Annotated in this window: 49 protein-coding genes; 15 read left to right on the forward strand and 34 right to left on the reverse strand. The window is 40.3% G+C overall.

Annotated elements, in window-relative coordinates; genetic code table 11:
• The 3 genes from WBJ10_RS02695 to WBJ10_RS02705 form a co-directional block, all read right to left on the reverse strand.
• The coding region (locus WBJ10_RS02695) for a zinc-dependent metalloprotease (protein ID WP_424288013.1) at positions 1 to 2,383 on the reverse strand (2,383 nt) is incomplete at its 3' end.
• 90 nt (positions 2,384 to 2,473) lie between these two features.
• On the reverse strand, positions 2,474 to 3,709 hold the full coding sequence (locus WBJ10_RS02700) for an aspartyl protease family protein (RefSeq protein ID WP_424288014.1): 1,236 nt from the start codon (positions 3,707 to 3,709) through the stop codon (positions 2,474 to 2,476).
• Positions 3,710 to 3,996: 287 nt separating this feature from the next.
• On the reverse strand, positions 3,997 to 4,977 hold the full coding sequence (locus WBJ10_RS02705) for a YihY/virulence factor BrkB family protein (RefSeq protein ID WP_424288015.1): 981 nt from the start codon (positions 4,975 to 4,977) through the stop codon (positions 3,997 to 3,999).
• A gap of 104 nt (positions 4,978 to 5,081) precedes the next feature.
• On the opposite strand from WBJ10_RS02705, the gene WBJ10_RS02710 reads away from it, so the two are divergent.
• Positions 5,082 to 6,116, forward strand: coding sequence for an aminotransferase class I/II-fold pyridoxal phosphate-dependent enzyme (locus WBJ10_RS02710; RefSeq protein ID WP_424288016.1), 1,035 nt, complete (start codon positions 5,082 to 5,084; stop codon positions 6,114 to 6,116).
• Positions 6,117 to 6,177: 61 nt separating this feature from the next.
• Here WBJ10_RS02710 and WBJ10_RS02715 read toward each other — a convergent pair whose 3' ends face one another.
• From WBJ10_RS02715 to WBJ10_RS02730, 4 genes are all read right to left on the reverse strand, one after another.
• Positions 6,178 to 6,858: a M15 family metallopeptidase gene (locus WBJ10_RS02715; RefSeq protein ID WP_424288017.1), complete on the reverse strand. Its 681-nt coding sequence runs from the start codon at positions 6,856 to 6,858 to the stop codon at positions 6,178 to 6,180.
• A complete protein-coding gene (locus tag WBJ10_RS02720) occupies positions 6,855 to 8,066 on the reverse strand; it encodes an alanine dehydrogenase (protein WP_424288061.1) in 1,212 nt (403 codons plus the stop codon). The genes WBJ10_RS02715 and WBJ10_RS02720 overlap by 4 nt, the downstream gene beginning before the upstream one ends.
• Before the next feature lie 75 nt (positions 8,067 to 8,141).
• Positions 8,142 to 8,555 (reverse strand): tRNA (adenosine(37)-N6)-threonylcarbamoyltransferase complex ATPase subunit type 1 TsaE, encoded by a 414-nt coding sequence (tsaE, locus tag WBJ10_RS02725; RefSeq protein WP_424288018.1) that lies wholly within the window; start codon positions 8,553 to 8,555, stop codon positions 8,142 to 8,144.
• 35 nt (positions 8,556 to 8,590) lie between these two features.
• Entirely contained in the window at positions 8,591 to 10,144 is a 1,554-nt protein-coding gene (locus tag WBJ10_RS02730) for a PglZ domain-containing protein (RefSeq protein ID WP_424288019.1), read from the reverse strand.
• Positions 10,145 to 10,240: 96 nt separating this feature from the next.
• On the opposite strand from WBJ10_RS02730, the gene WBJ10_RS02735 reads away from it, so the two are divergent.
• From WBJ10_RS02735 to WBJ10_RS02765, 7 genes are all read left to right on the forward strand, one after another.
• A complete protein-coding gene (locus tag WBJ10_RS02735; RefSeq protein ID WP_424288020.1) occupies positions 10,241 to 11,479 on the forward strand; it encodes an HD domain-containing protein in 1,239 nt (412 codons plus the stop codon).
• Between the two features lie 70 nt (positions 11,480 to 11,549).
• Positions 11,550 to 12,587: a UDP-3-O-(3-hydroxymyristoyl)glucosamine N-acyltransferase gene (gene lpxD / locus WBJ10_RS02740; RefSeq protein ID WP_424288021.1), complete on the forward strand. Its 1,038-nt coding sequence runs from the start codon at positions 11,550 to 11,552 to the stop codon at positions 12,585 to 12,587.
• A gap of 30 nt (positions 12,588 to 12,617) precedes the next feature.
• Positions 12,618 to 14,030: a bifunctional UDP-3-O-[3-hydroxymyristoyl] N-acetylglucosamine deacetylase/3-hydroxyacyl-ACP dehydratase gene (locus WBJ10_RS02745; RefSeq protein WP_424288022.1), complete on the forward strand. Its 1,413-nt coding sequence runs from the start codon at positions 12,618 to 12,620 to the stop codon at positions 14,028 to 14,030.
• Positions 14,027 to 14,815 carry an acyl-ACP--UDP-N-acetylglucosamine O-acyltransferase gene (gene lpxA / locus WBJ10_RS02750; protein ID WP_424288023.1) on the forward strand — a complete coding sequence of 263 codons (789 nt, stop codon included), beginning with the start codon at positions 14,027 to 14,029 and terminating at the stop codon, positions 14,813 to 14,815. The genes WBJ10_RS02745 and lpxA overlap by 4 nt, the downstream gene beginning before the upstream one ends.
• Before the next feature lie 85 nt (positions 14,816 to 14,900).
• A complete protein-coding gene (locus tag WBJ10_RS02755; protein WP_424288024.1) occupies positions 14,901 to 15,518 on the forward strand; it encodes an ABC transporter ATP-binding protein in 618 nt (205 codons plus the stop codon).
• Between the two features lie 141 nt (positions 15,519 to 15,659).
• Positions 15,660 to 16,220: an elongation factor P gene (gene efp, locus WBJ10_RS02760; RefSeq protein ID WP_424288025.1), complete on the forward strand. Its 561-nt coding sequence runs from the start codon at positions 15,660 to 15,662 to the stop codon at positions 16,218 to 16,220.
• A gap of 107 nt (positions 16,221 to 16,327) precedes the next feature.
• Positions 16,328 to 16,906 carry a 5-formyltetrahydrofolate cyclo-ligase gene (locus tag WBJ10_RS02765; RefSeq protein ID WP_424288026.1) on the forward strand — a complete coding sequence of 193 codons (579 nt, stop codon included), beginning with the start codon at positions 16,328 to 16,330 and terminating at the stop codon, positions 16,904 to 16,906.
• A gap of 34 nt (positions 16,907 to 16,940) precedes the next feature.
• On the opposite strand, the gene WBJ10_RS02770 is transcribed toward WBJ10_RS02765, so the two are convergent.
• From WBJ10_RS02770 to WBJ10_RS02780, 3 genes are read right to left on the reverse strand one after another with little or no spacing between them, the layout of a single operon-like run.
• Positions 16,941 to 17,708 (reverse strand): exodeoxyribonuclease III, encoded by a 768-nt coding sequence (locus WBJ10_RS02770; protein ID WP_424288027.1) that lies wholly within the window; start codon positions 17,706 to 17,708, stop codon positions 16,941 to 16,943.
• Between the two features lie 5 nt (positions 17,709 to 17,713).
• The gene (locus WBJ10_RS02775) at positions 17,714 to 18,418 is read right to left on the reverse strand and encodes a peptidylprolyl isomerase (RefSeq protein ID WP_424288028.1); all 705 of its coding nucleotides are present in this window, start codon (positions 18,416 to 18,418) and stop codon (positions 17,714 to 17,716) included.
• Between the two features lie 2 nt (positions 18,419 to 18,420).
• Complete coding sequence (locus tag WBJ10_RS02780) at positions 18,421 to 18,765, reverse strand: hypothetical protein (RefSeq protein WP_424288029.1); 345 nt, start codon at positions 18,763 to 18,765, stop codon at positions 18,421 to 18,423.
• Between the two features lie 131 nt (positions 18,766 to 18,896).
• On the opposite strand from WBJ10_RS02780, the gene WBJ10_RS02785 reads away from it, so the two are divergent.
• From WBJ10_RS02785 to WBJ10_RS02795, 3 genes are all read left to right on the forward strand, one after another.
• Positions 18,897 to 19,919 carry a Gfo/Idh/MocA family oxidoreductase gene (locus tag WBJ10_RS02785; protein WP_424288030.1) on the forward strand — a complete coding sequence of 341 codons (1,023 nt, stop codon included), beginning with the start codon at positions 18,897 to 18,899 and terminating at the stop codon, positions 19,917 to 19,919.
• A gap of 134 nt (positions 19,920 to 20,053) precedes the next feature.
• Complete coding sequence (locus WBJ10_RS02790) at positions 20,054 to 20,404, forward strand: hypothetical protein (RefSeq protein WP_424288031.1); 351 nt, start codon at positions 20,054 to 20,056, stop codon at positions 20,402 to 20,404.
• 77 nt (positions 20,405 to 20,481) lie between these two features.
• A complete protein-coding gene (locus WBJ10_RS02795; protein ID WP_424288032.1) occupies positions 20,482 to 22,782 on the forward strand; it encodes a TonB-dependent receptor in 2,301 nt (766 codons plus the stop codon).
• Positions 22,783 to 22,927: 145 nt separating this feature from the next.
• On the opposite strand, the gene hisS is transcribed toward WBJ10_RS02795, so the two are convergent.
• From hisS to fumC, 5 genes are read right to left on the reverse strand one after another with little or no spacing between them, the layout of a single operon-like run.
• Positions 22,928 to 24,313, reverse strand: coding sequence for a histidine--tRNA ligase (gene hisS / locus WBJ10_RS02800; RefSeq protein WP_424288033.1), 1,386 nt, complete (start codon positions 24,311 to 24,313; stop codon positions 22,928 to 22,930).
• A 17-nt stretch (positions 24,314 to 24,330) separates the two neighbouring features.
• The gene (locus tag WBJ10_RS02805; protein ID WP_424288034.1) at positions 24,331 to 24,774 is read right to left on the reverse strand and encodes a low molecular weight protein-tyrosine-phosphatase; all 444 of its coding nucleotides are present in this window, start codon (positions 24,772 to 24,774) and stop codon (positions 24,331 to 24,333) included.
• A gap of 5 nt (positions 24,775 to 24,779) precedes the next feature.
• Positions 24,780 to 25,574 carry a S1/P1 nuclease gene (locus WBJ10_RS02810; protein WP_424288035.1) on the reverse strand — a complete coding sequence of 265 codons (795 nt, stop codon included), beginning with the start codon at positions 25,572 to 25,574 and terminating at the stop codon, positions 24,780 to 24,782.
• 5 nt (positions 25,575 to 25,579) lie between these two features.
• Positions 25,580 to 26,101 (reverse strand): fumarate hydratase, encoded by a 522-nt coding sequence (locus tag WBJ10_RS02815; RefSeq protein ID WP_424288036.1) that lies wholly within the window; start codon positions 26,099 to 26,101, stop codon positions 25,580 to 25,582.
• Positions 26,102 to 26,137: 36 nt separating this feature from the next.
• The gene (gene fumC / locus WBJ10_RS02820; RefSeq protein ID WP_424288037.1) at positions 26,138 to 27,535 is read right to left on the reverse strand and encodes a class II fumarate hydratase; all 1,398 of its coding nucleotides are present in this window, start codon (positions 27,533 to 27,535) and stop codon (positions 26,138 to 26,140) included.
• Between the two features lie 188 nt (positions 27,536 to 27,723).
• Between fumC and WBJ10_RS02825 the strand changes: the two genes are divergently transcribed.
• The 3 genes from WBJ10_RS02825 to WBJ10_RS02835 all read left to right on the forward strand — a co-directional run bounded on the left by WBJ10_RS02825 (position 27,724) and on the right by WBJ10_RS02835 (position 29,736).
• Entirely contained in the window at positions 27,724 to 28,941 is a 1,218-nt protein-coding gene (locus tag WBJ10_RS02825; RefSeq protein ID WP_424288038.1) for a serine hydrolase domain-containing protein, read from the forward strand.
• An 82-nt stretch (positions 28,942 to 29,023) separates the two neighbouring features.
• On the forward strand, positions 29,024 to 29,407 hold the full coding sequence (locus WBJ10_RS02830; protein WP_424288039.1) for a response regulator: 384 nt from the start codon (positions 29,024 to 29,026) through the stop codon (positions 29,405 to 29,407).
• A gap of 20 nt (positions 29,408 to 29,427) precedes the next feature.
• On the forward strand, positions 29,428 to 29,736 hold the full coding sequence (locus WBJ10_RS02835) for a YbaB/EbfC family nucleoid-associated protein (protein WP_424288040.1): 309 nt from the start codon (positions 29,428 to 29,430) through the stop codon (positions 29,734 to 29,736).
• A gap of 5 nt (positions 29,737 to 29,741) precedes the next feature.
• On the opposite strand, the gene WBJ10_RS02840 is transcribed toward WBJ10_RS02835, so the two are convergent.
• From WBJ10_RS02840 to WBJ10_RS02905, 14 genes are all read right to left on the reverse strand, one after another.
• Entirely contained in the window at positions 29,742 to 31,007 is a 1,266-nt protein-coding gene (locus WBJ10_RS02840) for a glucose-1-phosphate adenylyltransferase (protein ID WP_424288041.1), read from the reverse strand.
• On the reverse strand, positions 30,997 to 32,427 hold the full coding sequence (locus tag WBJ10_RS02845) for a glycogen synthase (protein WP_424288042.1): 1,431 nt from the start codon (positions 32,425 to 32,427) through the stop codon (positions 30,997 to 30,999). The genes WBJ10_RS02840 and WBJ10_RS02845 overlap by 11 nt, the downstream gene beginning before the upstream one ends.
• Before the next feature lie 109 nt (positions 32,428 to 32,536).
• On the reverse strand, positions 32,537 to 35,350 hold the full coding sequence (gene polA / locus WBJ10_RS02850) for a DNA polymerase I (protein WP_424288043.1): 2,814 nt from the start codon (positions 35,348 to 35,350) through the stop codon (positions 32,537 to 32,539).
• A gap of 93 nt (positions 35,351 to 35,443) precedes the next feature.
• Positions 35,444 to 36,013, reverse strand: a complete 570-nt coding sequence (locus WBJ10_RS02855) for a DNA-3-methyladenine glycosylase I (protein ID WP_424288044.1) — start codon at positions 36,011 to 36,013, stop codon at positions 35,444 to 35,446.
• Positions 36,010 to 36,357: a carboxymuconolactone decarboxylase family protein gene (locus WBJ10_RS02860; RefSeq protein ID WP_424288045.1), complete on the reverse strand. Its 348-nt coding sequence runs from the start codon at positions 36,355 to 36,357 to the stop codon at positions 36,010 to 36,012. The genes WBJ10_RS02855 and WBJ10_RS02860 overlap by 4 nt, the downstream gene beginning before the upstream one ends.
• 13 nt (positions 36,358 to 36,370) lie before the next feature.
• Positions 36,371 to 36,706, reverse strand: coding sequence for an MGMT family protein (locus tag WBJ10_RS02865; protein ID WP_424288046.1), 336 nt, complete (start codon positions 36,704 to 36,706; stop codon positions 36,371 to 36,373).
• Positions 36,706 to 37,356 carry a tRNA (guanosine(46)-N7)-methyltransferase TrmB gene (gene trmB / locus WBJ10_RS02870; protein WP_424288047.1) on the reverse strand — a complete coding sequence of 217 codons (651 nt, stop codon included), beginning with the start codon at positions 37,354 to 37,356 and terminating at the stop codon, positions 36,706 to 36,708. Before trmB ends, WBJ10_RS02865 begins: the two co-directional genes overlap by 1 nt.
• A 129-nt stretch (positions 37,357 to 37,485) precedes the next feature.
• Positions 37,486 to 37,953, reverse strand: a complete 468-nt coding sequence (locus WBJ10_RS02875) for a hypothetical protein (RefSeq protein WP_424288048.1) — start codon at positions 37,951 to 37,953, stop codon at positions 37,486 to 37,488.
• Complete coding sequence (locus tag WBJ10_RS02880; protein ID WP_424288049.1) at positions 37,943 to 38,299, reverse strand: phage holin family protein; 357 nt, start codon at positions 38,297 to 38,299, stop codon at positions 37,943 to 37,945. The genes WBJ10_RS02875 and WBJ10_RS02880 overlap by 11 nt, the downstream gene beginning before the upstream one ends.
• Before the next feature lie 15 nt (positions 38,300 to 38,314).
• Positions 38,315 to 38,641 (reverse strand): YtxH domain-containing protein, encoded by a 327-nt coding sequence (locus tag WBJ10_RS02885; RefSeq protein WP_424288050.1) that lies wholly within the window; start codon positions 38,639 to 38,641, stop codon positions 38,315 to 38,317.
• A gap of 67 nt (positions 38,642 to 38,708) precedes the next feature.
• Positions 38,709 to 39,752: an AI-2E family transporter gene (locus WBJ10_RS02890; protein ID WP_424288051.1), complete on the reverse strand. Its 1,044-nt coding sequence runs from the start codon at positions 39,750 to 39,752 to the stop codon at positions 38,709 to 38,711.
• Positions 39,753 to 39,815: 63 nt separating this feature from the next.
• The gene (locus tag WBJ10_RS02895) at positions 39,816 to 41,225 is read right to left on the reverse strand and encodes a sigma-54-dependent transcriptional regulator (protein ID WP_424288052.1); all 1,410 of its coding nucleotides are present in this window, start codon (positions 41,223 to 41,225) and stop codon (positions 39,816 to 39,818) included.
• 99 nt (positions 41,226 to 41,324) lie between these two features.
• A complete protein-coding gene (locus WBJ10_RS02900) occupies positions 41,325 to 42,104 on the reverse strand; it encodes an enoyl-CoA hydratase/isomerase family protein (RefSeq protein WP_424288053.1) in 780 nt (259 codons plus the stop codon).
• 33 nt (positions 42,105 to 42,137) lie between these two features.
• On the reverse strand, positions 42,138 to 42,557 hold the full coding sequence (locus tag WBJ10_RS02905; RefSeq protein WP_424288054.1) for a cobalamin B12-binding domain-containing protein: 420 nt from the start codon (positions 42,555 to 42,557) through the stop codon (positions 42,138 to 42,140).
• Positions 42,558 to 42,679: 122 nt separating this feature from the next.
• On the opposite strand from WBJ10_RS02905, the gene WBJ10_RS02910 reads away from it, so the two are divergent.
• The gene (locus WBJ10_RS02910) at positions 42,680 to 44,350 is read left to right on the forward strand and encodes a glutamine--tRNA ligase/YqeY domain fusion protein (RefSeq protein WP_424288055.1); all 1,671 of its coding nucleotides are present in this window, start codon (positions 42,680 to 42,682) and stop codon (positions 44,348 to 44,350) included.
• On the opposite strand, the gene WBJ10_RS02915 is transcribed toward WBJ10_RS02910, so the two are convergent.
• The 5 genes from WBJ10_RS02915 to WBJ10_RS02935 all read right to left on the reverse strand — a co-directional run.
• On the reverse strand, positions 44,351 to 45,157 hold the full coding sequence (locus tag WBJ10_RS02915; RefSeq protein ID WP_424288056.1) for an N-acetylmuramoyl-L-alanine amidase: 807 nt from the start codon (positions 45,155 to 45,157) through the stop codon (positions 44,351 to 44,353).
• Between the two features lie 33 nt (positions 45,158 to 45,190).
• Entirely contained in the window at positions 45,191 to 45,556 is a 366-nt protein-coding gene (locus tag WBJ10_RS02920) for a response regulator (protein WP_424288057.1), read from the reverse strand.
• A 161-nt stretch (positions 45,557 to 45,717) separates the two neighbouring features.
• Positions 45,718 to 46,530, reverse strand: coding sequence for a DUF4249 domain-containing protein (locus WBJ10_RS02925; protein WP_424288058.1), 813 nt, complete (start codon positions 46,528 to 46,530; stop codon positions 45,718 to 45,720).
• 2 nt (positions 46,531 to 46,532) lie between these two features.
• Positions 46,533 to 48,854 (reverse strand): TonB-dependent receptor, encoded by a 2,322-nt coding sequence (locus WBJ10_RS02930; RefSeq protein ID WP_424288059.1) that lies wholly within the window; start codon positions 48,852 to 48,854, stop codon positions 46,533 to 46,535.
• A gap of 67 nt (positions 48,855 to 48,921) precedes the next feature.
• On the reverse strand, positions 48,922 to 49,123 hold a 202-nt coding region (locus tag WBJ10_RS02935; protein WP_424288060.1), incomplete at its 5' end, for a KTSC domain-containing protein.

Below are 49,123 nucleotides of genomic sequence, written 5' to 3' on the forward strand. Positions count from 1 at the left end.
TGGCCATCGGACGGATATCTGATTGAGAAGCATCCATCTGAGGAGCCGCCTGAGCCGAAAATTGGCCTCCGGTAGTAGGGGCAGGCTCATTTTCATTCAATAGAAATGACATCCTCTCTATATAAGCCCTTTGTAAATTCCTGCGGTAGGTATCGATATTTGCGCCCGTTTTTAATTCCGACCAGATACCATTTCGCAGGTCAGCGAATAGTTCATCCATACTATATGCCTGAGCACCATTCTTAACAGAATTATCGATAACCCGGTTAAGACGGGAAAAGTCAAGTATACCATTCAATACACCAACCTGAGTTCTTCTTAATCGCTCAACGATACCAGCATTGTCAAATTTATTCAGAAGTGTTTGGTTAAGCATCCAGTTGGGTGTATTAAATGCCTGTTCATTTATAAACCTGACTGCTTCTTTTTGTTTTTCCTGCGGTACATGAGTATAAACCGGGCCTTTTTGCTCATAGGTTTTATCGTTCTCATAGATTCCACCAATATTAGACCTTACGTGCCCCATGTATCGGTTCCATTGACCTATAGCCTCACCAAAAAGTTCCTGCAAGTTACTGTAGGGTTGGCCTTCTTCGTAAGTCCATTTTTCAATATTAGGAAGTATTCGTTTCAAGTTAGCAATTCCATAAGTCGACGCTTTAATAGCATCATCACCGAGATCTTCAGATTGTGATCTCGGGTCTATTGGATTGCCTGTTTGCTGTCCGTAAAAATAAGCCGGATCACCTGCTTTTTCGATAGTCCACTTGTTTAGAATTTTAGCTTCTTCTGTAGGGGTTTTGCCATCAAACCAGGTGTATCCCCATTTGATGGACCACTTATCATAGTCGCCGATTCCAGGGTATAATACAACCCCTTCATCACCGGGCTGAGCAATATAATTGAACCTGGCATAATCCATAATTGAAGGAGCAGTCCCACCCATCCTTTTAGTGAAGGTCCTGGAGCGAAGTGAATCAACAGGGTACGCTACGCTGGATCCAAAATTGTGTGGCAGTCCGAGAGTGTGCCCTACTTCATGTGATGACACAAAACGTATAAGCTGTCCCATTATCTCATCCTTAAATTTCGCACTGCGGGCATCTGGATTTATAGCTGCTGTTTGAATGAAAAACCAGTTTCTCACCAAATTCATTACATTATGATACCAACCAATATCAGACTCCATAATTTCACCAGATCGCGGATCAGCGATATGAGGGCCGTAGGCATTTGCAATATTAGAGGCAAAATATCTTATAACAGAATATCTGGCGTCTTCTGGAGACCAATCAGGATCGTTCGTTGGCGGTTCTAATGCTGTAATAGCGTTTTTAAAGCCAGCAGCCTCGAAAGCCACGTTCCAATCTTTTACACCATCAATAAGATAAGGTCTCCATTTTGCAGGTGTAGCAGGATCAATATAATATACAATCTGTTTCTTTGGTTCAACCAACTCCCCACGTTTATAGGCTGCGGGATCTTTGGGCTCAAGTTTCCACCGGCGAATATATCGTGTTACCTGTGCTTTTTGCGCATCTAATCCATAGTCTGTCTGGCTTTGGCTAAAAAATCCTACCCTATCATCTGAAAAACGCGCTTGATACGGCACTTTTGGTAAAAGAAGCATAGAATTATGAATTTCCACAGTCATCGAGCCGATAGATTTATCACCCGGTGGGTCGGTCGCACGGTAGGTCTTTAATGACCGAACTTCAATATTTATGGGAAAAGACTTAATCGTATCTACGTACGTCCGTGTATCATCCATTGTGGTTATCTTATACAAAGTACGTAAGCTTTGGGGAAGGCCCAGAGATTGAACGTCTTTTGAATAAAGGTCTGTTACGTCAATTACAACGGAATTTGAATCCTTGTTTAACGCTTTAATATCGAATGATGAAAGGACTGCATCCAGATTTGAATTTCTTACTGCTTCAAACATTTCTGTTTCTTTTGCTGCAATATTCCTATAAGAAGGAATGCGAATAAATACCTGTTTATCTCTTTTTTGCCACTTCCAAACTTGCTCGTTTAGCTCTTCACCGCCATATGTACCGTCGACAGTAGGTGTTTTTGCGTAACGGGTCACGACAAGCATTTCCCGATCGAAAAGAGAATCAGGGATCTCGTAAAAGTATTTCCCGTCTAAGCGGTGGACTTTAAAAAGTCCATTGTCGGTCTTAGCTTTGTCAGTAATAACTTCCTTATACGGCCTGATTCCTGTTTTTGGCGTTGGAGTGGCCGGTGCTGGGGTAGTGCTTGTTGCAGGAGCCGGGGGATCGGTTTGTCTTCTGTTTTGAGCTGCCACATTTTCGGGGCACAGATTCACCAATAACACCGCAGCTACTGCATAACGGAGATAGGTTAAATTAATATTCATAAAAAAATAAAGGATTAGAAATACTTAATCTACAAATGTATTATTTGGAAGTAATAATGGGATACTTATTACCAAATTAAAATTCTCTTGTTAAATTCTTCTTTTTAGGGTCAGGATGACTCTTTCTCGGTTCCTAATATTTTTGCTACCCTGCGGCAGGACATCAAGAATGAAGCTTCGGTCGGATTTGGATCGAAATAAATTATCTATTTCTGACGCTGTCATTTCGGTAACCGGTTTGAAATTTATAGCCAGTATCTCATCATTGTTACGCAATCCGATTTCATCTGCAGAAGATCCTGGTTCCACACGGGTAACAATTAATCGTTCGAAATTCTCCCCCGCAGATGTAAGTTCCATGCCACTCATATCGTGCTCGAAAGGTTCATTTAGCGTAACTCCGGGCTTTATGTATAAAGCGGACTCATTGTAATTAAAAATCACATTGAACTTTCTAAGAACCATTATTCCCATGTTCCCATTCCTGCTTACCGAATAAACCTTTGAGGCTACATCGTCGTAATCGGGAAAAGCTGTAATTACATCGGTTAAGGTATATTTCCCAAAAGTCAATGATTTGACACGACTTATATAACCACTTATGGGTCCCGAGAGGCCAATGCCCAGATTTCCCGCGATGTTTATTTTGGGAACTTCAAAAGGAACTCCTCCATTTGTTTCCAGTGAAAGGGGATGGCCTGCCCCTGTGTCCAGGATGAGTTTAGCAGCTATCTTCTCACCAGAATCTAATTGAATGTTTGAAATAAGATAGGGTTTCCTGTCCTCAATCATTAGAGGAATACGATATCCCTTTCGCGCTATATAAGCTGTTTCGGGTCTGTAAATAGTCAAGGTATTTAAGGTGAAATTTATCTTCACAACAAAACTGTTGAAAAATTCATATCCAATCAGCCCGTGGACAGGCATCCCAACATAATTCGAAAGCTCAAAAATATCTTTCCTAAGAATTGCAGCCGATAAGCCTTTAGCAGTTGTCGTTCCAAAACCAACATCGATAGAGGGGGTTACATAAGCACTTAATGGGTCGCCATCACCAAAACCCGTGATATTGATACTTCGCAGGGTTTTGATCGCAACGGAATCAATAAGTGAAGGATCAGAAATCAGCATCAACCCTACCCCAGTATCCAGAACAAAATTAAATGGCCCTTTTCCATTAACCATTAGTTTGATGATCATCAAATTTTTGGCCATTTTAAAGGGGACAATTTCTTTTTTACGCTTTCCGGGGAACTCGAACTTTTGGGCTACTGCATCATTGAAGCATGGGAAATAAGCGAACATTACGATAAAAACTTTTATCATAAAAGAGGATATAACCCGCTTAATCAGGAAATTACACATGATGCCTAAACAAGTTACGGCATAATATGATAATCCGATTCAATTCTTTGTAATTCTTCTTACAAAGGTCGTAGACTTATCTTTTCTTTTTAGAGCTACAATTGTAACGGCCGCAACCGTGGGTCAGAAATGATAGAATGGATGAATATTTACATCCATACCGTTGAGCCTTAAAGCCATTGGTTTTTCCGAATTTGATGAGCATTTTAATGATATTGCTTCAGGATCGGTTGAATTAACACGAAAGATCACTTTTTGATCTTAGTTGTGCCTTCATAGGTTTTATCATGATCCTGAACTGGTAAAACCGCTACTTTTTTTTCTTCTTCAACCTGGGATACGAAAACCGCATATTCTGCCGGCCTGATCTTGCCTCCATAACAGTCTGAATATACCTGCGTAAATTCTGCTCCAAAAAACAGTATAGCAGAAGTATAATAGACCCATATAAGGATCACGATTAGAGAACCTGCTGCTCCGTAAGCAGAACCGGGCCCAACCTGCTCGATATATAAGCCGATCAGAAACTTACCGATCATAAATAGTATAGCAGTAAAGTATGCCCCCAATCTAACATCTTCCCATTCGATCAACACATCAGGCAGGAATTTAAATATGATTCCAAATAATGTGGAGATTATAGCAAAAGTCAGCACGAGGTTGACCATATTAATGACAAATATGGTAATGTCTGGAAAATAGATTTGAAGCTTGGAGCTTAAAGCTAATACCATCCCGTTGATTACAAGCGAAACAATCAGGAGAAATCCTAATCCGATAACCATAGAAAAGGAAAGGACCCTGTTCGTGATCATTTTCAACCAGCCCTTTTTAGGTTTTGCCCTCACTCTCCAAATGGAATTAATGGAATCCTGTATTTCAATAAAAACGCCGGTAGTACCAATAAAAAGGGTAATGGAACCAATAATTATTGCAAATGTAGATTGCTGATTATCAGAAATGCTTTTAATTGTTTCCTGAATTTGCACAGCGGCGTCGGTCCCGACAAATTTATTAATTTCGGCAAAGATCTTGCCCTGAGCGGCCTCCTGTCCATAAAAAATGCCTGCAAGCGACACGATGATTAATAGAAGCGGCGCAATAGCAAATGTTGTGTAATATGCCAGGGATGCGCTCATTTTCAACGCATTATCGTCTAAGAATGCATTGGATGCCTTATAAAGCAAGTTCCCGGAATTTTTTAACTTAAACTTTTCCTTTTTTTCCATATAAGTTTATTACGTGAATATCCTGAGATTAATCAGTTTTATAAAATTAAAACTCATATTTGTGATTTTCATTGATTACAGGCAATTTACGGACCATAATAAGCATGAAACTATTTTTCGGAGGCACCGCCTACCTGGGAATTCCATTTAATGAAAAATTCAAACAACTTGTATTAGAAGGAATTGATCTTTATGGGATAAATTATGGAGCTTCGAGGAATAATAACGTCAGCCTTGATGTGTTTGCCCATGCGGAATCAGAGGCGGCAAAAAGATGCGGAGCGGAGGATTCGATAATAGTATCAAGCGGGTACTTATCAGCCCAACTGGTAATACAGCATTATTTTCAAAATTTTCGTTTTATTTATGCTCCTGACACTCATCCCGCCTTATGGATTGGGCAACCAAAGCCTCCAGTTATGAGTTTTAGAGAATGGGTCGATCAAACTGTTGAGGAAGTTAATGATTCGAATGAACCCGTCTTTCTAATCACAAATTCGCTTAACAATCTTTTTCCCGAAATTTTTGAGTTTGACTGGCTAAACGAAATTCTACCGGACAGGAGGGTTTGCCTACTGGTAGACGATTCGCATGGTATAGGTATTACGGGTGAAAAGGGTGAGGGTGTGTATTCAAGAATTCCCCGGCTCCCGAATGTTGAAACCATAGTAATCGCATCAATGGCAAAAGCATTAGGTGTTGATGCTGGCGTAATTTTAGGAACAAAGAAAATCATAGATAAATTAAGAACTTCCCCTGTTTATGCAGGAGCTTCCCCGCCCTCACCGGGAGTTTTATTGGCCTACGTTAATGCGTATGCGATTTACCAGGAAGAATTGCAAAAACTTAGATCCAACACAAAATTCTTCACTGGCCTCATTGGTAAGATAGCAGGCCTGTCATATATCAATGATTTTCCGGTTATTTTGATCAATGATGCTTATGCCGGCAATTTTCTGGCTCCGAAAGGGATTATGATATCTTCTTTTGCATACCCGGACCCTAAGGGCAAACCTTTGAATCGGGTAGTTTTAAATAGCGGGCATAGTAAGATTGAATTGAGGGGATTGGCGGAAGCGATTTTAGAGAGCCAGGAACAAGGAATAAGGAACAAAGACAACAGACAAACTAATAGTTAATATTCTACAGATAAGATTGTAGGAACGAGAAAAAGTCCTTGCTCCTTGCTCTTTATTCACCTCAAAGTTCTTCAAACCCGATATCCATCAGCTCAAAACTTTTCCAGCCTTTGAAATCGAAGTGCCACCATTCATTGTCTAGTACCCAGAAACCATTTCTTTGCATGACGTTAATCAGCAGATCACGGTTCTTTATTACCTGCGGAGGCAAATCCATAAAGCTTGGGCTTGCTTCGGCAGCGAAGCTGTCGTAAGGAGTAGGCATTTTTAACTCCTTTCCGGTTTTTAAGTTTATTATCGTAAGGTCTATAGCACATCCGCGGTTATGTCTGGATCCTTCTTTGGGATCTGCAACAAAGTTTTTATCGGATGCAACTTCAAAAAACTTAACAGTAACACTGTAAGGACGATATGCGTCAAATATTTTTAAACCCAGACCAGACTTGTTAAGTTCGGCTTGTACACTTTTCAGAGCTTTTGCCACAGGTAATCTCGCAAATGCACGCGCCTGTTTATAAACCGCTTGTTTTGCAAAGTTGTTTTTTGTCGCGTACCGAATATCCAATTTAATTCCAGGGATATATTTTTTGAGTTCTACGAGTTCTTTTTCGGGATTCTCAGACACCTCGTTTTTATAATCTGCTATGCTGTTTATAACCTTTAATCCAAAAGGATTGGCTTTTTGGGCAAAAAGTTGAGGTGAAAGAATTACAAAAAAGAATAGTATGAGCCTGTTAATCATCGATTTGAAACTATGAGCAGATCAAGATCCTTAACAGGTATATTAAAACGTTCTGAAAGGTCTTTATTAGTTAATTTACCCTGGTATAAATAGGTTGCATTTCGTATTCCCGGCCGTTCCCAAATGAGATTCATGACCCCGCCCATTTCCCCGATATCCAGTAAAATGGGTGTAAAAATATTGGTTAAAGCGTAAGTAGCGGTACGCGAAACACGTGATGCAATATTGGGCACGCAATAGTGAATAACGTCGTGTTTCCTAAAGGTAGGAACGGTATGATTCGTAACTTTTGATGTTTCAAAACAACCACCCTGATCTATGCTTACATCAATTATTACTGAATTAGGTTTCATTTTACTAACAGTTTCTTCAGATACAATACAAGGGCTCCGGCCGTGGCTTGCCCGGATTGCCCCTATAGCGACATCACAGTTCAGGATTGCTTTCTGGAGGACTACCGGCTGTATGACTGAGGTAAAGACGCGAGTTCCAATATTATTTTGAAGCCGCCTTAATCTATAGATTGAACTGTCAAAAACCTTGACTTCAGCGCCCAATGCAATTGCAGTTCTGGCAGCATATTCTCCAACAGTACCAGCACCAAGAATCACAATTTCGGTTGGAGGCACGCCGGTTATACCACCAAGCATTAAACCTTTGCCTTCAAAAACATTACTCAAGTACTCTGCAGCGATAAGAACAGAAGTTGCCCCTACAATCTCGCTCATCGCCCTGACCACGCTAAGAACATTCCCCTCGTCTCGAAGATACTCAAAGGAGAAAGCTGTAACCTTCTTTTTCATCAGAGCCTGCAAAAATTCCGCTTTCATTGTTGCCATTTGAAGTGCAGAAAATAAGACTTGTCCCATTTTCATCATAATTAGCTCATCGGGCGTAGGAGGAGCAATTTTGATTATTATATCTGCTTTATATACTTCCTTTTTATCATATACAATCCGCGCTCCCTGCTCACTGTAATGATCATCGGTAAAGTTTGCAGCTATCCCTGCACCAGCTTCGATAACTACTTCATGACCATTTTGGATTAATAAGCCAACGGACAGTGGGGTGAGTGCAATCCGGTTTTCCTGGAAGGAGGTTTCCTTGGGAATACCTATATAAAGGCTATTTTTCTTATTCCTAACTTCCAACATTGCCTCCTGCGGCTGCATCATAGCCTGTCTTGCAATGTCAGATAATTCACTCATCATAGGATTTCAATAGGGGATGGAAGGTACAAAAAATTTAAAAAAAGATGCAGTCTTAATTTACATTAATTACTTTCAGATTTTGCTTAAATGTATCGTTCGTAGATTTTCGTCGGTTTCCATAATTACCTTAATATAGTTTCGGGGCCACAGGCCTTCGATTCTTTCGGGCCACTCAATGAAACAGTAATTTCCCGAATAAGCATATTCTTCAAAGCCAAGATCATATGCCTCGATCTCACTCTTGATTCGAAAGAAATCAAAATGAAACACCTGGCCAAGCGGTGAATTATACTCATTAACAATCGAGTAAGTTGGGCTGGATGCGGTATCATCAACTCCAAGTTCTTCACAAATGAATTTAATGAAGGTGGTTTTCCCCGCTCCCATCGGCCCTTCAAATAGAAATACTCTTTCTCCCGTGGAAAAGTCCAGTAATTGCCTTGCAGCATCGGGAAGTTCATTAATATCACGAAGCAGAATTTCCATGCCGTAAAAATAGAAAATATGCCTGATCTTGAATCCTATTTAGGGCTGTATGTTACGTACGGTACGATCATTTCTTCCAATGAGATACCTCCGTGCTGGAAGGTTTCATTAAAATAGTTTACAAACTGATTGTAATTGTTGGGATAAACAAAGTAACTGTCTTCTTTTGCGAAGATGAAACCTGAGCTCATATGAAGCTTAGGTAACATCGCGTCGTGAGGATTCTTTACATGGAACACTTCTTTTGCATTAAAATTGAGATTTTTGCCTTGTTTATAACGCAAGTTCGAATTTGTATTCCTGTCACCAATCACTTTGCTTGGATGTTTTACCCTTATTGTACCGTGATCAGTAGTAATTATAAGTTTTATATCTTTTTGTGCAAGTTTTTTCAGAGCATCCAAAAGAGGTGAGTGGACGAACCATGAAAGAGTTAAGGAGCGGTATGCTGCTTCGTCATTAGCAAGTTCCCGTATCATAGCCATATCTGTACGTGCATGCGAAAGCATATCGACAAAGTTGTATACAATGACATTCAGGTCATTGCCCATCAGATTGTTGATATTCTCGTTGATAGCCTTCCCCTGTTCGTAGGTCAGGATTTTATTATAAGAATATTTACACTCTTTTCGCATGAGCCGCTGAATCTGGTCAGCAAGGAACTTTTCTTCATATAAATTTTTACCGCCTTCATCCTCATCATTCTGCCACATGTCCGGAAATCGCTTTTCCATTTCTAATGGCATGAGTCCCGAGAAGATGGCATTCCTGGCATATTGTGTTGCAGTAGGAAGAATACTGTAGTAACTTTCCTCCGCGTCGACCCTATAGTAATCCATAAGAATGGAGTTTATCATCTTCCATTGGTCGTAACGAAGGTTGTCTATCAGTATGAAAAAGGTTGGTTTTTTTGATTCGAGAGAAGGAAATACTTTTTTGGCGAATAGCTGGTTGGAAGTGATTGGACCGTCCTGAGGGTTTTTTAACCAGTTCAAATAATTCTTCTCAACAAATTTTGAAAATTGGACGTTCGCTTCTGCTTTCTGGACTGTGAGAATTTCATGCATTCCTTCATCTTCCAGTGTTTCGAGCGAAAGCTCCCAGTAAACCAATTTCTTATAAACGTCAACCCATTCTGAATAGCTAAGATTGTCATTAAGAGTCATTCCCAGGGTCCTAAAATCCTGCTGATAGGCCATAGATGTTTTCTCGCTGACAAGTCTTTTATTATCTATAAGTTTTTTGATGGTTAGAAGAATCTGTTTGGGATTAACTGGCTTAATAAGATAATCATCAATTTTAAATCCAATTGCATCCTCCATCATGTACTCCTCTTCATTTTTGGTGATAAGTACAATAGGCACGTCTGGATCGATGGTCTTTATTTTTGCAAGTGTTTCTAAACCCGTGAGACCCGGCATATTTTCATCTAAAAACACAAGGTCAAAATTTTCTTTTATAAAACAATCTAATGCATCATTTCCATTAGTAACTGTTTTGATTTTGTAACCCTTTTCATTCAAAAATAATATATGTGGTTTGAGCAAATCGATTTCATCATCTGCCCACAAAATGTTTGTTTCTTGCATATCAATGTAAATTTAGCAATAAATGATACAACGAACTTTTTTAAAAGCCCAATTGTCATTTAAAATAACAATTTTTGTGCCTTAGGGTTCTGAATTTTGAATAAGAAGAAAATAATTAATGATCCGGTTTATGGATTTATCACCATTCCTTCAGAATTGGTTTTTGATCTTATACAGCACCCTTATGTTCAGCGTCTTCGTTATATTAAACAGCTGGGAATGACCCACCTGGTGTATCCAGGAGCGCTGCACACCCGCTTTCATCATGCCATAGGCTCCATGCATTTAATGAGCCTTGCAATCGATACGATAAAAAGCAAAGGACAGGCTGTTTCTCAGGAAGAAGAAGAAGCGGTAACTATCGCTATACTTTTACATGATATCGGACACGGCCCATTTTCGCATGCACTCGAGCACACCATTGTAGAAGGTATTTCACACGAGCATATTTCCAAGCTCTTGATGGACACGCTGAATCAGGAGTTTGATGGGCGGCTACACCTTGCACTGGAGATTTTCAACGACCGTTATCACAAAAGATTTTTTCATCAGCTCGTTTCAGGACAACTTGATATTGACAGGATGGATTATCTTAACAGAGATAGTTTTTTTACCGGAGTATCTGAGGGAGTTATCAGCTTCGACAGGATAATAAAGATGCTGGACATAGTAGATGACCAGCTTGTAGTAGAAGAGAAAGGCATTTATTCTATCGAAAAGTTCCTGATAGCGCGGAGATTAATGTACTGGCAGGTTTATTTACATAAAACAGTCATAGCTGCAGAACAAATGCTTGTTAAGATACTTGAACGCGCAAAAGAACTGTCTGGCCTGGGAAGAAACTTGTTCGCTACCCCATCTTTCGCCTTCTTCCTGAATAACTCAATAAGCCGTGAGGATTTTAAGAATGATCATAGAATATTGGAGCTTTTTACAAAATTAGACGACAACGACATCTTCACTTCTATTAAGGTTTGGTGTGATGACGAAGATCTGATTTTATCCACTCTATGTACACATTTAATCCAGCGGAATCTCTACCAGGTTGAAATTACCAATGAACCACCTTCTCTGGAAAAAATTAATGATCTTGCAGAAAATGCAACAGATGAGTTCGAAATTGAAGATGATGACACTTCATATTTCGTATTTACTGATACGATAAAGAATAATGCATACAGCGTTGGCAGTGGCAGTATAAAAATATTGATGAAAAACGGAACAATCCAGGACATTACTACCGCATCAGATAATTCAAATCTCGAAGCGTTGGTACGGACCGTTCAGAAATATATTCTTTGTTATATTAAAGAAGTAAAACTATTTAAGGATTGACACGTCTAGTGCACAATGCACTTACAAGTACTAAATTTGTTCGTTAACTAATAACATCTAAATTTGCCGAATGCAATTAACTGCACATCAGATTGGAGTATTACTAGAAGGTACTGTTGAAGGTAATGCCGACGTCGCAGTTACTCAGCTGTCAAAGATCGAACAAGCCCGGGAAGGTTCTCTTTCGTTTCTATCAAACACCAAGTACGAACAGTATGTCTATACATCACAGGCATCTATTATTATCGTCAACGACGACTTTATCCCCTCTCAGCCCGTAGCTGCTACTCTGATTAGAGTAAAGAATTCCTATAGTGCATTTTCTGTGCTTCTAGAGAAGTATGATGAAATAATTAAGTCGAATAAAAACGGAATCGAACAATATAGTTTTGTCCATCCAACTGCTAAGATAGGTAAGGACGTATATGTCGGATCATTTGCTTACATCGGCCCTAATGTTAAAATAGGTGATGGGAGTAAAATTTATCCCAACGTTTATGTTGCCGACAATGTGACGATTGGGAAGAATGTTACTTTGTATGCCGGGGTCAAAGTATATTTCAATTGTGAAATTGGCGACAAAAGTATAATTCATTCCGGTGCTATCATTGGTGCAGACGGATTTGGATTTGTTCCAGATGGTCTGGGAAGTTATCGCAAGGTTAGCCAGATAGGAAATGTTGTTGTTGAAGAAAACGTTGAAATTGGTTCGAATACAACTGTTGATCGCGCCACAATGGGCTCGACGATTATCCGTAAGGGAGTAAAACTCGACAACCTGATCCAGATCGCACACAATGTGGAGGTAGGAGCAAATACAGTCATTGCTGCCCAAACCGGGATTTCCGGAAGCACTAAAATCGGCGAAAACTGCGTTATAGGGGGACAAGTAGGCATTGTAGGGCATATTACTATAGCGAATGGGTCAAATATTGGAGCGAAGTCTGGCGTTAACAATTCAATAAAAGAGGAGAACTTAAGCTGGAATGGAGTGCCACTTGGAACCTACCGCGAGTCTCTTAAGGTGCAGGTTGTGATGAAGAGGCTGCCCGAACTTGAGAAGAGAATTCTGGAACTTGAAAAAATCATTAGAGACTATGTAAAATAATCGGTTAGGGAGACTGATTAAGAAAATACTATGAATGTAAAACAAAGAACAATAAAATCTGAAGTTTCAGTTACAGGGGTTGGCTTACATACGGGGCATGTGGCTACCATGACATTTAAGCCCGCACCAGAAAATCATGGTTATAAATTCCAACGAATAGATTTGCCCGGCTCTCCCATTATTGATGCGGATGTTGATAATGTTACCGATACTTCACGTGGAACAACAATTTCCCAAAATGGTGCCAGCGTTAACACTGTTGAACACGTACTAGCAAGTCTGGTTGGTGCTGAGGTTGATAATGTTATAATCGAGCTTGACGGGCCTGAAACCCCTATCATGGATGGAAGTTCGATTATGTTTATGGAGGCTTTAGAAAAAGCTGGGTTTGTGGAGCAAGAGGCTTATCGCGAGTATTATACAATTCCTCACAATATTCACTACTCAGAACCTGATCGAAAGGTTGAAATGGTAGCCATGCCTCTCGATGACTACAGGTTTACCTGTATGATCGATTACAATTCACCGGTATTAGGAAGCCAGCACGCAGCAATCACTACTATTTCGGAATTTAAAAAAGAGATAGCATCCTGCAGAACCTTCTGTTTCCTGCATGAGTTAGAAATGTTGTTGAAACACAACCTTATAAAGGGAGGAGATTTAAATAACGCGATTGTTGTTGTTGATAAACAAGTAAGCAAAGAAGAGCTTAAGAACTTAGCTAAGCTTTTCAACAGGGACGATATCGACGTCGCTAAAGAAGGAATTCTTAATAATATCGAACTTCGTCACCAGAACGAACCGGCTCGTCATAAACTTTTAGATATGATTGGTGACCTGGCACTAGTTGGGGTACCATTGAAAGGCCATATCATGGCAGCCAGGCCCGGCCATGCGGCAAACATTGCTTTTGCAAAGAAGATAAAAGCACAAATAAAAAAAGATAAGAGTAAAAAACACGTTCAGATCTATAATCCTAACGCAACTCCATTATATGATGTAGTTCAGATTATGAACATGCTTCCTCACAGGCAGCCCTTTTTGTTTATTGATAAAATACTGGAGCTGACTAAAACCTTTGTTGTGGGTGTTAAAAATGTCACAATGAATGAAGAGTTCTTTAAAGGCCACTTTCCTGGTGCCCCTGTGATGCCTGGGGTAATCCAGATCGAAGCCATGGCCCAAACGGGCGGGATTTTGTTGTTAAGTACCGTCCCGGACCCCAAAAACTACCTGACTTATTTTCTAAAAATAGATAAAGTAAGATTCCGTGCACAAGTATTACCCGGAGATACCATTATCTTTAGATGCGATCTGATGGAGCCAATACGACGAGGGATTTGCCAGATGAAAGGAGTTGGTATGGTAGGCGAAAAAATTGTAGTGGAAGCAGAAATGATGGCACAAATTATCAGAGTTAAAGAAAGTGAAGTAAGCGTATGATCCAGCCATTAGCATATATCCATCCACAAGCGAAAATTGCTGACAATGTTGTGATTGAGCCATTTGTAACAATATACAAAGATGTAACCATTGGTGAGGGCACATGGATAGGTTCTAACGTAACCATAATGGAGGGGGCGCGAATTGGAAAGAACTGCCGCATATTCCCGGGGGCAGTAATTTCTGCGCAACCGCAAGATTTAAAATATAAGGGTGAAGCGTCGACTGTTACGATCGGTGATAATACGATCATCCGAGAATGTGTTACACTTAACCGGGGAACAGCACTTGATAAAAATACAACTACTATAGGAGCAAATTGCCTTCTTATGGCATACGTTCATGTTGCTCATGATTGCGTAATCGGAGATAATGTAATTATTGCAAACTCTGTCCAACTAGCAGGGCATATCGAGGTTCAGGATTACGCATTTATTGGTGGCGCCTCGGCGGTTCATCAGTTTGTATCCATTGGAGCTCATTCTATTATTTCCGGAGGATCGCTTGTTCGTAAGGATGTGCCGCCATATACTAAAGCAGGCCGGGAACCGCTTTCTTATGTTGGAATTAATTCGGTTGGCCTTAGAAGAAGAGGTTTCTCCTCAGAGCAGATTTATGAGATTCAGGATATTTACAGGACTATTTTCTTAAAGAAGTTAAATATAAGCCGTGCACTCGATATTATTGAAACTGAACGCGAACCAACAGAAATACGCGACGAAATACTCGATTTTATTCGTAACTCGAATCGCGGCGTAATGAAAGGCTTTGGCAGTGGAGTTTAAAGGTGTAAATTCGTCCCAAATGGTTTCCTCACGAATTCTGCAATCACCCCCGAAGCTGAAGTGGGAACGTAATTCGTAATTGGCAATGAAGATCATCCTCGAACAGATTGGACGACGTTTTAACCGGGATTGGATCTTCAAAAATCTAAATTATACATTCGAAAGCGGGAAGTCATACGCAATCCTTGGTGCAAATGGCAGCGGTAAATCAACCCTGCTTCAGGTAATTTCGGGCAGCCTCACCAGTTCAGAAGGTAAGTTGAATTATACGAAAAAAGGTGTTCAGATTGATATCGAAAATGTATTTCCGGAACTGAGCATTGCGGCACCTTACCTGGATCTAATCGAGGAATTCTCTCTTAATGAACACATCGACTTCCATTTCCAGTTTAAAAATTACCGGGATGGTTATGATAAACGAACTCTTATTGCGCTTCTGAATCTATTACATTCAGAACATAAGGCTCTTAAAAACTTTTCTTCCGGTATGAAGCAGCGGGTGAAACTTGCACTTGCTTTCTGTTCTGATACTAAAGTACTTCTGCTCGATGAGCCGACCTCTAACCTTGACCAACAAGGCATAGAATGGTATCTTTCACTTATTAAACAGTTTTCCAACGATCGACTTGTCATTGTTTGTTCTAATCAGGAACATGAATATGCTTTTTGCAACGAAAAATTAAGCGTTGAAGACTATAAATAACCTATCTGAAATTATCAAGAAACGACCTGGCTTAAACCTTCAAAACGACCAAATATTCGGGTCTTGGTCTCCTGTTTTTTTGCCTTCTTTGAAAATTAATTAATTCCCCGTATCTTTGCCGCTCGAAACCACGAATGTATTATGGCAAAAGCGTCAGAGATTAAAACAGGTAATATTTTACGATATAATGGCGAACTGGTAACCGTAGATGAGATCGTTCATCGCACCCCGGGGAAAGGCGGTGCTTTTTACATCGGCAAATTTCGGAATATCAAGAGTGGAAAAACTGTAGAGGCACGTCTTGGAACAGATGAGCAAGTAGAGATCTGCCGCGTAGAAACGAGCGATTACCAGTATCTCTACGAAGAAGGCGATTATTTCATTGTAATGGATAATACCTCCTTTGAGCAATTCAGTATCGAAAAAACTTTGTTTGGCTCGGCGGCAAAATTCCTTAAAGAAGGTATGAATGTTATCGTTTCTTTTGAAAGTGAAGAACCGATTATGGCCCAGGCACCGACCACTGTAGAACTTGAGATTACTTACACGGAACCTGCTGTTAAAGGTGATACATCTACCAATGCATTGAAAAGTGCGACTGTTGAAACTGGTATTGAAATCAGGGTTCCCTTATTTGTAAATCAGGGAGATAAGGTCAGAGTTGATACTCGCACCGGTGAATATATAGAAAGGGTAAAATAGTATTATAGTTTAGTTTTAGTTTAGGTTGATTATGCGGTCTTTCCAGAGGTGGAGAGGCCGTTTTTTTTATTTAGCGATATTCTGGAAGAGTTTTTTAAATTAGGGACGTGGATAAAGCTACACTACGTCAACAGTCTTTAGAACGACGCCTTCAGCTCTCAAGGTCCAATTACTGGGCTCTTACAGAGGACATTATGGATCAGGTTAAACTTGTCAATTGGTTGAACTATAGCATGGTTCATATTTTCCTCCCCATTAGGAAACACAATGAAATCGATACTTTTTCCCTGCTAAATTATTTTAAACTTCAGCACCCGAAACTCACAATTGTGATACCCCGGACTGATTTTACCAACCTGTCTATCACAAATATTCTCTATGATCATGAATACACTATTTTAGGCAGAAACAAATATGATATCCCTGAGCCTATTCATGGAAAAGTTGTGCCTAATGAGGAAATTGACATCGTTTTTGTTCCTTTGCTTGGGTTCGACCAAAAGGGTAACCGAGTTGGTTATGGGAAAGGCTTTTATGATCGTTTTTTATCGGAATGCCGGCCCGATGTTGGCAAAATAGGCATGTCATTTTTTGAACCTATTGATGAGATCAGCGATGTGAATGAATTTGATATTCCGCTAGATTTGTGTATTACACCCGAAAAAACCTGGAACTTCAGAACTTAAATAGATGGAAACCAAATCAGGGTTACTTTACACTTTAAAATTTAAGTTCCAGCAGAACCGGACAATGATCTGAATGACGGGCTTCAGGTAGGATTGCTGAGCGCCTGATGTTATCGCGTAAAGCTTCTGAGACCATATTGTAATCGATACGCCAGCCTAGATTTTTCGACCTGGCATTAGCGCGGTAACTCCACCAGGTATAATTATGAGGTTCGGAATTCATATAACGGAAACTATCTACAAATCCGGAATAAATAAAATTTCCCAACCATTCGCGCTCGGCCGGAAGGAAGCCAGATGAATTTGCATTGGATTTAGGATTGTGAATATCTATGGCTTGGTGACAAATATTATAGTCGCCTGAAATCACAAGTTTAGGATGGTCTATTTTTATTTTGTCGGCGTATTCCTGAAAATCCTCCAAGAAACGGTATTTAAATTGCTGCCGCTCATCGCCGCTGGAGCCTGAGGGGAAATAAGTACTCATTACAGAAAAGTTCTCAAAATCCGCACGTATTACACGCCCCTCGCGATCATATTCTTCTATCCCACAACCATATTCTACATGTCTGGGCGAATGTTTGGTAAATATTGCTGTGCCACTATACCCTTTTTTTTCAGCCGGGTTCCAATAGTGCTCATATCCCATTTGTTCCAAAAGTAAGAGGTCAACCAGTTGATCAGGACTTGCTTTTATTTCCTGGAGGCATACGACATCCGGATCAGACGCCTTAAGCCAGGAAAGCCAATTTTTACTGAAGGCCGAACGTATCCCGTTAACATTGTATGAGATTATTTTCATGAAAATTAAAGAGCATTGTTTTTAAGTCCTGGCGTTCGTTTTTCCAGTTTTCTTGCTTCTCTTTTTGAAAGGATAGTTACTTCCATCGGGATATTTTCGATAGGCCTGTCAGTTGGCGAGGTGGCAACTGAAGCAATAGTGTCAACTATGCTAATTCCCTGGACTATTTCACCGTAAACCGTGTAGTTTCCGTCCAAGTGCGGCGTTCCGCCGAGTGTTTTGTAAATCGCCTTTTGGGAGTCAGGAATGTGCCTCCCGTTCATACGGGTGATTCTGGTTTTTTCTAGTTCCTCATGAGTAAACGTTTTGCCGTGAACCAAATAAAATTGACTGGCACTTGATGCTTTTTCAGGATTATTGTCCCTTGCAGCTGCCAGCACCCCTTTTTTGTGGAACAGGCTATCACGAAATTCCGCATCCACCCGATAACCAAGATCACCAGAACCTAGTGGTTGTCCCGGAGTTGCTGTTTTTGAATCAGGATCACCACCCTGTATCATAAAATTATTTATAACACGATGAAACAAGGTTCCATTATAAAACCCCTCTTTTGTCAATTTCAGGAAATTTTCTTTGTGTTTTGGGGTTTGATTGTACAACATAACTATACACTCACCGTTAGAAGTTTTTATTTTGACGTAGCTGTGTTTTGGTTTGGCGACTGAAGCCAGAGCGGAAACAATAAAAAGAACCAAAAAAAAGTTTCTCATAATTAGTCTATTAAATTTTCAAAATAAGTTAGAATAAGCGACCTCATAATCATTTCCTGTTCAAGCAGAGTGTAAGCCGGTATCGGTTTTACCAAAGTCCAGTGTGGCCAGCCATCCTGATCTATTCCTTCCAGCTCATAAAAACCCAGTTCGCTAAAAAGCCGGCAGTTTGCAATGTGCATAAGCTCTTCTTTCTGTCTTTTACTAAATTTTTGCGGCCCTTTTCCCAATTCCTGAACGCCGATTAAAAAAAGCATAACTTTCATGTCGGGGATATCGGTATCAAAATCTCTGGCTATTTTTTCCTGAAGAACCAGCCATTTTTCGTTTATTTCCGATGGTTTCATGGGAGTAAAAGTCTGGAAAAATTCGAAATATGGCGCTATCTTTTCTGAGAGAAATATTTACTCATAAATGCGCTATTCCGGTTCGATTAAACCATCTCTTTGTTCCTTAATCCACATTACTATATTTGTTTATGCAAAAACCTATCGTTACTGCCTTACTTGCCTACGGAATGTCCGGTAAGCTATTTCATGCCCCCTTTGTGAATTTCCATAATGGATTTGAGTTTAAGGGGGTTTTCGAACATAATAACAAACGTGTTCAGACAGATTATCCCAATGTTAAAAGTTACGATTCCTTACAAGAGCTACTGGATGACCAGGAGATTGAATTAGTGATTGTCAATACCCCAAGTAATCTACATGTAGACCATACAAAGAAAGCTTTGCTAGCAGGTAAACACGTATTAGTTGAAAAGCCTTTTGCACCTACTGTAAAAGAAGCAAAGGAATTATTTGAACTTGGCCGCAAGGTGGGTCGTAAAATCATGATCTACCAGAACAGGAGATTCTCTAGCGATTTTGCAGTGACAAGAGATATCATTAATAGCGGACGATTAGGCCGAATTATAGAAATTCACTTTCGGTATGACCGATATCGTGCGGAAATTGGGCCGAAGGCATTTAAAGAAAACCCTTTTCCCGCAAGTGGCGTTGTGTATGATCTGGCTGCGCACCTTCTCGACCAGACAATTTGCATTTTAGGTAAACCCGATAGCTACCGCAAGATCACAGGAATTTACCGTGAAAATTCCAAGGTCGACGACTATGGACATATTCACCTTGTATACCCCGGCCAGAAAAATGTTTTCATCACTACAAGTCTTCTCGTGGCCGACCCTTTGCCAGGGATCGTGATTCACGGAACAAAGGGATCCTTTTTGAAATCGTTTTGCGATTCGCAGGAAGATCAGTTAATAGCCGGTATGAAGCCCGGTGATGAAGATTTTGGTAAAGAAGCGGTCGGGAAAGATGGAAAATTAACAACCGTTAACTCTTCAGGAGAAAAGACTACCGAATTGATACCTTCGGTAAGAGGCAGGTACATCGATCTTTTTGAAGCTGTACATCAAAACGTTAGAAATTATATTCCATTTCCGGTTAAAGAAGAGGAAGTTCTTATTCAGCTTGAAATCCTGGAAAGTAAAGCAGAGTGATTAACTGCTCCTTGGAAAATTGAATTTAACGGCGAAGAAACGTTGAAGCTGCTTCAGTCAGATATAAAATCGTTACAAGACTAAAATATCTGAATTAGGATATTATTTCTCTTTTACATATTTTTGAATTAGTTATGAAGAGAGTTAAGAGATCATTAGGCCTTGCCTTATCAGTAGTTTTGCTGCTGAGCTTCTCTGTAACACTTATTCCTATAGATTTCCTCCATAATCATCGTAATTCTGAAGTCAAGATTTCCTGTGTAAAAGATAAAGTACATTCCAGTTGCACCCACAAACTGCACGTTACTAAAAAAGCTGAATTTTGCTGGGCCTGTGCAGTACATTTCGATAAGACATTTACAAAAATAAGCTTCATTGAGAAGCTCAAACTTTCACCAGGAATATCCCTTTTCATAAACAATGATACAATTGGATATTTTCTTGATATCCTGTTTACAGGCTTAAGGGGTCCCCCTACAGAATAATATTTCTTTACTTTCTTCACTTTCTCAACTGTCCCTTTAGGGTTCAGTTTTTCCTTTTTCCTTTTTATTTGATATAAATGAAATCTATTTTTCTGTATACTATTTTACTATTTACGTCATTCACTCTCTTTGCGGAGACCATTTCCCTTGACGGTAAGGTTATTGACGCTCAGACGAAACAAACATTACCAGGCGCACTTATAACTATACCTGACCTTAAAATTTCCGTTGTATCCGACGGTTCCGGACAATTTAATTTCACTAATATCCCAGAAAAGGGGCGATTCCTTGTAGAAGTTAGATATATCGGATATCGTACGCTTATTCAAACAGTCGACCTCTCTGCAGGGTCTGGTATCGAGTTTGCCCTTTACCCGAGTACCATTGAAGCAAAGGAAGTTGTTATAACCGGCACCGCTTTTAGCACTGATAATAGACGAAACAGCACTGCAGTTTCAGCCGTCACAAAAGATCAGCTTGTGAATCGACCATCAGGAAATCTTGTGGATGCGATAGCGAGAGTTCCAGGAGTGTCGCAAGTTACTACAGGTGGTGGAATATCCAAGCCCGTCATCCGCGGACTTAGCTACAACAGGGTTGTAACACTCGTAGACGGTGCTAAACAGGAGGGTCAGCAATGGGGCGATGAACACGGTCTGGAGGTTGATCAATATAGTGCAGAGCGCATTGAGGTGTTGCGAGGGGCTGCGAGCTTGCTATATGGATCAGATGCATTAGGCGGTGTAATCAACATTTTGGAGCCTTTGCCATCTCCGGAAGGACAGGTTCAGGGTGAAATCTTAAGTGGTTACCAATCAAATAATGGCTTGAGCGGAAGTTCTGCTATGATCCAGGGAAATGCAAATGGATTTGTATGGCGTACTCGTGGATCTTATAAGAATGCTTTTAGTTACGATGCTCCCGGAGGTCGAATCGCGAACACCGGATACAATGAAACCAGCTTGAGCGGCCAGTTTGGCTTGAACAAGAAATGGGGCTATGCTCACTTAAATCTTTCAAGTTTTAGAAATAATATAGGTTTACCGGACTTCAGCCGCAATGCTGATGGTATGTTTGAAGATGCGGATGGAAATACGCTTACTGACAAAGATCTGCAAAGTCGTGAGCTTTTTCTGCCATTCCAGGATATCCGGCATTACAAAGTAGCTTTTAACAGCCATGTTTTATTTAACACGGGCAGGTTGCGAACAACAATTGCCTACCAGGACAATCAGAGACGCGAGCTTGAAGACAATCGCACCAATCCAGCGCTGTTTTTTGATCTTAAGACTTATAGCTCGGATTTCAAATATTTCTTCAATGAGAAAAATGGTTGGGAACCTGTAATCGGTCTGTCTGGTTCTATACAAAACAATAAAAACAAGGCGGAAGAACTACTGATTCCAGACTATAATTCAAGTGAATTTGGGGTATTTGCTTATGGGAAAAAATCATGGGATGCCACGACCTTTAATTTGGGGGCACGATTTGATTACCGAAACATTCAGGGTTCAGCAATGGAGGAGGATGGTGCTCCAAAGTTCAATAACTTTAGCAATAGCTTTTCAAATTTGAGCGGTGCTCTTGGCTTCACACATGAATTTGATGAGCATTATAATTTTAAAGCGAATTTGGGATCCGCATTTCGCTCGCCCAATATCGCGGAGTTAAGTTCTTATGGAGTGCATGAAGGGACCTTTAGATATGAGATCGGTAATAACAACTTAAATCCTGAAAAAAGTTATTATGGGGACCTTGCTTTTGAATTTAACAACAATACAGTGAGTGCCAGCCTCGGCGCCTTCAATAATTTTATAGATAATTTTATTTTCATCAGCCAGTCTAATAACGAGACTACCGTTGTCGGGAATGAAACTTTTCCCGTTTACCGCTTTATACAGGACAATGCTAACCTTTCTGGAATTGAAGCAACCCTGACCCTGCATCCTGCCAACCTGATACATTTCGAGAACAGTTTTTCTTATACCCGCGGAATAAACCGTGCTACTGATAGTCCACTGCCTTTTATTCCAGCAGCAATTCTTAGGAATGAACTACGCTTAGAACCTGATTTTAAAGGAGTGAAATCCAGTTACTTTTCCATTGGGCTTGACAATGTTTTCAGACAAACACGTGTTGACAAATTCGAAGCCCCAACATCGGGCTATAGCCTGGTTAATTTAGGAATAGGCACCACATTTTTGTTGGGAAATCAGCCTTTGCGTTTGAACTTGTCAGCAAATAACGTTTTTGATAAGGCTTATTACGATCATCTGAGCAGATTTAAACCCGGCAGACTTGATGAGTCGGCTCCGACAGTAGGGTATTATAATCAGGGAAGAAATATTTCTGTTGGGCTGTACTTACCGTTTAAATAAGCATTCTCAGGTCCAACTCGAAATGAATATTAGTTTAGAAAGCACGAAGTGTAATTCATTTAAACTTCGTGCTCTCTAGTCTATCACCCAGCTTTTTGTTTTTTCAACGCTTTATCTGGAGGATTCTCACGACACAGCACGTTGTTTATTTTAGAAACGCTATTATCTGGTCGATTGTAAGTTTCTGTTGCTCGCCGGTTTTCATATTTTTCAAACTCAAATTAGCGCTTTCCATTTCCTCGCTTCCAAGAAGAATCACATAAGGGATTTTTTTCGCGTCTGCAAAATTCAGTTGTTTTTTCAGCTTCGCAGCTGTTGGGTAGATTTCAGAGTTTATTCCCGAGTCGCGAAGCTTCTGCAATAAAGGTAAAGCATATATTTCGGCAACTGGATCAAAATTGCTGATCATAACCCGGGTACTTTCAGTAGATGTGTCAGGGAATAAATTTAATTCTTCCATGACATCATAGATGCGGTCAGCGCCAAATGAAATTCCTACCCCTGTAAGGTCTTTGAGCCCGAACATGCCGGTAAGATCGTCATAACGTCCGCCTCCGCCAATACTCCCCATAGCAACTTCATTAGTTTTTACTTCGAAAATGGCCCCTGTATAGTAGTTTAGGCCGCGGGCCAGAGTAATATCGAGTTCCAGAATTGGAGCTTTAGGTTCAGACGTCTGAATTCTGAAGGAAGAAAGATAAGCAATAATTTTCTCGATTTCTTCGATTCCTCTCGAGCCGATTTCGGAATTTTTTAAAACTATCTTAAGCTTTTCAATCTTTGTTTCATTTGAGCCTTCCAGCAGGATGACAGGCTTAAGCATATCAATGTCAGATTCGGTAAATCCCCTTTGGATCAATTCTTTTGCTACGCCATCCAGACCTATCTTATCAAGTTTATCGATTGCCACGGTCATGTCCACGATAAGTTCTGGTTTGCCGATAATTTCGGCTATTCCTGAAAGAATCTTCCGATTGTTAATCTTAATCGTAAAATCTTTCAAGCCCAGTTTATATAGCGCTTCCTCATAAATCAAAACAAATTCCGCTTCATTCAATAAACTATCTGACCCTACCACATCCGCGTCGCATTGGTAGAACTCGCGATATCTTCCTTTTTGCGGACGATCCGCACGCCACACAGGCTGGATCTGGAAGCGTTTAAAAGGGAAAGATATATCATTTTGATGCATCACCACATAGCGTGCAAAAGGAACTGTCAGATCGTATCGAAGGGCTTTTTCGCAAATCGAGGAAATAATCTGCTGAGAGTTGGGTGAAGCGAGCTTTTCGGCCGGAACTTTCGAAAGAAAATCGCCTGAATTAAGGACTTTGAAAATTAGTTTATCTCCCTCATCTCCGTATTTTCCGGTAAGGGTGTCCAAATTCTCCATAGTCGGAGTTTGGATCTCCTGGTACCCATATTTTTTAAAAACAGATCTTATGGTTTCGAAAATGTAATTTCTCCTTATCATTTCTGAGGGAGAAAAATCACGTGTTCCTTTTGGAATAGAAGGCTTGATTATTGGCATGTGATAAAGGTATAGGTTTATCCCGGAGTGTTAAAATCTTCTACAATCTCCCTGCACCTTTTATCAACCATCTTATAAACTTGATCAAACTGGGTATCGTCATAATATGGATCTGGTACTACGTCATTTTTTAGCAGAAGGCTTACTTTTCGGTGATCCTGGTCTGTTCTTGCCATCGCAGTTACCTCGCTCAGGTTGTGACGGTCCATCACGAAAATATGATCGTAGTTGTCAAAATCAGCAACTACAAACTGGCGGCAACTTTGTCCGGAAATATCAATGCCATATTTTTTAGCGATGGCAATAGAACGGTGGTCGGGCTGGGAACCTATGTGCCATCCGCCTGTTCCGGCAGAGTCAATTTCCCAATTAAGCCCTTTTTCTGTTGAGAGATTTTCCAAAATCCCGTGTGCCAGCGGAGAGCGACAGATATTGCCAAGACAAACCATTAAAATCTTCATGATAACTAGTTGAAGATATTATTGAGAAGCCCAGCTAAATGTACTCCACCTTTTAATAACTGCTGGTCCGCCACTGCCAGGTTATCATAGATGTATCTGTAGCCAAGTTTGTCGCCGGAGTTCACATTTGCATAGATCTTTTGGCTAATCCTGTATGAATCTTCTACCCAGATGTTGACATCTTCATTCTGCAATTGAAATAACCGGGATTTGTCGATGAAATTGAGGGAACGCGCATATTCGGTATAGCTTAATTCCTGAGATTCGATTAAGTCACTATCCCAGAGACGGTGCAAATTCGTGGACTGGCCAAACCAGGTTAACTGTACCCTGTTTCCACCGAGATCCTCAAATCTGCCGGTATGCATAGGCTGATGCAGATCCCCAACGAAATGAATCAGTAAACGCAGGTACATTACTTTCTTATCCTGATCAAGAGAATTATTTTTCAGTTCTGAACTGAGAAAACGGATTTTGGTATAAACGTTTGTCGCGGTATCTTTCTGCAGAGAGTTTTGTATTTGGTCGGAGGAGAGACCTGCCGGAAGGTTTATATAGTGCCAGTTGGCGAGATAATTATAGGAAGGCTCAGACTTAATAAAATCGGCCCAGTTACTTGCCATAGCCAGAGATTCATGCCCCAGTATCTTTTTTACTTCGCGGCCTGCCTTCTTACTAAGGTAGCTTTGAGCAATTTCGCCAACTACCCGATGACCCAGTAAACCCCAGGCCATAGCGTTTAGAGGGAAATAGCTAATTAAAGCTATTAATATGGTTTTCTTAATTAATTTGATACTCATGACTTTTAGTTTAATGCTTTTGGAACACAACCGGTTTTTTCTTTTAAAATTAGATTGAGAGGCAAATGGTCCTGCAATCCTTCCAAATGTAAAGTATCACCGCTGTTTTTTCTGATGATAAATGCCGGCAGGTATTGTCCTATCCGGTAACAACCGGATATTTTCTGCTTGAAATTAGCTTTTGTAAAAGTAGCGGTAATTAAAAGTGTATCATTTTTTGTTTGATAAATGCCTTTAGCGTACTCTGTCCATCGACCATTATTAAAACAGCTGTCGGGGTAAGTATTATATTTTGCAAAAGTGTTAATGGTAATATACACCGAGTCGCAGTTAAATTTAAACTGATGTTTTGAATATTGAAGTCGTTCATTTTGATAGGCAACTGATTCTTCTTCCCATAAGCCCTGTAAATCCTCACTACCTTTGCCCTGAAGGTTTGGGTTGAATTTGCATGAACTTAGAGTAGTACTCCATAACATCAGAAAGCCAAGTGCTAAAAGCAACCCGGGAATAAACCTTGATATCATTTTTCGTATACTGCAGTCTGATTTTATAATATCGAATTATTTAAGTCCACCAATCATGTCTTCAGGACGCACCCACTGATCAAATTGCTCATTTGTTAAAAGCCCCAGAGAAAGTGCTGCTTCACGCAAAGACTTATTTTCTTTAAGTGCCGTTTTAGCAATTTTTGCTGCATTTTCATAACCAATATGCGGGTTGAGAGCAGTAACAAGCATTAAAGAATTTTCCAGGTGTTTCTTGATTCCGTCATAATTAGGCTGGATTCCTGAAACGCAATTATCAGTGAAGGATACACATGCATCGCCAATGAGCCTTGCAGATTGAAGAAAGTTTGCTGCCATTACTGGTTTGAAAACGTTCAATTCATAGTGCCCGTTCGAACCGCCTATACTTATTGTGACGTCATTACCCATCACCTGGGCAGCAACCATAGTTATCGCCTCATTTTGTGTAGGGTTAACCTTCCCCGGCATGATTGAGGAACCAGGCTCATTATCGGGAATATGGATCTCGCCTATACCCGACCGCGGGCCGGAAGCAAGCATTCGGATATCATTACCAATCTTCATAAGCGAAACAGCAATCTGCTTTAAAGCGCCATGGGTTTCTACAATTGCGTCGTGAGCCGCAAGTGCCTCGAATTTGTTTTCCGCAGTGCGAAATGGTAAGCCTGTGAATTCAGCAATATATTTCGCTACGGCTACATCATAACCCTTTGGAGTGTTGATGCCTGTACCCACGGCTGTACCGCCAAGTGCTAATTCTGATAAGTGGTCAAGCGTATTATTAAGTGCCTTCAAGCCATGATTTAATTGGGATACATAGCCGGAAAATTCTTGCCCGAGGGTTAAAGGTGTGGCGTCCATTAAGTGTGTCCGGCCTATCTTAACAACGTCTTTAAATTCGTTAACCTTTTTTTGAAGCGCATCCCTAAGCTTTTCTACACCCGGAATAGTAACTTCCGAAATAATTTTATAGGCAGCAATATGCATTGCAGTTGGAAACGTATCGTTTGATGATTGTGATTTATTCACATCATCGTTCGGATGGACGAAAGTTTTGCCTTCGCCAAGTTTATTACCTTGCAAAACGTGTGCGCGGTTAGCAATCACTTCATTGACGTTCATGTTTGACTGGGTGCCAGAGCCCGTTTGCCAAATAACCAGGGGGAACTCAGAAGATAGTTTACCGTCAAGGATCTCTTCACAAACTTTCGCGATCAGATCACGCTTTTCGGCAGGTAAGATATTGCTATCTGTATTGGTAAAAGCGGCAGCCTTTTTCAGATAAGCAAATGCCTCAATGATTTCTTTAGGCATTGACGCTTCCGGGCCAATTTTGAAGTTATTTCTCGAGCGTTGAGTTTGGGCACCCCAATATTTATCGGCTGGCACCTGTACTTCACCCATAGTATCATGTTCTACTCTGTGTGTCATTGAAATAGTATATTTGTTCGGGTGTAAATTTAGATTTTTTTGGGCAGTTTTTGGTCCATTTATTAAGATATTACCGCTTTAAACCTGAATTCTTTACCTTGAAAATCACCTTTGTGTAAAACTCTTTACCTACCCGATTGTAATAATTTATAATTTTCCGCATTATTATAATACCCATAACTTTTTAGATGACTTTTTACTTACGTTACTCTTTCGTTTTATTACTTAGCCTAATTTTTTTATACTCCTGCTCGTCAGCACCAGCTGATAAAAGAAAACAGGAAAGGACGATTTCCGACGAGGAATTAGATAGTGTCGCATTAATTTATGATCCGAAGAAAGCCGATCCGCGTTATGACGATTTCGTAATGCGTCTTCATAAGAGATCAAGTTTCAATGGAAATGTACTCGTCGCCAAAAAAGGAAAAATAATATATCAGAAGGCAATTGGATGGGCAGATTACCTCCATCGCGACAGCTTAAAAATTAATTCAGTGTTCGAATTGGCATCAGTCTCTAAACCATTTACAGCGGTCGGAATCATGACTCTTGTAGAAGATGGTAAACTACGTCTCGACCAGGATGTAAAGGAATTTTACCCGAGTTTTCCCTATGAGGGCATTACTGTTAAAATGCTATTGAGCCATCGCTCCGGGATGATGAACTATGTTTATTTTGTTGACGGCATCTGGAAAAAAGCTAAAAAGGATGAACGTGCAGGTATTACAAACCAGGATGTGATGAATCTTATAGCTGAACATAAGCCTAATCCATATATGAAGCCCGATAAAAGGTTTCATTATAATAATTCTAACTATATGGTTCTCGCTGCTATAATAGAAAAAGTAAGCGGTCAGAAGTATTCACAGTATATGGCGGAGAACGTCTTCAAGCCCGCCGGGTTAAAACATACCGCGGTGTACTCAAAGGCGGAATACGACAAAATACCCGTCGATGTTGTAGGCCATGATCGTACATGGAGACGATCAGTTGCTCAGAATTTCCTGGACGGCCCGGTTGGCGATAAAGGCGTGTATAGTACTATTCATGATTTATTTCTTTTCGATCGTGCACTTAAAAGCGGCCGGCTTCTAAAGAAAAGCTCCCTTGATTCGATGTACGCCCCTCGTAACGATATGCAAAAAGGGCACTTTAATTACGGGTATGGATGGCGAATGTTTGAAGATCAACCTAAGAAAGTGGTATATCACACGGGATGGTGGCACGGCTTTAGACACATTTATCTTCGTCAGCTCGACAAGGATATCACGATCATTTTATTAAGCAATCTCACCAATGGCAGTCTTTTACGGCTTGACGAGTTGTATAAGATAGCAGGAATGCCAGTAGTAAGAAGGAGCGCTTATTCCGGCAGTGGACAAAACACATCTGACGATGAAGATTAAGATGGGTTTAAGATCATATTATTCTCTTTAAAAAAAAATAAACTTAAATTGCTGCCGTTTACCAACTGCCAAATGGGAAAAAATGAGTAAAGTATTTATTATAGACGATGATCCTATACATCAGCGTATAGCCCAAATAATGATTGGGAAACATGAAATATTCACTGAATTCACAAGTTTTACGGAAGCCGAGCTAGCGCTTGATTATATACGGCGTAATTTATCAAGTGCCGAAAATTTACCTGATGTTATACTTCTGGACCTTAACATGCCTGTAGTCGATGGATGGGATTTCCTGGAAGCATTTCAAAAATTTGAAAATAACCTTACAAAAAGTATCAGGATATTTATAGTTACCTCATCTGTTGATGAAAAGGATAAGCTTCGATCACAAGCTTTTTCATTCGTAAAAGGATTCATTTCAAAGCCTCTATCGCCCGATATTATTAGAAGTACTATAGCATAGTCCCTTTAAACTAAATAAAGATGTTCGATAAATTATTTGAAGCTCAGCAAAAAGCCGAAGAAATAAAGAAAAGATTAGATACAATTTCTGTTTCTTCTGAAGTGGAAGGTGGAAAAATTAAGGTTCTGGCGACCGCTAATAAGCGAATCACTAGTATATCCATCGATCCTGCATTGCTTGGCACTGCGGATGCCGAAGAACTGGAAGATCTATTAACTACAGCTATTAATAAGGTTCTTGAACAGGCTGAAAGTGTTAGCCAAACAGAAATGCAGGCTGCTACACGCGATATGATGGGCGGCCTGGGAAATCTGTTTGGCAATAAATAGTCTCTTTATATAACCGTTCCGTTAGGGATAACCGCTAACTTCTTGACGACAACAATTCCATCCTTAATGGTGTGGGTTTTAAAATCTCCGTCTTTAAGATTCGGTCCGCCATTAATCCTCACATCGTTACCGATAAAGCAGTTTTTGTCGATGATGGCGTTTTTGATGTAGCAACGCTCCCCTATCCCCATAATTGGATGTCCATTTTCCTCTGACTCTGTTAATTCGCGAAGTGTTTGATAGCGATCGCCGCCCATAACATAGCTATTGACGATTGTGGTTCCAGTCCCGATTCGGGTCCTTATACCAATTACGGATCGCTCAATTCTGCTGGCATTGATAATACACCCATCCGCGATCACGACCTTCTCCAGCGTTGTTCCGGAAATTTTAGAAGGCGGAAGCATGCGTGCCCGCGAATAGATGGGCCGCCTGTCAAAAAGATTGAATTCAGGGATATCATCGGTCAGGCCTATGTTCGCATCGAAAAATGAGTGGATATGTCCAATATCTGTCCAGTATCCTTCATATTGATAGCTGACAACCTTGTGATCTATGAGTGATTGCGGGATAATCTCTTTTCCAAAGTCAGTTCTTGTGTTATTTTCAAGAAGGTCAAAAAGAAGTTTTTTGTTGAAAAGGTATATCCCCATGGAAGCTAGATAATGCTTTCCTTTTGATTTCATTTCGTCTCCAACTTCCGATTTCCATTCAGGAAGAAGTTCTGATTTGGGTTTCTCAATAAACGATGTAATCAGGTTTTCCTCGTTGGCCTTCAGAATTCCAAAATCGGTTGCATCCTTTGCATTTACCGGGATTGTAGCTATCGATATTTCGGCACCGCTTTCTTCATGATTCCGTACCATTAGCTCGAAATCCATTTGGTAGAGTTGGTCACCTGAAAGTATTAGCACATACTCACAATCGTGTTGGACTAGGTGATATAAACACTGCCTTACAGCATCAGCAGTGCCCTGGTACCACGTTGCATTATTGGGAGTTTGCTCGGCTGCGAGGATGTCGACAAAGGCCTGACTAAAAAAACTAAAATGATAAGTATTTTTTATATGCTTGTTTAGTGAAGCAGAATTGAACTGCGTCAATACGAAAATCCGTTCAATTCCAGAATTAAGGCAATTGGAAATTGGAATATCGACAAGCCGGTATTTCCCTGCGATAGGTACAGCTGGTTTTGAACGCGTATCAGTTAAAGGGTAAAGACGGGAACCTTGTCCACCGCCAAGTACAACGGAAATTACTTTAGACTGCATGAGAGATAATTAAATTTTTATATAATTCGATGTATTCTTTTGCGGATCTGCCCCAGGAGAAATCCAGGGACATCATTTTTTTCCTTAAATCCGACATTTTGTTTTGATCCTTGTAAACTTCAAGACCCCTTCCCACTGCATTTACCAATTCCTCCGCTTCCAACTTATTGAACGTAATTCCGTATCCTCCCGAATCATCCATATCAATTACTGTATCCGCGAGTCCCCCCGTTCTGTGTACGACAGGCATGGTTCCATATCTCACGGCATAAAGCTGATTTAAACCACACGGCTCTACTCTTGAAGGCATCATAAGGAAATCTGCACTGGCATAAATTCGGTGGGAAAGCTCCTCGTCATAACCAATATACACACCACACTGTTTTTTATGCCGTAATTTTAATTCTTCCAGCTCCTTTTCTATTTCCGGCTCACCTGAACCGAGCACGATAAAATTGACTTTTCCTTTGTATTTCTTGAGGCATGAGTCAATAGCTAAGGGCAGTAATTCAGCCCCTTTTTCCCCTACAAGCCTACCGATAAAAACCACCAGGGGCTTAGTGTCAGAAAGACCAAATTCTTTACAAAGGCTTTTTTTATTTTCTTTTTTCCCCTGGTCAGCAGTTTTAGCATTAAAGTTTTTAACAATCATAGGATCGGTTTCAGGATCCCAGACCTGAGTGTCGATGCCATTAATAATTCCGATTCCTTTTCTGGCTTCCAGTTGAAATAGTTTTTCCAGACCATTTGAATTTACTGATAATTCTTTCAAATAGTTTGGTGAAACTGTTGTGAATTTCCAGCAGCATTTTACTGAAGCTGCCAGGGAATTTATACAATTATTCCAGTCCAGCAATCCAGCCTTACTCAAGTCTATAGAAGGAAGGTAAGCTACTTTGTCCCAGCCTAGCCAACCCTGATACTGGCCATTGTGTATGGTGCAAACGGTTGGGATCATTGCCAGATCCTTGAAAAGGCTTGAATTAGCGATAAGGAAGGGTACAAGTCCGGAATGATGATCATGACAATGGATGACATCCGGTTTCATCTTTGTTTTATTGATCCAATCCAGTACACAGACCTGATAGCTTATAAATTGCTTGATCTCATCCGGATAACAATAGATTTCTTTCCGGTCCAATAGCCCTTCTATGTATATTAGAAACAAGTCAAAGCCTAGTTGGCGAGTAGATTCTTTAAGGACGCTATAATTGAAGGTCTTACCCGCCGCTGTTGTTGATGATTTAAAAACAGTATCGAACGTATTTTCCTGAACAAATTTTCTGTCGTAATATGGAAGCACTACCGACGCATTAATCCCTGCCTGGTTGAGATATTTAGGAAGAGCTCCGACAACATCCCCCAAACCGCCGACTTTAGCAACCGGATAACATTCTGCACTTAGATGTATAACATCCATAGGATAGATTTTAAAGCATTAGGAAAACAATTTAGTAAATTTATTGAGATACAGTGAATAAAAAACATCACTTCTTTATGGAATAACAGGAAGGCTAAAACACAGCGGTTTAATGCGCTTCAAGCCAATTAGATCCTTCTCCGACCTCAACTATGATGGGAACAGTTGTTTTTATGGCATTTTTCATCCGTTCCTCGATAATCTTTTTCATGATTTCAGTTTCAGATTTGGGCACATCAAAAACAAGTTCATCATGCACTTGCATAGTCATTTTAGAAGCCAGATTTTGATCTTTGATATCCTTATGAATACGGATCATTGCAATTTTGATCATGTCTGCTGCAGATCCCTGGATAGGAGCATTAATTGCATTTCGTTCTGCAAAACCCCGCACAGTTTGATTCGCTGAATTGATATCACGAAGATATCGACGCCGACCCATAATGGTTTCAACATATCCATTTTCCCGTGCGAAGTTCATGGTGTCGTTCATATACTTCTTAATATTGGGGTAGGTGTTGAAATAGTTTTCGATAATCTCTGCAGCTTCTTTCCTTGGAATTCCTAAATTTTGAGAAAGCCCGAATGCCGATTGGCCATAGATTATCCCGAAATTTACAGCTTTTGCATTCCGGCGCTGGGTAGACGTCACCTCGTCTAATTCTATTCCATACACTTTTGCAGCGGTAGCTGTATGGATATCAAGCCCTTTATCGAAAGCTTCCATCATATTCTCATCCTTGCTGATTTCTGCTATAAGCCTTAGTTCGATTTGGGAATAATCGGCAGAAAGCAATACATGATTTTCATCTCTTGGGATAAATGCTTTACGTACCTCCCTGCCTCTTTCTGTTCGGATAGGAATATTTTGAAGGTTGGGATTATTTGAGCTTAATCGGCCAGTTGCGGCCACTGCCTGATTATAAGAGGTGTGGACGCGGCTGGTTTTGCGATTGATCATAAGAGGCAAAGCATCAACATAAGTTGATTTTAATTTCTGCAGTTGCCTAAAATCCAATATATCAGCAACAATATCGCTTTTGTTAGCGAGCCTCGTGAGTACATCCTCACCAGTTTGATACTGCCCGGTCTTGGTTTTTTTTGCTTGTGGATCTAATTGTAATTTATCAAATAGAACTTCACCTAATTGCTTGGGCGAAGCAATGTTGAATTTCACTCCCGCCTTTTCATAAATACTTGTTTCGAGAAGTTTCAAATCGGCTTTTAAAACACCAGAGAAATCTTCGAGTGCCTGCTGATCTATTTTTACCCCTTCGCGTTCAATGTCTGCCAGGACATAAATTAGAGGATTTTCTACTTCTCTCGCTAATTTACCAGCATTTACATCCTCCAGGATGGGTTCGAACACATCGCGGAGCTGAAGGGTAATATCAGCATCTTCTGCTGCGTACTCTTTAACTTTCTCTATGTCAGCATCACGCATGTTCCCCTGGCTTTTTCCTTTCGGACCAATTAATGAGGTTATGCTTACTGGAGTATAGTTCAGATAATTTTCTGCCAGCAAATCCATGTTATGCCTCGAATCAGGGTCAATAAGATAATGAGCGAGCATCGTGTCAAACAATTCTCCCGTTACGGTTATTCCGTACCAGTTAAGCACCAGTATATCATATTTTAGGTTCTGTCCAACTTTGCTGATCTCAGGATTTTCAAACACGGATTTGAAATCATCAACACAGCTTTGACATTCATTTTGTTCAGCCGATAAGGGTACGTACCAGGCTTCACCGGGTTTTATGCTAAACGATAATCCGACAAGCTCACAGTCGTTTGCATCCAGGCAAGTAGTTTCGGTATCAAAACAAAAACACTTCTGGTTTGACAGGAGTTTTGCTAATTCTTGTCTCTTTTCCGGGGTATCCGCCAGTATATAATTATGCTCGGTATTGTGTATATTTTTGGAAGCAGGAACTTTCTCTGCGTAAGGATCCACGATCTTTTGTGATTGGGAGTTCTCGTTTCTTACCGGGCTGGAAAACATATCCATCTGACCGTTTGTATTGGTTGCCGACCTGCTGTCGTTCACATTGAATTCCTCACCGAATACCCGTCGCCCGAGTGTGCGGAATTCCAGCTCAGCAAAAAGGGGTTCCAGGACCTCGCGGTTAGGTGCATCGACATGTAATGCGTCGACATCGAGTTCAACAGGTGCATTAAGCATGATTGTGGCCAGTTTCTTTGACACAATCCCTTGTTCTGCAAAGTTTTCCACGTTCTCCCGAAGTTTGCCTTTCAGCTCATGGCTGTTAGCAATTATATTTTCAACGGAGCCATATTGTTTAATCAGTTGCTTTGCTGTTTTTTCTCCAACACCTGGTATACCAGGGATATTGTCGACAGCATCGCCCCATAAGCCTAGGATATCTATAACCTGTTCGACATTTTCAATGTCCCACTTTTCCAGGATTTCTTTTACCCCCAGGATTTCCATACCGTTTCCCATACGGGCTGGTTTATAAATGAAAATATTCTCAGAAACCAACTGTCCGAAATCCTTATCGGGCGTCATGCAATAAACTGTAAAACCTTCCTTCTCTGCTTTTTTGGCTAAGGTGCCTATGATGTCATCAGCTTCAAAACCATCTGAAAAAATACAGGGAATGTTGAAACCCTCAATCAGCCGCACTATATAAGGTATGGCGATAGCGAGGTCTTCAGGCATAGCCTGGCGATGCGCTTTATAGGCGCTGAAGTCGGTATGTCGTTCTGTTGGAGCATCTGTGTCGAAAACGACAGCCATATGGGTTGGCTGCTCTTTCTTGAGGACTTCCAGCAAAGTATTTGAGAATCCCATTATTGCCGACGTGTTCAACCCACCTGAAGTAAATCTGGGACTTTTGCTCAAAGCAAAGTGAGCTCTGTAAATTAAGGCAAACGCATCAAGCAGGAAAAGTTTCTTCATTGGATTGGTATTTTATGGTAAATCCGAATTTCGAATTTAAATTTTGGGGCCTGGTACCAAAGTTAATAAACTAATCCTCATTTGATATTACCCTCATTTTGCAAAACATCCATCGATGTGATCGTTAACCATTCCCGTGGCTTGCATATGTGCATAACATATAGTTGTACCAAAAAATTTAAATCCTTTCTTTTTCATTTCAGCGCTTATCCGATCAGAAAGTTCCGTCCATGCCGGGGCATTTTTATGGTCTTCAAAGGAGTTTATTATTGGCTTTTTAACAGGAAGGAAGCCCCATATATAATCCGAGAAGCTCCCGTGCTCCTCTTGAACGCTCAAAAATAGCTTTGCGTTATTAATAGCTGCTTCTATTTTTTGTCTGTTGCGTATGATACCAATATCCTGCATCAATCGTTCGATATCAGTTGCGGTAAATTTCGCGACCTTTTTTGCATCGAATTCAGCAAATGCTTTGCGATAATTTTCGCGTTTTCGAAGTACTGTGATCCAGCTTAAACCCGCCTGGGCGCTTTCTAGAATTAAAAATTCAAATAAGGTCTGATCATCGTAAACTGGCTTTCCCCACTCCTCATCATGGTATTTCACATATAGAGGGTCGGTGCCACACCACGCGCAACGTACAATAGCGTTTTCCTGGGTCATGGTTCAACGCACAATTCATCCCAATATTCAACAGCTCTCCTGTAATGAGGAATAACGATTGAGCCGCCTACGAGATTTGCAATCATGAAAATTTCATTCATTTCTTCTGTAGTTACACCCGCTTCATGGCATTTTCCGAGGTGATATTTAATACAATCATCGCATCTAAGAACCATGGAAGCTACCAGCCCAAGCATTTCCTTAGTCTTAACGTTAAGGGCTCCGTCTGCATAGCTAGTGGTGTCCAATGCAAGAAAACGCTTCATGTTGGTATTGGCACTGTCCATGATGCGGTCATTCATTTTCGTCCGGTAGCTGTTAAACTCTTCTATTAATTTTCCCATTTTATTTTTTTTATTAAGGTTCAAGTTCAATGGCCGGATCCCAAAAAAGTGTTTTAAAATTTTTCACTTTATCGTCAATAACTTCTACCCCTTCGTTCTCCAAAAGCTGCTGCATCATGCTTGGTGTTCCAAAGTGAAACTTTCCAGTAAGCAGACCGTTTCTGTTTAAAACCCGATGAGCTGGTACAGAAGGAAAGGCAGTATGTGCCGCGTTCATAGCATACCCAACCATTCGGGCAGAGCCTTTTGTTCCAAGGTATGATGCTATAGCACCATATGAGCTCATTCTGCCTTCAGGAATCAGTCTGACAACTTGATAAACCTGCTGATAGAAGCTCAGATCTTCCATTATATGAAGTTAAATTTCAGATAATTAATGTTTTTATTTGTTGCAAGATACTTTTTCTCATAATAGGTTTTTATAGAAAGCACCTCATCAGCAAATTCGGAATTATAAAGGTCGGAAGTGTTAATTTGTAATGTATGGCCGGGTTCCTGTACTTTCTGAATTGTGTAGAGATATAAAGAATCGCTGTCAGTTTTCAAATGAACAGGTGCCTGAGCTTTAAGGATATATTTATACATCTCCAGAAAGCGGGGCGATGTAAGCCTCTTTTTTTCACGACTGATTTGGGGCTGCGGATCGGGAAAGGTTATCCAAATTCCGGAAATCTCATTTTCGCCGAAATAGTCAAGCAAATTCTCGATTTGTATACGCAGAAAGGCGACATTATCAAATCCCTCTTCAAGCGCTGTTTTAGCACCCCGCCAAATTCTGTTTCCTTTGTAATCTATACCTATAAAATTAAACTGAGGAAATAACCTGCCTAAATTGACGGTGTATTCACCTTTTCCGCAACCTAACTCCAGAATTACCGGATTGTTATTTTTAAAGTGTTGTTCAGACCACTGGCCTTTTAATATTTTTCCGTCTTCTAGTTCAACAACATTGTTAAATGCAGTGATCTCCGCAAAACGCCGCAACTTGTCTTTACCCATTTTTAATTATTAAAGCCTGCAAAAATAGGTTTCTCTTCGCTTCATTAGCATAAATTCAATAGAAAAGACTAATATTATGATTGCATATTTATAAAAAAAACCCATCTTAATTGGGATGGGTCTTTTTTCTTAATATGTTTCGCTATCCGGAGGTATGCCGTAATCAGCCATTCGAGGTTCTTTTCGACTTTTTTCCTTCGATGATTTAATCCAATCCGTAACCTTATCGATAATACCGGTTATGCTATCTTTATTAACATTTTTCGCTGCCTTTTGAGAAACCATCGCTACTACAGATTTCATGAGAAATCCAGAACGTGGAAAAAGGAAACGATTTAAAGCTAAAGGTAGCCCCACCCTTAGGATATTGGTCACCCAATCCTTGTTTTCTTTTTTCTTATTTAAGTCTTCCGGATCATCGCCAAATAATTCAATGAAGAAATCACTTATCTTAGTATAAACCAAGACTGGAAAGTGCAAACGGGCTTTTAATCTTGCCGTGACTTTTGTTAGTTCAACTTCCTGCTCCAGGCGCTGTACGCGAAGCCTACTGATCTCTCCCCGCAAATCCGTAATGTTCTCTATCTTAGGCCTCATGTTTATTTCTAAAAAACTTTTTGATTGCTGCATTAACAATGTGTTTCTCCACGTATTTATCTTTCACAGCATAGAAAACGACAGCTAAAAGAAAATAGAATCCGGTAACGATTAGAAAACCAGCATAAGTATTTCCAATAACTTCGGATAAATAGAATCCGGCGGCAAGGCTTCCAAAAAGGATCCCAAGCACACCGAATAGTAGAACAAGGCCATCCGTGGCTAAATTGGCAAATAGTTGGGAACCTTTGTCCACTGCCGAAAGAATTGCGATCTCTTTACGAACGTCAACGTATTCCTTTACTTTAGCTATAATTTCGCGGGCGTCAAGCTCTTTCTCTTCCATCTCTAAATAAGGTTGTTATGAATTAGCTCTGGAAGCAGTTTTTTCAGCGCTGCCAGCAGCATTTGAAACGGCATTTGAAGTACTAGCTTTTGCTGCAACGTACTCTTCTTCAGCACCCCTTAGTTTGGTTTTGATAGAGTCTACAACTTTATCTTTAAATTCGCTCAGGTTACCGATTTCATCGGCGGCGCGGTCTTTTATGCTATCTCCTAAATTTTTCAAAGAATCGTTTAACTTATCTCTTGTTTCAGATCCTCTGTCAGGTGCAAATAAAATACCTATAGCAGCTCCCGCGGCTAAACCTGCAAGCATTGCGGCCAAAATTTTTGAGTTGTCGTTCATGTTAGTAATTTTATGGTTAATACTATATTCTTAGATAATACAAATCAACCGTATAAACTGTTTTCAATTATTCATCTTCGTTCGATTTCAATTTCTCCAATCGCTCGCTCGCCAGTTTGCTTGTTTCATAGATTCTAATGGTCAGAATAAAATAAGACAATAACAGGGGTCCAAAGACAAGTCCCAGAATTCCGAATATCGGAATCCCAATAATGACCCCCACGACTGTTATTATGGGATGAGTATCGGAAACGTTTTTAGCAATAACAAGCCGTATTACATTATCTATGTTAATGATTACAATCAGGCCCCATAACAAAAGTCCCCATCCGCCCGATGTATTACCGCTGGCAATTGCAATAATTGCTGCCGGAACAAATACCACGGGTGCCCCCACCACCGGTAAGAAAGAGAGAAAAGTGGATATCACGCCCCAGAATATCGGATCCCGGATATCGAACATAAAAAATCCTATACTTACCAGTGCGCCCTGAACTATTGCTATAAACCCTTGGCCAAGTACATTTGAATAAGTAGTCATTTTTAATTCCGTCGCGAATTTTAATGCATTTTGCTCCCTGAATGGTGCATATTTAAGTAAGCCGGCTTCAAATTCTTGCTTTTGGACAAACATAAAATATAAGAGGAAGTACATGATAATCAAGCCCAGGACAATATTGGCTGCTCCGCTAAGCACCGACGGAAATAACTCTTCGGCAAGTTCATTCATTTTCACCATTCCTTTATCAAAGAGATCCGGCTGATTGATCTTAGAGCCGACAAAATCTTCCATTTTTTGCATCATGTTCTTAATGCGAATGGGGTCGTTCTGGAATTCGGAAACCTTATCGATTACCAGAAGGCTTAATGTGAGAAAGGGAAGTACGATGATAACCAGTGAGAGAATAATAATAATTATCGCAGCTACCCATTTCTTCATGTTCCACTTTTTCACAAAAAAAGTAAAAACAGGAACCAGAATGGTATATAAAACTATTGTGCTTAATAAAGTTCCCGCAATAGTCCGCAACGAATAAAGAACAAATACACCTAAGATGATTAGGATAACCGATACAATGGTATTTCGTTGTTTATAGCTGTAGATAGACATATAAGATTTCGAGATAAAAAGCCCTGTTAAAACACAGGGTTTGCAGACTATAATTAGATGAAATTAATCAAGATTAATAGCTTTCATTTTATTATAAAGCGTCTTCCTGTCAATATTAAGAATCTTCGCTGCTTTGGTTTTGTTAAAATTCACTTCTCTAAGTACATTTAGAATAGTCTCGTATTCGGCTTCCATAGCAGCATTTTTAAGGTCGTGCCTGTTGTTGTTTTGATTCACATTTACATTAGCTACAAATGTGTTCTCAATGGCCGATGCCTTTGCAAATGTTGAGATTTCAAGCGGCAGAGCTTTCAACAGTATTTCTGTACCTTCCGTAAGCAAAGTTGCCCTTCTAATCACATTCTTTAATTCCCTGACATTTCCAGGCCAGTTGTAGATCATTAAACAGTCGACTACCTCCGGGGATAGCTGCGTTACATTTCTGTTCAATTCATTATTTGCTACCTTCAAAAAATGTTCTGCAAAAGTCACGATGTCTTTACCCCTGTCGCGTAAAGGGGGAATGGTGATGCTAAACTCATTGAAACGATGGAAAAGATCTTCTCTGAACCTTCCTTTTTGTATCGCATCCATTAAGTTTTCGTTCGTTGCTACAATGATGCGAACGTCGAGATCAATTTCTTTGGTACTGCCAATGCGCTTTACTTTACGTTCTTGAACGACACGCAAGAGAGCAGCCTGAATTTCATAGGATAAGTTTCCAACCTCGTCCAGAAATAGAGTGCCGCCATTTGCCATTTCAAAATGACCTATTTTGGTATATAGTGCTCCGGTGAAAGAACCTTTTTCGTGTCCGAAAAATTCACTTCCCGCTAGATCTTTGGTTAGCGATCCACAGTCCATTGCAATGAACGGTTTATCTTTCCTCGGGCTGTTCAAATGGATGCTCTTAGCAACTGATTCTTTTCCGGTGCCGCTTTCGCCGCTAAGTATTACACTGTAATTGGTTGGAGATACGAGCTGGATCTGTCTTATTAGCTCCTGAGAAGCAGCACTTTTACCAAGAACAAACTCTTCAGTAACAATATCGGTTTTACGTTCTCGATTTTTTTCGGGGTCAGCTGAATTCCCGACAGGCTGATTGATTATTTTTTGAGCTTCAATGGCTTTATTAACCGTATTTAAAATTTCATCCGGGTAAAGAGGCTTGGTGATATAATCATAAGCCCCCATTTTAATAAGCTCGACGGCAAGTTTGATATCTGAATATCCGGTGATGATTATCACACCCGTGCCAGGATATGAATTTTTAATTTTGCGAAGCATCTCCCTTCCATCGGTATCTTCCAGGCGAAAATCGCAAAGCACCAAATGAAAGGTCTCTTTAGACATTAGATCTAAAGCATGTGAGCCATTGGTGCTGGTCGCAACTTCAAAACCGTTGCGGGTTAAAAACTTTGACAAAATAAGCCCAATGTTTACTTCATCATCGATAATTAAAATTTTGTTCATAGGGTTCGGAGTTCCGTAAAACAGGGGGCAGATGTCATAGAACAGTGCAATATAGAAATAACAAATCGAATTGGGAAATATTTTCTACACTTTTGGATTCTATATTCCGCCTTTAAATTCAGCTTTCCGTTTAGTTAAAAAAGCGTCTACACCTTCCTTAAAATCATCCGAACCGAAACATCGGGCAAATTCTTCAATCTCCACATCGTATCCATTCAAATTATCCTTAATACCGGCATTTATAGCAGTAATTGCACAGGAAATGGCAAACGGTGATCGACTTATTATCTTTCTCATAATCTCGTCGGCCTTTGTCAGAAGTTGGTCAGACTCCACCACGTGATTGACCAGTCCAGTCCGGTGGGCTTCCTCTGCCGTGATCATATCAGCTGTCAAGATCATTTCAAGGGCACGGCCCTTTCCGATAAGCTGGGCTAATCTTTGTGTTCCACCGTAACCAGGGATTAGACCAAGACTAACTTCTGGAAGACCCATTTTTGCCGTACTTGCAGCTATTCTTATATGGCAAGCCATTGCTAGCTCTAGTCCACCACCCAACGCAAAGCCATTTATAGCGGCTAGTACAGGCTTTTTGCCATTTTCGATAAAATCGAATACATCCTGTTGTCCTTTTTTGGCAAGCTGACGCCCCTCCTCCATATTATAAGCTGCAAATTCCGAGATATCAGCTCCCGCAATAAATGCTTTAGGACCAGATCCGGTAATAATTATCCCGGCAACGGATTGATTTCCAAATGCGTCAGATATAGCCTTGTGAAGCTCTGATAATGTCTCTTTGTTTAAAGCATTTAATTTGCTTTCGCGATTGATGGTAATTGTCAAAATATGATCGCGTATGTTCAGTAATAGGTTATTCATGTTCGGTAGCTCTTAGTTTCAAAACAAGGTTGCTTAAAATGTTCGATGCACAATCACCCATTCCCTGATATAGTTCACGATGTCGCTTGTAGAAGTCCCTGGCGGAAAAAGCTGCCCCACCCCGATGGTGCTGAGGGTTTTCATATCATTTTCGGGGATTATCCCGCCGCCAGTGAGTAATACATCATCCAGCCCTTTTTCCTTCATTAGTTTTGCTATTTTAGGAAAAACGGTCATATGTGCACCGGAAAGAATCGATACTCCTATTGCGTCGACATCCTCTTGCAAAGCAGCACTCACCACCATTTCCGGGGTTTGACGAAGTCCGGTATAAATCACTTCCATGCCCGCATCCCGCAGGGAAGTAGCAATTATTTTAGCTCCGCGATCGTGGCCATCAAGGCCGACTTTGGCGACGAGAACACGTACCGGTCGATTTAAAGTTTTGGGCATAATGTAAAAGTAAGAAGAAAATCGGACTGTGTTTATTTGCACCAGGTACCTGGACACATCCTCTAGCAAATAATACTCCTGCCAAAGTTAATTTTGCTATTTTTGTACCCTCAGAGCAGATTATGATGGAAGAAAGATCCTTGAATTTTTTAGAGGAAATTATTGAAGAAGACCTTGGCAACGATAGGAATAACAAGCGTGTGCATACCCGTTTCCCTCCGGAGCCCAACGGATATCTTCACATTGGCCATGCTAAATCAATCTGTCTAAACTTTGGTATCGCTCAAAAATACAATGGGAAAACCAATTTAAGATTTGACGATACAAATCCGAGTACTGAAGAAACAGAATATGTTGATAGTATCCGGGAGGATATTCAATGGCTTGGATTTAAGTGGGATAAGGAGCTTTACTCGTCGGATTATTTCGATGTACTTTATGAATACGCACGTGTATTGATAGGAAAAGGGCTTGCATATGTGGATGACAGTACTGCTGAAGAAATAGCTGCGGCAAAAGGGACTCCTACCGATCCTGGAGTGCCGACAACTGACCGAAATAGAAGCATTGACGAAAATTTACAGCTTTTTGCAGAAATGAAAGCCGGGAAATATCCCGACGGGGCAAAAGTATTAAGGGCTAAAATTGATTTGGAGTCGCCCAACATGCATCTACGTGATCCATTGATGTATCGTATTAAACATGCTCATCATCACCGGACAGGGGATAAGTGGTGTATTTACCCGATGTATGACTTTGCTCATGGGCAGTCAGACGCAATTGAAGAAATCACACATTCTATTTGCACCCTGGAGTTTATTCCGCACCGCCCATTATACGAATGGTTTATTGATAAGCTAGGAATTTTTCCATCAAAGCAATATGAATTTGCGAGGTTGAACATGAACTTCACAGTAATGAGTAAGCGTAAGCTGCTGCAATTAGTGAATGAGAAGTATGTTAATGGATGGGATGATCCAAGAATGCCTACAATTAGCGGCCTCCGGCGACGGGGGTACACACCGGCCTCAATAAGAAACTTTTGTGATCGCATTGGTGTGGCTAAACGTGAAAACCTTATTGACCTCAGTTTGCTGGAGTTCTGTATAAGAGAGGATCTTAATAAATCAGCTCTTCGAAGGATGGTTGTGATGGATCCGGTTAAACTGGTCATTACTAATTATCCAAAGGATCATTCTGAAGTGATGCATGGCGAAAATAACCCCGAGGCAGAAAATGGAGGTGGACACAGGGAAATCCCTTTCAGTTCCGAAATCTGGATTGAGCGTGAAGACTTTTTGGAAGATGCCCCAAAGAAATTCTTTCGATTAGGACCGGGCTTAATGGTCAGGCTGAAAAACGCTTATATCGTAAAATGTGATGATTTTTTGAAAGATGAGAATGGACGTGTTTCCGAAATCCATTGCTCTTACATACCTGAGTCAAAGAGTGGCTCAGACACAAGCGGTATACATGTTAAAGGTACTATCCACTGGGTTAGCGTAAAACACGCGAAGACAGCTGAAATTCGTTTATACGACCGTTTATTCAAAGTGGAAAATCCCTCGAATGAAGATGGAGATTTTAAAGAGTATATCAACCAGGATAGTTTAACTGTAATTGAAAAAGCAATCATCGAACCAGATCTGATTAATGCTCAGGCTGGTTTGGGCTATCAATTTATCCGTAAAGGATATTTTACGCTTGATGTAGATTCAAAACCAGATAAACTGATTTTTAATCGTACAGTAACACTGAAAGACGCCTGGGCTAAAGAAGTAAAGAAGGGTTAATTAGAGATATTTCTTGTATAGATTGAACAGTACTTTCTGTTCTTCTTCATTTAAAATCCCTGTTATTTCTTTTTGTATAAAGTGAAGTTGAAAGGCTTTGATTGCATTTGAAGGATTTTTGACATCATATCCAATTATTCGTAACGCATCTAATTGGTTAAAAGTTGCGGGTACAGAATCCGTTTGCACAGCATCGGGCCACAAACCAAAGCCTCTATCAGCTAAACTTTTCCAGGGAAAAGTAACATTCGGATCCACTTTTCTTCCAGGAGCAATATCGGAGTGCCCTATAAAATTTGCAGCTGGTATACTGTGTCTCCTTTTTAGTGTGTCTAAAACGTTGACAAGGCTGTTGATCTGGGATTGAGCAAAGGGCTCGAGCCCGTTGTTATCCAATTCGATTCCTATGGAAGCGGAATTTATGTCTGTAGCATTTCCCCATTTAGCTGCCCCTCCATGCCACGCGCGCAGATAATCATTTAACATATGATAAACCGCTCCGTCCCTGCCTATCACATAATGTGCACTAACCTGAGTAGCAGGTGTAGTAAAGGTTTTAAGGGTTTGTGCAGTTGAATTTTGTGCAGTGTGATGAATAATTACGTAGTTGGGTTTACGAAGACCGAAATTAACTGTTCCGACAAAATCCTGCCCTGTCGGGTTCACTGGAGTTTTTCTGACAGTACTTGCAAGTTCTTTCGTATGATTTTTATAGACTTTATTTGTAGGACCATATGGAGAAGAAGAGCAGCCAGCCATAACGGCAAAAGCAAATGCGAGAATGGCTAAATGGGATTTTGCAATCATATTAAGTTTCAAATTCAATTATTAAAATTTCAGCTACCTGTTGTGGCGATGATGTTGCCTTACAAGATCTAGAAGGTCCTCAATAAGAAAAGGCTTGGATATGTAATCATCAGCTTTGCATTTTCGGGCAATCTCAGCAAGGTCGTTGACCGCGGAAATTAGAATTACCGGAAGGTGGGAAGTACCAGGATTCGCCTTTATTTCAAGACACAACTGATGGCCCTTTTGCGCACCCAAGTTCTCGTCGAGCAAAATGAGATGTGGATTAATTTCTTCAAGACTCTTTAGTGGTTCGGCATCAAGAGAAGCAAGCACCTCGTAATCTTCGTTTTCAAGGATAAACCCTAAAAGCTCAAGGATGTCATGGTTGTCCTCTATTACAACAATTTTCTTCTTCATGGATATGTCTTAAACTGCAAATCTACGGCTAGTTTTAAAAGGTCAAATTGCCGAAATAGTATTTAGTAAAACTACGTATAAACCACCATTTTATATATGATGTTATTCAAATCTAAGAGAAAATGACTAATTGGACAGAACTACGATCTTTTTTCAGCGAATTATTTTAATGTAACCGTGTATACCGCACGGGTGTTAGCACTAAATATTCCCAGTGCACCATTGTCAAGATTGGTATTGGGATTTGAAGGGGCTACCGGGGGGCCGCCGTTACCGCCTATCTGGCTTATTGCAAAATAATACTTAAAGACATTTCTGTCAATACATTGTATCTCTATTTCAGTCTTATCACCAACCTTTATTCCATCCCCCTCGAAGGTGATAAGGTCTGATGTTGCATTTCCGTTGCTAAACCGATCATCATTAACTTGATCAGCTGTTAACACACCGTTTACCTTGACGATGTACCGGTACTGGTTTTGGACCTGAGCCGGATCATTATAATAAACAGACGGATATATGCTCGCATTACCGAAAATGCTGATCTTTTTAAAAGTTATGGAGTCAGTCCGAACAGGGGTCGGCATAATAGAACTAGCTGTATATGTTTTTCCGCCTGCAACCACTTCTAATGTGTATTTCACACCTGGAATTCCTTTGAAACGCGAGCTTTTGTAGATACCGTCGCTAGTTGGGACAAAAGAAAGAGTTTGACTGCTGCTGGTATATACTGTCACCTTTGCACCCTTAACTCCAATAAATGTATTCGGCTGATCAAAAGGAGTCGTTTTAGACACTTTTATGGTTTGAACTTCTGATTGATCGGAAATACTTCCATCAATAACTATTACAGGATCTGCATCTGTGAGATTAGTTTCTATAACTTCTTCACAAGAGGTAAATATTGAGGCAAATAGTATAAAGATGGAAAACACAGTGTTCCGCATCCAATATGAGTTTATTTTCCCTATCATGATTAAAACTTGAAGTTCCATGTTATTGAAGGAATGATTCCGAATAAAGTTGTTTTCACGGCCTGTGTTTTTGTTTTATCCTCAGGGTCATCCTGAAAACTTATGGTGTATGCATTTTTCCTGTCATAGACATTGTAGAAACCCATGGACCAGCTTGATTGTAATTTCTTTCCCGCTTTCGCTTCTAATGTTGCAGCCAGATCTAGTCTGTGATAGCCTGGCATACGGTCTGAATTGCGCCCCGAATAGTAAAAATAAGTTTGGTTATTGATCTGATACTTCCCTGCAGGAAAAGTTACTGCATTTCCAGTGCTATAAACAAAAGTCGACGAAAGGACCCATCGGGGCCCTGCTTTGTAAATTCCCACCATGGAAAGATCATGCGTCCGATCCTGCTTAGCATTGAACCAAACGCCATTGTCTATATCATCAAAACGACGTTCTGTTTTAGATAGCGTATAACCTACCCATCCGTTTAATTTCCCAAACCTTTTTTTAAAATAAACTTCCACCCCATACGCTCTTCCTTCTCCATAAAGCAGGTCAGCTTCCACACTCCTGTTTCCGCGGAGGTCGGTACCACTCCTGTATTCGATCTGATTTAGCATGGTTTTATAGTATAGCTCTGCCGAAATCTCATATTTATCTTCATTTAGATTCTTAAAAAAACCGGCAGCAACCTGATCAGCAGCCTCTGGTTTAACATTATTGCTGCTCATTATGTAGAGGTCAGTGGGCGAACTGGCGGTAGAATTCGACATTAGGTGTAGATTCTGACTATTTCGGGTATAGGATGTTTTAAAAGATGAAGATTCAGTCAATAAATAACTGGCTGAAATTCTTGGCTCAATCCTAAAATAGCTTTTCACGATTTCGCCCGAGTCATATTCTTGGCTGCTGGAAATTTGGCCTTCCCGATCATAATTATTGAAAATACCAGGGCCTCGCAAAAAGAATGAGCTCGCTCTTAGGCCGTAAACAATGTTTAATTTGTCGTTCACTTCCCATTCATCAGAAACGTAGGCTGAAACTTCATTTCCTTTTCTTTGCTCAATGGTTTCTTCATTAACGCTGGATTGCGCATCTGAAGTAATACTTCCAGGTGCGATGGTATGACTTATGAGATCCAAACCGAAGCGAAGGTTGTGACTATTGCTTAAGGAAAGCTGGAAGTCCTGCTTCAAATTTACGTCCCTTATGGAGGAGCTTACCTTGAAATTATTTTCTTGAATGAAGTTCTCGATCACATAGTTATAATTACTATAAATAAGGGATGTGTTTGAAAACAGCCGGTTGCTATATAAATGATTCCATCGAAGCGTGGCCGTTGCATTTCCCCAGTCGAATCCAAATGTTTCATTTAATCCTAGCTCATCTCTACCGAAATAACCCGAAAGGAAAATAGTGTTCTTTTCGTCTAGCTGATAGTTAGCCTTCGCATTGAGATCATAGAAATAAAGAGTATTCTTTCTGATAGAAGTATCTTTAGCAAACGTTAAAAATGCATCAGCATAGGTTCTTCTACCACTTATCATAAAAGAACTTTTATCTCTTACAATCGGACCTTCCAATTTTAACCTGGAGGAAATCAGGCCTATTCCCCCCTCTGCAGTATATTCTTTTTTGTTTCCATCGTTCATGCGAATATCCAATACCGAAGATAATCGCCCACCATACTGAGCTGGCATACCACCTTTAAAAACACTAACGTCTTTAATCGCATCAGAATTGAAAGTGGAAAAAAATCCCAGAAGGTGTGATGCGTTATAAACCGGTGCTTCATCTAAGAGTATCAGGTTTTGATCGGCAGAACCACCACGCACATAAAATCCGCTATTACCCTCACCAGCCGATTTAATTCCGGGTAGCAACTGAAGAGTTTTAAGCACGTCCCGTTCGCCAAAAATTACTGGTACATTTCTGATTTCACTCAGGTTAACTTTCGCAAGGCCCATTTGTGCATTCACTACATTGTCATTCCTTTTTTCGGCAGTTATGACTACTTCATTGATACTGTTTCCAGGCACCAAAGTGAGATTAAGTCGCATATCGGAATCGATATTAATTGATTTCACGAAAGTGCGATAACCTATATAGCTCACCGTCATGTTGTATTTGCCAGGGCTAAGTTTATAAGAAAAAAATCCGTAGGCATTTGTGCTCGTACCAAGCAGGGTGCCACCGCTAAATTTTACCGTAACACCGATTAGGGTTTCACCCGACAGAGAATCCCTTACTATACCGTTAACGGTGAAGTTATCTTGCGCGAAGCCAGATCTCGAACCGCTTAGTATTAAGAATAAAATAAGAATAGTGTACTTCAAAATGAAAAGGTGCTTAAGGCTGGCATTAGATATACGATTTTTTGGCGTCTCAATGGTTTAATAAATATTAATTTATTCTGTCAAAGTCGTACTTTCCTTTGATATGAAAGTTTAAAAAACGCCCTTTTGAGCCAGAGATTTTAAAGGATTTATAGACTTCCTGCGGAACGTTTTTATAATCATATGTTAATCCTGAGTTAAATTTTACTCTTAAGATACGTGTATCCGCAAGATACTCGAATGAATCCACTACACTTGAAGGCATGGTT

It is taken from the genome of Daejeonella sp. (assembly GCF_049655485.1).
In the GTDB taxonomy this organism is placed as follows: domain Bacteria; phylum Bacteroidota; class Bacteroidia; order Sphingobacteriales; family Sphingobacteriaceae; genus Daejeonella.

Coding starts and splice junctions, on each gene's coding strand:
- WBJ10_RS02835 (WP_424288040.1), top strand. CDS start 29,428: ATGTTCGATAAATTATTTGAAGCTCAGCAAAAAGCCGAAGAAATAAAG.
- WBJ10_RS02785 (WP_424288030.1), top strand. CDS start 18,897: ATGCAAAAACCTATCGTTACTGCCTTACTTGCCTACGGAATGTCCGGT.
- WBJ10_RS02890 (WP_424288051.1), bottom strand. CDS start 39,752: ATGTCTATCTACAGCTATAAACAACGAAATACCATTGTATCGGTTATC.
- WBJ10_RS02845 (WP_424288042.1), bottom strand. CDS start 32,427: ATGGATGTTATACATCTAAGTGCAGAATGTTATCCGGTTGCTAAAGTC.
- WBJ10_RS02900 (WP_424288053.1), bottom strand. CDS start 42,104: ATGAATAACCTATTACTGAACATACGCGATCATATTTTGACAATTACC.
- WBJ10_RS02915 (WP_424288056.1), bottom strand. CDS start 45,157: ATGATTGCAAAATCCCATTTAGCCATTCTCGCATTTGCTTTTGCCGTT.
- WBJ10_RS02790 (WP_424288031.1), top strand. CDS start 20,054: ATGAAGAGAGTTAAGAGATCATTAGGCCTTGCCTTATCAGTAGTTTTG.
- WBJ10_RS02925 (WP_424288058.1), bottom strand. CDS start 46,530: ATGATAGGGAAAATAAACTCATATTGGATGCGGAACACTGTGTTTTCC.
- WBJ10_RS02700 (WP_424288014.1), bottom strand. CDS start 3,709: ATGATAAAAGTTTTTATCGTAATGTTCGCTTATTTCCCATGCTTCAAT.
- WBJ10_RS02805 (WP_424288034.1), bottom strand. CDS start 24,774: ATGAAGATTTTAATGGTTTGTCTTGGCAATATCTGTCGCTCTCCGCTG.
- polA (WP_424288043.1), bottom strand. CDS start 35,350: ATGAAGAAACTTTTCCTGCTTGATGCGTTTGCCTTAATTTACAGAGCT.
- WBJ10_RS02860 (WP_424288045.1), bottom strand. CDS start 36,357: ATGGGAAAATTAATAGAAGAGTTTAACAGCTACCGGACGAAAATGAAT.
- efp (WP_424288025.1), top strand. CDS start 15,660: ATGGCAAAAGCGTCAGAGATTAAAACAGGTAATATTTTACGATATAAT.
- fumC (WP_424288037.1), bottom strand. CDS start 27,535: ATGACACACAGAGTAGAACATGATACTATGGGTGAAGTACAGGTGCCA.
- WBJ10_RS02865 (WP_424288046.1), bottom strand. CDS start 36,706: ATGGAAGATCTGAGCTTCTATCAGCAGGTTTATCAAGTTGTCAGACTG.
- WBJ10_RS02855 (WP_424288044.1), bottom strand. CDS start 36,013: ATGACCCAGGAAAACGCTATTGTACGTTGCGCGTGGTGTGGCACCGAC.
- WBJ10_RS02825 (WP_424288038.1), top strand. CDS start 27,724: ATGACTTTTTACTTACGTTACTCTTTCGTTTTATTACTTAGCCTAATT.
- WBJ10_RS02875 (WP_424288048.1), bottom strand. CDS start 37,953: ATGAGGCCTAAGATAGAGAACATTACGGATTTGCGGGGAGAGATCAGT.
- WBJ10_RS02895 (WP_424288052.1), bottom strand. CDS start 41,225: ATGAACAAAATTTTAATTATCGATGATGAAGTAAACATTGGGCTTATT.
- tsaE (WP_424288018.1), bottom strand. CDS start 8,555: ATGGAAATTCTGCTTCGTGATATTAATGAACTTCCCGATGCTGCAAGG.
- WBJ10_RS02730 (WP_424288019.1), bottom strand. CDS start 10,144: ATGCAAGAAACAAACATTTTGTGGGCAGATGATGAAATCGATTTGCTC.
- WBJ10_RS02815 (WP_424288036.1), bottom strand. CDS start 26,101: ATGATATCAAGGTTTATTCCCGGGTTGCTTTTAGCACTTGGCTTTCTG.
- WBJ10_RS02810 (WP_424288035.1), bottom strand. CDS start 25,574: ATGAGTATCAAATTAATTAAGAAAACCATATTAATAGCTTTAATTAGC.
- lpxD (WP_424288021.1), top strand. CDS start 11,550: ATGCAATTAACTGCACATCAGATTGGAGTATTACTAGAAGGTACTGTT.
- WBJ10_RS02755 (WP_424288024.1), top strand. CDS start 14,901: ATGAAGATCATCCTCGAACAGATTGGACGACGTTTTAACCGGGATTGG.
- WBJ10_RS02880 (WP_424288049.1), bottom strand. CDS start 38,299: ATGGAAGAGAAAGAGCTTGACGCCCGCGAAATTATAGCTAAAGTAAAG.
- WBJ10_RS02710 (WP_424288016.1), top strand. CDS start 5,082: ATGAAACTATTTTTCGGAGGCACCGCCTACCTGGGAATTCCATTTAAT.
- WBJ10_RS02775 (WP_424288028.1), bottom strand. CDS start 18,418: ATGAGAAACTTTTTTTTGGTTCTTTTTATTGTTTCCGCTCTGGCTTCA.
- WBJ10_RS02780 (WP_424288029.1), bottom strand. CDS start 18,765: ATGAAACCATCGGAAATAAACGAAAAATGGCTGGTTCTTCAGGAAAAA.
- WBJ10_RS02920 (WP_424288057.1), bottom strand. CDS start 45,556: ATGAAGAAGAAAATTGTTGTAATAGAGGACAACCATGACATCCTTGAG.
- lpxA (WP_424288023.1), top strand. CDS start 14,027: ATGATCCAGCCATTAGCATATATCCATCCACAAGCGAAAATTGCTGAC.
- WBJ10_RS02830 (WP_424288039.1), top strand. CDS start 29,024: ATGAGTAAAGTATTTATTATAGACGATGATCCTATACATCAGCGTATA.
- hisS (WP_424288033.1), bottom strand. CDS start 24,313: ATGCCAATAATCAAGCCTTCTATTCCAAAAGGAACACGTGATTTTTCT.
- trmB (WP_424288047.1), bottom strand. CDS start 37,356: ATGGGTAAAGACAAGTTGCGGCGTTTTGCGGAGATCACTGCATTTAAC.
- WBJ10_RS02885 (WP_424288050.1), bottom strand. CDS start 38,641: ATGAACGACAACTCAAAAATTTTGGCCGCAATGCTTGCAGGTTTAGCC.
- WBJ10_RS02840 (WP_424288041.1), bottom strand. CDS start 31,007: ATGCAGTCTAAAGTAATTTCCGTTGTACTTGGCGGTGGACAAGGTTCC.
- WBJ10_RS02720 (WP_424288061.1), bottom strand. CDS start 8,066: ATGAGTGAATTATCTGACATTGCAAGACAGGCTATGATGCAGCCGCAG.
- WBJ10_RS02715 (WP_424288017.1), bottom strand. CDS start 6,858: ATGATTAACAGGCTCATACTATTCTTTTTTGTAATTCTTTCACCTCAA.
- WBJ10_RS02745 (WP_424288022.1), top strand. CDS start 12,618: ATGAATGTAAAACAAAGAACAATAAAATCTGAAGTTTCAGTTACAGGG.
- WBJ10_RS02905 (WP_424288054.1), bottom strand. CDS start 42,557: ATGCCCAAAACTTTAAATCGACCGGTACGTGTTCTCGTCGCCAAAGTC.
- WBJ10_RS02910 (WP_424288055.1), top strand. CDS start 42,680: ATGATGGAAGAAAGATCCTTGAATTTTTTAGAGGAAATTATTGAAGAA.
- WBJ10_RS02795 (WP_424288032.1), top strand. CDS start 20,482: ATGAAATCTATTTTTCTGTATACTATTTTACTATTTACGTCATTCACT.
- WBJ10_RS02705 (WP_424288015.1), bottom strand. CDS start 4,977: ATGGAAAAAAAGGAAAAGTTTAAGTTAAAAAATTCCGGGAACTTGCTT.
- WBJ10_RS02770 (WP_424288027.1), bottom strand. CDS start 17,708: ATGAAAATAATCTCATACAATGTTAACGGGATACGTTCGGCCTTCAGT.